The 57,522-nt window shown below is 69.3% G+C and carries 51 protein-coding genes and 1 pseudogene (2 of these 52 only partly in view); 23 read left to right on the plus strand and 29 right to left on the minus strand.

Features of this window, described 5'->3' with window-relative positions:
* Nucleotides 1–1,299 carry the 5' portion of an acetyl-CoA C-acetyltransferase gene (locus tag C8K36_RS20535; protein WP_107986636.1) on the minus strand. The gene continues 39 nt to the left of window position 1, outside the view, so the window shows 1,299 of its 1,338 coding nt (coding positions 1–1,299); the start codon lies at nt 1,297–1,299; its stop codon lies off the left edge, out of view.
* Between the two features lie 160 nt (nt 1,300–1,459).
* Here C8K36_RS20535 and C8K36_RS20540 point away from each other — a divergent pair, with 160 nt between their 5' ends.
* Both C8K36_RS20540 and C8K36_RS20545 read left to right on the plus strand, forming a co-directional pair.
* Nucleotides 1,460–2,806, plus strand: a complete 1,347-nt coding sequence (locus C8K36_RS20540; RefSeq protein ID WP_107986408.1) for a 3-oxoacyl-ACP reductase — start codon at nt 1,460–1,462, stop codon at nt 2,804–2,806.
* Nucleotides 2,806–3,678, plus strand: a complete 873-nt coding sequence (locus tag C8K36_RS20545) for a MaoC/PaaZ C-terminal domain-containing protein (RefSeq protein WP_107986410.1) — start codon at nt 2,806–2,808, stop codon at nt 3,676–3,678. Before C8K36_RS20540 ends, C8K36_RS20545 begins: the two co-directional genes overlap by 1 nt.
* 84 nt (nt 3,679–3,762) lie before the next feature.
* Here C8K36_RS20545 and C8K36_RS20550 read toward each other — a convergent pair whose 3' ends face one another.
* Both C8K36_RS20550 and C8K36_RS20555 read right to left on the minus strand, forming a co-directional pair.
* Nucleotides 3,763–4,068 carry a MerR family transcriptional regulator gene (locus C8K36_RS20550; protein WP_258195522.1) on the minus strand — a complete coding sequence of 102 codons (306 nt, stop codon included), beginning with the start codon at nt 4,066–4,068 and terminating at the stop codon, nt 3,763–3,765.
* A gap of 207 nt (nt 4,069–4,275) precedes the next feature.
* Complete coding sequence (locus tag C8K36_RS20555) at nt 4,276–4,650, minus strand: hypothetical protein (protein ID WP_107986414.1); 375 nt, start codon at nt 4,648–4,650, stop codon at nt 4,276–4,278.
* A 426-nt stretch (nt 4,651–5,076) separates the two neighbouring features.
* Here C8K36_RS20555 and C8K36_RS24925 point away from each other — a divergent pair, with 426 nt between their 5' ends.
* The 3 genes from C8K36_RS24925 to C8K36_RS24930 all read left to right on the plus strand — a co-directional run bounded on the left by C8K36_RS24925 (nt 5,077) and on the right by C8K36_RS24930 (nt 5,788).
* Nucleotides 5,077–5,217, plus strand: a complete 141-nt coding sequence (locus C8K36_RS24925) for a hypothetical protein (RefSeq protein ID WP_181319658.1) — start codon at nt 5,077–5,079, stop codon at nt 5,215–5,217.
* Nucleotides 5,218–5,269: 52 nt separating this feature from the next.
* Nucleotides 5,270–5,569 (plus strand): WhiB family transcriptional regulator, encoded by a 300-nt coding sequence (locus tag C8K36_RS20560; RefSeq protein ID WP_107986416.1) that lies wholly within the window; start codon nt 5,270–5,272, stop codon nt 5,567–5,569.
* A gap of 63 nt (nt 5,570–5,632) precedes the next feature.
* Nucleotides 5,633–5,788 (plus strand): DUF6131 family protein, encoded by a 156-nt coding sequence (locus C8K36_RS24930; protein ID WP_181319659.1) that lies wholly within the window; start codon nt 5,633–5,635, stop codon nt 5,786–5,788.
* A 60-nt stretch (nt 5,789–5,848) separates the two neighbouring features.
* Here the strand turns inward: C8K36_RS24930 and C8K36_RS20565 are convergent, their stop codons facing one another.
* Both C8K36_RS20565 and C8K36_RS20570 read right to left on the minus strand, forming a co-directional pair.
* Nucleotides 5,849–6,442 (minus strand): TetR/AcrR family transcriptional regulator, encoded by a 594-nt coding sequence (locus C8K36_RS20565; RefSeq protein WP_107986637.1) that lies wholly within the window; start codon nt 6,440–6,442, stop codon nt 5,849–5,851.
* 84 nt (nt 6,443–6,526) lie between these two features.
* Nucleotides 6,527–7,705, minus strand: a complete 1,179-nt coding sequence (locus tag C8K36_RS20570) for a glycoside hydrolase family 3 N-terminal domain-containing protein (RefSeq protein WP_181319660.1) — start codon at nt 7,703–7,705, stop codon at nt 6,527–6,529.
* Between the two features lie 130 nt (nt 7,706–7,835).
* Here C8K36_RS20570 and C8K36_RS20575 point away from each other — a divergent pair, with 130 nt between their 5' ends.
* The 4 genes from C8K36_RS20575 to C8K36_RS20590 all read left to right on the plus strand — a co-directional run bounded on the left by C8K36_RS20575 (nt 7,836) and on the right by C8K36_RS20590 (nt 14,061).
* Nucleotides 7,836–8,303, plus strand: coding sequence for a universal stress protein (locus tag C8K36_RS20575; RefSeq protein WP_107986420.1), 468 nt, complete (start codon nt 7,836–7,838; stop codon nt 8,301–8,303).
* Between the two features lie 55 nt (nt 8,304–8,358).
* Entirely contained in the window at nt 8,359–9,471 is a 1,113-nt protein-coding gene (locus tag C8K36_RS20580; protein ID WP_107986422.1) for an isochorismate synthase, read from the plus strand.
* 65 nt (nt 9,472–9,536) lie between these two features.
* The gene (locus C8K36_RS20585) at nt 9,537–9,710 is read left to right on the plus strand and encodes a DUF2613 domain-containing protein (protein WP_107986423.1); all 174 of its coding nucleotides are present in this window, start codon (nt 9,537–9,539) and stop codon (nt 9,708–9,710) included.
* Between the two features lie 10 nt (nt 9,711–9,720).
* Nucleotides 9,721–14,061, plus strand: coding sequence for an alpha-(1->3)-arabinofuranosyltransferase (locus C8K36_RS20590; protein ID WP_420910921.1), 4,341 nt, complete (start codon nt 9,721–9,723; stop codon nt 14,059–14,061).
* 20 nt (nt 14,062–14,081) lie between these two features.
* Here C8K36_RS20590 and C8K36_RS20595 read toward each other — a convergent pair.
* Nucleotides 14,082–15,131: pseudogene (locus C8K36_RS20595) on the minus strand (acyltransferase family protein); the annotation flags it as partial.
* Between the two features lie 206 nt (nt 15,132–15,337).
* On the opposite strand from C8K36_RS20595, the gene C8K36_RS20600 reads away from it, so the two are divergent.
* On the plus strand, nt 15,338–16,489 hold the full coding sequence (locus C8K36_RS20600) for a DUF3068 domain-containing protein (protein WP_107986427.1): 1,152 nt from the start codon (nt 15,338–15,340) through the stop codon (nt 16,487–16,489).
* A 107-nt stretch (nt 16,490–16,596) separates the two neighbouring features.
* Here C8K36_RS20600 and C8K36_RS20605 read toward each other — a convergent pair whose 3' ends face one another.
* Together C8K36_RS20605 and C8K36_RS20610 are read right to left on the minus strand one after the other, a co-directional pair.
* The gene (locus C8K36_RS20605; RefSeq protein ID WP_107986429.1) at nt 16,597–17,610 is read right to left on the minus strand and encodes an alcohol dehydrogenase catalytic domain-containing protein; all 1,014 of its coding nucleotides are present in this window, start codon (nt 17,608–17,610) and stop codon (nt 16,597–16,599) included.
* A 93-nt stretch (nt 17,611–17,703) separates the two neighbouring features.
* On the minus strand, nt 17,704–18,906 hold the full coding sequence (locus C8K36_RS20610) for a polysaccharide biosynthesis protein (protein WP_107986431.1): 1,203 nt from the start codon (nt 18,904–18,906) through the stop codon (nt 17,704–17,706).
* Nucleotides 18,907–18,938: 32 nt separating this feature from the next.
* On the opposite strand from C8K36_RS20610, the gene C8K36_RS20615 reads away from it, so the two are divergent.
* Complete coding sequence (locus tag C8K36_RS20615) at nt 18,939–20,705, plus strand: hypothetical protein (RefSeq protein WP_107986432.1); 1,767 nt, start codon at nt 18,939–18,941, stop codon at nt 20,703–20,705.
* Here C8K36_RS20615 and C8K36_RS20620 read toward each other — a convergent pair.
* Nucleotides 20,622–21,860, minus strand: a complete 1,239-nt coding sequence (locus C8K36_RS20620; protein ID WP_107986434.1) for a glycosyltransferase family 4 protein — start codon at nt 21,858–21,860, stop codon at nt 20,622–20,624. The two genes, C8K36_RS20615 and C8K36_RS20620, sit on opposite strands and share 84 nt — an antisense overlap.
* A gap of 156 nt (nt 21,861–22,016) precedes the next feature.
* On the opposite strand from C8K36_RS20620, the gene C8K36_RS20625 reads away from it, so the two are divergent.
* The gene (locus tag C8K36_RS20625; protein ID WP_107986639.1) at nt 22,017–22,772 is read left to right on the plus strand and encodes a class I SAM-dependent methyltransferase; all 756 of its coding nucleotides are present in this window, start codon (nt 22,017–22,019) and stop codon (nt 22,770–22,772) included.
* Here the strand turns inward: C8K36_RS20625 and C8K36_RS20630 are convergent.
* The 10 genes from C8K36_RS20630 to C8K36_RS20675 all read right to left on the minus strand — a co-directional run bounded on the left by C8K36_RS20630 (nt 22,738) and on the right by C8K36_RS20675 (nt 34,179).
* Entirely contained in the window at nt 22,738–23,988 is a 1,251-nt protein-coding gene (locus C8K36_RS20630; protein WP_107986436.1) for an allantoate amidohydrolase, read from the minus strand. The two genes, C8K36_RS20625 and C8K36_RS20630, sit on opposite strands and share 35 nt — an antisense overlap.
* On the minus strand, nt 23,985–25,154 hold the full coding sequence (locus C8K36_RS20635) for an NAD(P)/FAD-dependent oxidoreductase (RefSeq protein ID WP_107986438.1): 1,170 nt from the start codon (nt 25,152–25,154) through the stop codon (nt 23,985–23,987). The genes C8K36_RS20630 and C8K36_RS20635 overlap by 4 nt, the downstream gene beginning before the upstream one ends.
* Entirely contained in the window at nt 25,151–25,744 is a 594-nt protein-coding gene (locus tag C8K36_RS20640; protein ID WP_107986440.1) for a flavin reductase family protein, read from the minus strand. Before C8K36_RS20640 ends, C8K36_RS20635 begins: the two co-directional genes overlap by 4 nt.
* A gap of 54 nt (nt 25,745–25,798) precedes the next feature.
* Entirely contained in the window at nt 25,799–28,312 is a 2,514-nt protein-coding gene (locus C8K36_RS20645; protein ID WP_181319661.1) for an MmgE/PrpD family protein, read from the minus strand.
* 74 nt (nt 28,313–28,386) lie between these two features.
* Nucleotides 28,387–29,592, minus strand: coding sequence for a M20/M25/M40 family metallo-hydrolase (locus tag C8K36_RS20650; RefSeq protein WP_181319662.1), 1,206 nt, complete (start codon nt 29,590–29,592; stop codon nt 28,387–28,389).
* Complete coding sequence (locus C8K36_RS20655) at nt 29,585–30,271, minus strand: DUF1028 domain-containing protein (RefSeq protein WP_107986641.1); 687 nt, start codon at nt 30,269–30,271, stop codon at nt 29,585–29,587. The genes C8K36_RS20650 and C8K36_RS20655 overlap by 8 nt, the downstream gene beginning before the upstream one ends.
* A complete protein-coding gene (locus C8K36_RS20660) occupies nt 30,268–31,374 on the minus strand; it encodes an ABC transporter ATP-binding protein (RefSeq protein WP_107986446.1) in 1,107 nt (368 codons plus the stop codon). Before C8K36_RS20660 ends, C8K36_RS20655 begins: the two co-directional genes overlap by 4 nt.
* The gene (locus C8K36_RS20665) at nt 31,371–32,183 is read right to left on the minus strand and encodes an ABC transporter permease (protein ID WP_107986448.1); all 813 of its coding nucleotides are present in this window, start codon (nt 32,181–32,183) and stop codon (nt 31,371–31,373) included. Before C8K36_RS20665 ends, C8K36_RS20660 begins: the two co-directional genes overlap by 4 nt.
* Nucleotides 32,180–33,127: an ABC transporter permease gene (locus tag C8K36_RS20670; RefSeq protein ID WP_146176518.1), complete on the minus strand. Its 948-nt coding sequence runs from the start codon at nt 33,125–33,127 to the stop codon at nt 32,180–32,182. Before C8K36_RS20670 ends, C8K36_RS20665 begins: the two co-directional genes overlap by 4 nt.
* Nucleotides 33,127–34,179: a polyamine ABC transporter substrate-binding protein gene (locus C8K36_RS20675; RefSeq protein ID WP_107986452.1), complete on the minus strand. Its 1,053-nt coding sequence runs from the start codon at nt 34,177–34,179 to the stop codon at nt 33,127–33,129. Before C8K36_RS20675 ends, C8K36_RS20670 begins: the two co-directional genes overlap by 1 nt.
* 171 nt (nt 34,180–34,350) lie before the next feature.
* Between C8K36_RS20675 and C8K36_RS20680 the strand changes: the two genes are divergently transcribed.
* A complete protein-coding gene (locus C8K36_RS20680; protein ID WP_258195523.1) occupies nt 34,351–35,142 on the plus strand; it encodes an IclR family transcriptional regulator in 792 nt (263 codons plus the stop codon).
* Entirely contained in the window at nt 35,139–35,975 is an 837-nt protein-coding gene (locus C8K36_RS20685) for a nitrilase-related carbon-nitrogen hydrolase (protein ID WP_107986456.1), read from the plus strand. Before C8K36_RS20680 ends, C8K36_RS20685 begins: the two co-directional genes overlap by 4 nt.
* 34 nt (nt 35,976–36,009) lie before the next feature.
* Here C8K36_RS20685 and C8K36_RS20690 read toward each other — a convergent pair whose 3' ends face one another.
* A complete protein-coding gene (locus C8K36_RS20690) occupies nt 36,010–37,176 on the minus strand; it encodes a lipase family protein (protein ID WP_107986458.1) in 1,167 nt (388 codons plus the stop codon).
* Between the two features lie 95 nt (nt 37,177–37,271).
* Here C8K36_RS20690 and C8K36_RS20695 point away from each other — a divergent pair, with 95 nt between their 5' ends.
* The 5 genes from C8K36_RS20695 to C8K36_RS20715 all read left to right on the plus strand — a co-directional run bounded on the left by C8K36_RS20695 (nt 37,272) and on the right by C8K36_RS20715 (nt 43,469).
* Nucleotides 37,272–37,904: a TetR/AcrR family transcriptional regulator gene (locus C8K36_RS20695; RefSeq protein ID WP_107986460.1), complete on the plus strand. Its 633-nt coding sequence runs from the start codon at nt 37,272–37,274 to the stop codon at nt 37,902–37,904.
* Nucleotides 37,905–37,931: 27 nt separating this feature from the next.
* Nucleotides 37,932–38,819, plus strand: coding sequence for an ROK family protein (locus C8K36_RS20700; protein WP_107986462.1), 888 nt, complete (start codon nt 37,932–37,934; stop codon nt 38,817–38,819).
* 86 nt (nt 38,820–38,905) lie between these two features.
* A complete protein-coding gene (locus C8K36_RS20705) occupies nt 38,906–40,354 on the plus strand; it encodes an aldehyde dehydrogenase (RefSeq protein WP_107986464.1) in 1,449 nt (482 codons plus the stop codon).
* Nucleotides 40,355–40,450: 96 nt separating this feature from the next.
* The gene (locus tag C8K36_RS20710; RefSeq protein WP_107986466.1) at nt 40,451–41,404 is read left to right on the plus strand and encodes a cation diffusion facilitator family transporter; all 954 of its coding nucleotides are present in this window, start codon (nt 40,451–40,453) and stop codon (nt 41,402–41,404) included.
* Nucleotides 41,405–41,558: 154 nt separating this feature from the next.
* Nucleotides 41,559–43,469 (plus strand): APC family permease, encoded by a 1,911-nt coding sequence (locus C8K36_RS20715; RefSeq protein ID WP_420910922.1) that lies wholly within the window; start codon nt 41,559–41,561, stop codon nt 43,467–43,469.
* A 58-nt stretch (nt 43,470–43,527) separates the two neighbouring features.
* On the opposite strand, the gene C8K36_RS20720 is transcribed toward C8K36_RS20715, so the two are convergent.
* From C8K36_RS20720 to C8K36_RS20750, 7 genes are all read right to left on the minus strand, one after another.
* Complete coding sequence (locus C8K36_RS20720; RefSeq protein ID WP_107986643.1) at nt 43,528–44,382, minus strand: SDR family oxidoreductase; 855 nt, start codon at nt 44,380–44,382, stop codon at nt 43,528–43,530.
* 158 nt (nt 44,383–44,540) lie between these two features.
* Nucleotides 44,541–45,119 carry a serine O-acetyltransferase EpsC gene (gene epsC, locus C8K36_RS20725; protein WP_107986470.1) on the minus strand — a complete coding sequence of 193 codons (579 nt, stop codon included), beginning with the start codon at nt 45,117–45,119 and terminating at the stop codon, nt 44,541–44,543.
* Between the two features lie 5 nt (nt 45,120–45,124).
* Nucleotides 45,125–46,057 carry a cysteine synthase A gene (gene cysK / locus C8K36_RS20730; RefSeq protein ID WP_107986472.1) on the minus strand — a complete coding sequence of 311 codons (933 nt, stop codon included), beginning with the start codon at nt 46,055–46,057 and terminating at the stop codon, nt 45,125–45,127.
* Nucleotides 46,058–46,289: 232 nt separating this feature from the next.
* Nucleotides 46,290–48,119 carry a phosphoenolpyruvate carboxykinase (GTP) gene (locus C8K36_RS20735; RefSeq protein ID WP_107986474.1) on the minus strand — a complete coding sequence of 610 codons (1,830 nt, stop codon included), beginning with the start codon at nt 48,117–48,119 and terminating at the stop codon, nt 46,290–46,292.
* Nucleotides 48,120–48,410: 291 nt separating this feature from the next.
* Nucleotides 48,411–48,728 (minus strand): DUF6802 family protein, encoded by a 318-nt coding sequence (locus C8K36_RS20740; RefSeq protein ID WP_107986476.1) that lies wholly within the window; start codon nt 48,726–48,728, stop codon nt 48,411–48,413.
* A gap of 56 nt (nt 48,729–48,784) precedes the next feature.
* Entirely contained in the window at nt 48,785–50,206 is a 1,422-nt protein-coding gene (locus C8K36_RS20745; protein ID WP_107986478.1) for a hypothetical protein, read from the minus strand.
* A complete protein-coding gene (locus tag C8K36_RS20750) occupies nt 50,203–50,865 on the minus strand; it encodes a hypothetical protein (RefSeq protein ID WP_258195524.1) in 663 nt (220 codons plus the stop codon). The genes C8K36_RS20745 and C8K36_RS20750 overlap by 4 nt, the downstream gene beginning before the upstream one ends.
* A 318-nt stretch (nt 50,866–51,183) precedes the next feature.
* Between C8K36_RS20750 and trmB the strand changes: the two genes are divergently transcribed.
* From trmB to C8K36_RS20765, 3 genes are read left to right on the plus strand one after another with little or no spacing between them, the layout of a single operon-like run.
* Nucleotides 51,184–51,975 carry a tRNA (guanosine(46)-N7)-methyltransferase TrmB gene (trmB, locus tag C8K36_RS20755; protein ID WP_107986645.1) on the plus strand — a complete coding sequence of 264 codons (792 nt, stop codon included), beginning with the start codon at nt 51,184–51,186 and terminating at the stop codon, nt 51,973–51,975.
* Nucleotides 51,972–52,655: an NYN domain-containing protein gene (locus C8K36_RS20760; RefSeq protein WP_107986482.1), complete on the plus strand. Its 684-nt coding sequence runs from the start codon at nt 51,972–51,974 to the stop codon at nt 52,653–52,655. The genes trmB and C8K36_RS20760 overlap by 4 nt, the downstream gene beginning before the upstream one ends.
* Nucleotides 52,656–52,666: 11 nt before the next feature.
* Entirely contained in the window at nt 52,667–55,303 is a 2,637-nt protein-coding gene (locus C8K36_RS20765; protein WP_107986484.1) for an MMPL family transporter, read from the plus strand.
* Between the two features lie 4 nt (nt 55,304–55,307).
* On the opposite strand, the gene C8K36_RS20770 is transcribed toward C8K36_RS20765, so the two are convergent.
* Both C8K36_RS20770 and C8K36_RS20775 read right to left on the minus strand, forming a co-directional pair.
* The gene (locus C8K36_RS20770; RefSeq protein ID WP_107986486.1) at nt 55,308–55,982 is read right to left on the minus strand and encodes a DUF1707 SHOCT-like domain-containing protein; all 675 of its coding nucleotides are present in this window, start codon (nt 55,980–55,982) and stop codon (nt 55,308–55,310) included.
* A 15-nt stretch (nt 55,983–55,997) separates the two neighbouring features.
* On the minus strand, nt 55,998–57,203 hold the full coding sequence (locus C8K36_RS20775) for an AI-2E family transporter (RefSeq protein WP_107986487.1): 1,206 nt from the start codon (nt 57,201–57,203) through the stop codon (nt 55,998–56,000).
* 166 nt (nt 57,204–57,369) lie between these two features.
* On the opposite strand from C8K36_RS20775, the gene C8K36_RS20780 reads away from it, so the two are divergent.
* Nucleotides 57,370–57,522, plus strand: partial view of an adenylate/guanylate cyclase domain-containing protein gene (locus C8K36_RS20780; RefSeq protein WP_107986647.1) — the 5' end (the start) only. Its footprint extends 1,305 nt past the window's final position; the window shows 153 of its 1,458 coding nt (coding positions 1–153); it begins with the start codon at nt 57,370–57,372; its stop codon lies beyond the right edge, outside the window.

The raw sequence follows: 57,522 nt of genomic DNA on the forward strand, positions 1-57,522 counted from the left end.
AGCGCAGATGGAGATCAGACCGCGACCCGAACCCTTCTCTGCCAGCATCTTCGCGAGCGAGGCGACGATCCGGCCGCCCGTGGCCGCGAACGGGTGCCCCGCCGCGAGCGACGATCCGTTGACGTTGAGCTTGGACCTGTCGATGCTGCCGAGGGCACCGTCGAGGCCCAGGCGCTCCTTGCAGTATTCGTCCGACTCGAACGCCTGCAGCGTCGCGAGCACGACGGATGCGAATGCCTCATGGAACTCGTAGAAGTCGAAATCCTGCAGAGTGAGACCGTTGCGCTCGAGCAGTCGCGGGATTGCGTAGGTGGGCGCCATCAGCAGACCGTCGCCGCCGTGGATGTAGTCGACCGCCGCGGTCTCCGAATCCACCAGGTGCGCGAGCACCGGCAGATTGCGCTCGGCCGCCCACTCGTCGGTGGACAGCAGTACCGCGGACGCGCCGTCGGTGAGCGGGGTGGAGTTGCCGGCGGTCATGGTCGCGTCACCCAGCTTGGTGCCGAACACGGGCTTCAGCGTCGCCAGCTTGTCGACGTTCGAGTCGGGCCGCAGATTGTCGTCGCGGGTCAGGCCCAGGAACGGGGTGACCAGGTCGTCGAAGAAGCCCCGGTCGTATGCGGCGGCCATGTTCCGATGGCTCGCGGCGGCGAGTTCGTCCTGGGCCTCACGCCGGACGCCGAATTCCTTCGAGGTGATCGCGGCGTGATCGCCCATCGACAGGCCCGTGCGGGGCTCGCCGTTGCGCGGGATCTCGATGCCGACCATCGACGGACGCAACTGGCCGACGAGCTTGACGCGATCCGCCGTCGAGCGGGCACGGTTCACCGACAGCAGGAACTCGCGCAGTTCGTTGTTGACGCCGATCGGAGCGTCCGACGTGGTGTCCACACCGCCGCCGACGCCCGCGTCGATCCGCCCGGCAGCGATGGCGTCGCCGACCGCGATGATCGACTGCAGACCGGTGCCGCACGCCTGCTGCAGGTCGTAGGCCGGGGTGTACGGGCTCAGGGCGCTGCCGAGAACACACTCGCGCATAAGGTTGAAGTCGCGGCTGTGCTTGAGTACCGCCCCGCCGACGACCATGCCGAGGCGCTCGTCCTGCAGACCGAAGCGACTGACCAGCCCGTCGAGCGTCGCCGTGAACATGTCCTGGTTGGACGCGTGGGCGTAAGCCCGGTCCGAGCGCGCGAACGGAATGCGGTTGCCGCCCACGATGGCGACGGGACGAAACTGCCGACCACCGGACTGCGGTGCGGATGCCGGCTTGGCGTTGCGGTTACGGGCTCTGCTGGTCACGTCGGTCTCCATGTAGCTGGGGGATCTGCTCGAGATCCGCATGGTCGATCCGCCTCGGCGGGGGTTCCTACACTCGACATTGAACTTACTCCAGAGTAAGTTCAATGTCGACACCGCACCCGGATGCACGGGTGCCCGATTGCGACAAAGAAGGTGGACCGTGGCAGCCAGCAAGGGCGCTCCCGACCTCTACTCACAGTTCCTCTCGTCCGCGCCGGGCGCGTTCATCGCCAAGCAGGCCGGGTTGCCGCAGCCGGAGAAGCTGCGCCGCTACAAGGCCGGCGAGCCCGCGCTGGCCGGTCCGGTCCTCATCGGCGGCAAGGGCCGCCTCGCGGAGCCGATCCGGGAACTACTGTCGGACTACCCCGCCGCGCAGCCGCACGACGACCGCTACGGCGCGCTGGTGTTCGACGCGACCGGCATCGGCCAGGTCACCGAGCTGGTCCAGCTGTTCGAGTTCTTCCAGCCCGTCATCCGCAACCTCGCGCCGTCCGCCCGTGTCGTCGTGCTCGGCACCACCCCCGAGCTGACCTCGGGCGTCGACGAACAGATCGCCCAGCGCGCCCTCGAGGGCTTCACCCGCAGCGTCGGCAAGGAGGTCAAGCGCGGCGCGACCGCCCAGCTGGTCTACGTCTCCCCCGACGCCGCACCCGGCCTGTCGGGCCTCGAGTCGACCCTGCGCTTCCTGCTGTCGGCCAAGTCCGCGTTCGTCGACGGCCAGGTCATCCGCGTCGGCGCCGAGGATTCCGTCGCCCCCGCCAGCTGGGACCGCCCGCTCGAGGGCAAAGTCGCCGTCGTGACCGGCGCCGCCCGCGGCATCGGCGCCACCATCGCCGAGGTGCTCTCCCGCGACGGCGCCCACGTCGTGTGCGCCGACATCCCGGCCGCCGGTCAGGCGCTGTCCGACACCGCCAACAAGGTCGGCGGCACGTCCCTCGCCCTCGACGTCACGGCCCCTGACGCGGCCGACAAGCTCGCCGAACATCTCACGGAGCGGCACGGCGGCGTCGACATCATCGTCCACAACGCCGGCATCACCCGCGACAAGACGCTCGCCAACATGGACGAGTCCCGCTGGAACAGCGTCCTCGGCGTCAACCTCCTTGCCCCGCAGAAGATCACCGACGCACTGGTCGCCAAGGGCGTGCTGCGCGAGGGTGGCCGCGTGGTCGACGTGTCGTCCATCGCCGGCATCGCCGGCAACCGCGGCCAGACCAACTACGGCACCTCGAAGGCCGGCGTCATCGGCCTGGTCCAGGCAACCGCGCCGGTGCTGGCGGAGAAGAAGATCACCATCAACGCGGTGGCGCCGGGCTTCATCGAGACCGCGATGACCGCGGCCATCCCGTTCGCGACCCGCGAGGCCGGACGCCGCATGAGCTCGCTCCTGCAGGGCGGTCAGACGGTCGACGTCGCCGAACTCGTGTCGTACTTCGCGAGCCCCGCATCCAACGCCGTCACCGGCCAGGTCGTCCGGGTGTGCGGTCAGTCCCTGCTGGGCGCGTGATGGCCGGCGGCAAGGGCACTCTCGTGCAGCTGCGCGAGCAGCCCGGAACCCTCGACAACTACGCGCGTGCCGCGCTCGGCGCACTGCCGTTCGCGAAGCCGTCCGGCCGTAGGAGCCTGCCGAGGGAGACGCTGGCCCTGTCCGGCCTGCGCGTCGACCACGACAACCTGGCGGCATACGCGAAGGTGTGCGGACTGCGATTCGGCGACACCCTGCCGATCACGTATCCGTTCACACTCGTGTTCCCGACCGTGATGCGCCTGCTGACCTCGCGCGAGTTCCCCTTCCCGGCAATCGGTTCCGTACACACGGACAACGTGATCGAGCAGCTGCGAGCGATCTCGGTGAGCGAACCGCTCGATCTGAAGGTCCACGCCGAGAACCTGCGGCCCCACGCGAAGGGCACACAGGTCGACCTCGTCAGCGAGGTATCGGTGGGCCGGGAACTCGTGTGGCGTCAGGTCAGCACGTTCCTCAAGATGCACCCCACCGGCGCGCCGAAGGAACCGAAGACCGAACGCACGGACGAGGTCCCGCCCCCGCCCACCCGCACCCTGCGGGTGGATCAGAAGATCATCGGCCGGTACGCGGCGGTGTCGGGTGACCGCAACCCGATCCACGTTTCCTCGCTGGGTGCCAAGGCATTCGGCTTCCCGGGCACGATCGCGCACGGCATGTGGAGCGCCGCGGCGGCACTGCAACCCCTCGAGGGGCGGATACCCGACGCGGTCACCTACAGCGTCCGCTTCGGCAAGCCGATCGTGCTGCCGGCCACCGTGAACCTGTATGCCGACCGAACCGCGGACGGCTGGGATCTGTCACTCAAGAACCCCAAGAAGGGGTACCCGCACCTGAGCGCGACCCTGCGCTGACGAACCGCGACGCCCGGGCACCCTGAAAAGGGAGCCCGGGCGTCGTCGTCGGTGCTCGTCGGTGCTCGTCGGTGCTCGTCGGTGCTACTGCCCGAGTTCGGTTCGCAGCCGCTCGTTCTCGACGGAGAGTTCGGCGTTGGACGCCTCGAGATCGAGGATCTGCCGGATACCGGTGAGATTGACGCCCGCCTCGACCAGGTCCGACACCCGCGCCAGACGATAGATGTCGTCCTCGCTGTAGCGCCGCGTGCCACCGCCCGTGCGCGACGGGTGGATCAGGCCGCGCCGCTCGTACAGTCGCAGAGTCTGCGGACCGATCCCGGTCAATTCCGAGGTGACCGAAATTCCGTAGACTCCGCGGGTAGAGCGGGGCGGAGACTGTTGCGTCATCGTGGCCTTCATATCGCGTCGAGTTCGGTCGCGGGGAATCGCGTGCGCGGTCAGTCCACCCGACCCCGTTCAGACGATCAGGGTCTTGTCTGCGCACCGTCCGCGAGCTTGTGCTGACGACTCACCGTAACACCGAGCCCGCATCGAATGTGCGGCGGCAGACGAAGATTCTTTGTGCCCCGGCTCACGCGGAACCGGCGGGGAGGATCACACGTCGCCGGGGGCGCTCAGCTCACCCAACTCCATGTCCGCCTCGATCCGGTTACCGGTGCGCCCGAGCTCCGCGATTGCCTGATCGAACGCATCCGCCAGCCACTGATGCTCGGCCGCGACGAGTTCCTCCGCACCGCCGTCGGGCACTGCCTGGAAGAAGCGAACCGTCCAGCGTTCCACGGAGGCCTGGTCACCCGACAGCCCCTCGACCTCATGATTCGTCGCCAGCAGGAAGCGGTTGTACTCGAAATCCACGCGAATCGCGTAGCCGGCGCCGGTGTTGACCACGTTCGCGGGCCGGTGCGTCGCCGCAGCGAGCGCCGTGAGCGCATCTGCGTAGTGATCGGCGTATTCGCGAGTACGTGGCACTGAGTCACCTCTGTCTGGAAGGCCGTCGCAAGTGATGCGGCGGCGGAGACGACGATTCGCGACCGGCAAGCCCGCACGATCACGTCTCTGCAACGAACGTTACCCGGCCACCGGCCCATCACGGCGCGCTAGCAGCGACATATGCCGCCGATCCGACACGCGCGAACAATCCCCTCCCACCTGCACGGAAGATCCAATCCACGGCACAGTTCAATTAATCTGTTTTGACGGACACAGATTTTGTTGTACGGTTCAGAAGTCAAAGCTTCCAGATGCAAGCGAAGAAGAGTGAGACGGAGATGTCAGACCAGGCCGCGCCCGCGGCCGACGGATGCACTCCAACCACCGGTCTTCCGAACCTGGTCGGCAAGCCGAGAGGCCCTGCCGGCGCCGGGTGGGCCGTATCAGAAGAAAGGATGACTACACGTGAGTGCATACCGCTCGGCTGCCGCAGGCCGCGCCTCGGCGACCTGGTCGCTCAGCACCGAGGAACTCAAGCGTCGACTCGACAACATGTTCGCGGACGTCCCCCACACGGGCGAGACACCCGAACTCAGCGCTGCCTGACGGCGCCCGCTACGCGATCGACCATCCACGAACTTTTCACGAGGAGCACTCGATGACCGGACTCAGCCCCAACCTCGCGCCCCTGGCGGATACCTGGGAATGGCAGCAGAACGGCAGCTGCCAGGGCATGAACGAATCGATCTTCTTCCCCCCGACCGGCGAGCGCGGCAACGCACGCATGATGCGTGAGCGGCGCGCCAAGGCGATCTGCGCGACCTGCCCGGTCGTGAAGGCCTGCCTCGAGCACTCTCTCGCCCTGCCGGAACCGTTCGGCGTCTGGGGTGGCATGGGCGAATCCGAGCGGGCAATCGCCCTGCGCGGGCGCCGCGTCCGGCAACGCCCCGCGGCCTGACGACGCACCGACCTCTCCCCTACCGAAAGATCCAACCCCTACCGAAAGCGCAAGGTCCACAACATGATTACTCTCGGCATCATCCTGCTCGTCATCGGTCTGCTCATCAAGATCCCGATCCTGTGGACCCTGGGCGTCATCGCACTGGTCGTCGGCGCGATCCTGCTCATCCTCGGTGCCGCGGGCCGCGCGGTCGGTGGCCGCAAACACTGGTACTGATCGAGAATGCGAGTGGCCCCGGGCATCGATGCCCGGGGCCACTCGTACATTCGGCCGCTACTACTTCTTCTTGCCCGCCAGACCCCGCCATGCGAGATTCTCGAGCAGATCGACGGCGTCGCCGACCGCGATCTCGCCGCCCGCCACCCGGTCGGCGACAGCCTCACCGGCGCCGACCAGCGCGACGGCCATGATAGAGAAGTCCGTCCCCTCATCGGGGTCCTTGGTGCTCGACTCGAGCAACTTGGCGGTGAGCTCGATCAACCGGTCCCGGCTACTGCCCACCTGGGACGCAAAAGTCTGCTGACCGATCGCCTGCCGGTACAGCACCATCCACGAGCGACGATTGGCGTCGACGAACCCGAGGAAACCGGTGAGCGCGGCGCGCAACTGCTCCCGCGGCGGCAGCGTGGGATCCCCGGCCGGCGAGATGGCCTCGACGAACCGCACGCCCTCGCGGTGGATGCACGCGGCGAACAACTCGTCCTTGGAGCCGTAGTAGAGGTACAACATCGGCTTCGAGATGCTCGCCTTGGCGGCGATCGCGTCCATCGACGCGTCGTGGAAGCCGTTGTCGGAGAAGACCTCGATGGCGGCGTCGAGCATCTGCTGCTCGCGCACAGCCCTGGGCAGCCGCTTGGTGCCTCCAGCCATCATTCCTCCAACCACAGGTAAGAGATGCCATCTTACTCTACGGTAAGAAGATCAACGGTCATTCCATTGTGACCCAGGTGATCCTCAGCAGGTCACAGCGCCCTTCGCACGCGCCAGCGTGAGCACCGACGAATCCACCTGCGACTGCGGCAACCGACCCTTGTCGACCGCCTCCTCGAGATGGTCCAGCACCCGCGGGACGTCGTCCGTCGTGAGCCACAGCGCCACCGTCACCCCCGACTTCAACGCCTGCTCCACCGCGTCGGCGATGTCGTACCGATCGGTGATCGCCTTCATCCCGCTCAGGTCGTCGGTGAAGATCGGGCCGGTGAACGGCGGCGCGTCGTACCCGGTCCCCTTGCGGAGCAGTTCGACGGCCTGCGGGCTCAGACTGGCCGGCAGCCCGTCGGTCGTCAGCCCCGGCACACTGAGGTGTCCGAGCATGACGCCCACCTCGGTGTCCACCAGATTTCGGAACGGCACCAGATCCGAGTCCTGCAACTGATCGAGCGGCGGCGTGGTGACGGCCCCGGTGTGCGAGTCGCCCGATGCCGACCCGTGGCCCGGGAAGTGCTTGAGCACCGGCAGGATTCCGGCCTCCCGCAGACCACGTGCGTACGCCTCCGCGTACCGCGTCACCACCTCCGGGTCGTCCGAGAAGGAGCGGTCACCGATCACCGAATCATCCGACTGGCTGCTGACGTCGACGTCGGGGGCGAAATTGACGGTGATTCCGACACTCCGCAGCTGACGGCCCCGCTCGAGCGCCATCTGATAGGTCTGCTCGGTCGTCATGGTGCGCGCCGCCTCGCGGGCCGACGGATCCGGGCCGAACAACTGGTCCACGCGGGACACCCGGCCGCCCTCCTCGTCGATCGTCACCATGAGCGGCACCGCACTGGCCTCCGCGACCTGCGCGACCTCGTCGTTCGCGAGCATCGACTCGTCGGTCCAGCTGCCGACGAAGATGCCGCCGATGCCCTCGGACTTCACGACGTCGAGGGCGTCCGCGGTGCCCGTGACACCCACGGTGAGCAACTGCGCGAGTTTCTGCCGCTCGGTGAGTGCATTCAGGAAGCCGGGACCGCACATCGCGGACCCGAAGGGCGACGGCGCCGACGGCGCATTCGTCGACGACGCCGCCGTTTCGGACGTCGACGACGGCTGCGCGGACGTCGTGCTGGTGTCGGTGCCGTCACCGGAGGAGCACGCCGTCACGAGACCGGCGCACAGAGCGAGGGCGAACGCGTGTCGGATTCGCATGCTTTCGACGGTAGTCGACATCGTTCCGAGCTGTTTTCGAGCCGCGCGGCACAGGTAATGGCAAGGTAATCTTCAAGAACGGAAGCCGAAGGCCGCCACCGGCGGTCGACCCCGATATCAGGAGGTCACAGTGCCTGCAGATCTCATGCTCATCGCTTACGACGGCTCCGACAACGCCAAGAGGGCGATCCAGCACGCCGGCCGATTCCTGGCCGCGAATCGCGCCGTCGTCGTCACTGCCTGGGAACCGATGGTTCGACAGGCGGCGCGGATGTCCGGGTTGTCCGGCGTCATGCAGCCCGAGTGGGTACCCGACGAGCAGTCCGAGGACGTCGCGCTGGTCGATGCCCGCACCACCAACGACGAGGGCGTCGACCTCGCGCTGGCCGCCGGGCTCAACGCCGAGGGTCGCTGCTGCGAGTCGTCGACCGCCATCTGGTCCGCGATCGTCGAGTGCGCCGACGAACTGAACGCCGACATCATCGTCACCGGTACCCGCGGCACGACGGGGCTGCGGTCGCTGCTGCAGAGCAGCGTCGCCGACCACGTGCTGCGGCACAGTCACCGGCCGGTGCTGATCGTTCCGCCGGGTAAGTAGAGGCGCGAACCTGGAGGCGGCCGTCCGCGGTGACCCGACTATCGTCGGCAGCACCATGGACGGCTTCCTTCTCTCCCGTTCGGATCGGACCCTGCGCGCCACCGGGGCGCGGGACCGCTTCGACACCGTCGCCGCCGCATCGGCCGCGATCGCCGACGGCCGCACCGATCTGGTGGTCGGCGCGCTGCCGTTCGATCCGTCCGCGCCCACTGCACTCACCGCGCCCGTGGCGGCGACGTGGAGCGCGGGGCCGTGGCGCCCCGACACAGTCGCATCCCTCCCGCGCGTGCGGATCGCCGGAGAAGTCCCGAGCGCCGCCGAACACGTCGAGCGCGTGCGCCGACTGATCCACCGACTCCGCAGCGGCGAGTTCGACAAGGTGGTGGCCGCGCGGGCCGTGCGCCTGACCGCCGACCAGCCGATCGACCCCGAGGCACTCGCGGCCCGCATGATCGGCCGCCACGAGACGGCCAACGGGTTCGCCGTCGACCTCACCGCGGCGGGCGAGTCCTACCGCGGGCACACCCTTGTCGGATCCAGCCCCGAGATCCTGCTGAGCCGCCGCGGCGACACCGTCACGTGCCGGCCGCTGGCGGGTTCGGCTCCTCGCCGCGCCGACCCGGGGGCCGACCGCGCGGAGGGCGCGGGACTGCTGGCCTCGGCGAAGAACCTCGCCGAGCACGCGTACGTGGTGGAGTGGATCCGCGACGTGCTCGGACCGCTGTGTCCGGAGCTGGACGTGCCGGCCACGCCCGAACTGACCCGCACCGGCGAACTGTGGCACCTCGCCAGTCCCATCCGCGGAAGACTGCTGGACCCGGCGACGACGTCGCTGGACCTCGCGAGACGACTGCACCCCACCCCCGCGGTGTGTGGCACGCCCACCGGGCCGGCGCTCGACGCCATCCGCGATGTCGAAGGTGACCGCCGCTTCTACGGCGGTGCCGTGGGCTGGTGCGACGCGTCCGGCGACGGCGACTGGGTGGTCGCGATCCGCTGCGCCGAGATCGACGCCGACGGCACCTCGGCCCTCGCGTGGGCCGGCGGCGGGATCGTCGCAGCCTCGGACCCCGACACCGAACTCGACGAGACCACCACGAAACTCGGCACTCTCCTCGGGGCACTCGGCGTGGACGCCCCGCCACCGACCCCGCGGGTGATACCTTGACCCGGACATCACGTACGCACGAGTAGCACTCGCGTACCCGGCGGCTTGACCATGGGAGATCCGAGATGGCGAAGTTCCTTGTCCCCGGCGTTGCCAGCGCTGTGATCGGTGCCGTCGTCGGTGTCGGTGCCGTCCTCGGGGTCACCGCGGCCGCCCAGGACAACACCCTCCCGGACATCGACCGCGCCGGAAACGCGCCCTCGTCGATCCTGAACCAGGTTGAGTACGGCAGCCGCTGAGCCCGCAGGCATCGCGCGTTCCCGCACGTCCCCCTCGTCCGGCGGTCACGCCGACGGGGGGCTTTCTGTCGAACCCTCGACTGAACCACTGACCCGGCGCTGGCTTCTCGGCGCCGGGTTCGTCGCGTTGATCCTGTGTCTGCTGCAGTCGCCGGGCCTGGTGGTCGCCGACACGAAGTACGACCTCACCGAGAATCCGATCGGTTTCCTGACCCGTGCCGCCCACCAGTGGAGCAGCCTCGCCCCGCTGGGTCAGGTGCAGAACCAGGCCTATGGCTACTTCTTTCCGCACGGCCTCTTCTTCGCGTTCGGCGAGTTCCTGAACGTCCCCCCGTGGATCACGCAGCGCGTGTGGTGGGCGCTGCTGATCGTCGCCGGATTCTGGGGCGTCATCCGCGTCGCCGAGGCCCTCGGCATCGGCAGCCGCTCGTCCCGGATCATCGCGGCCGTCGCGTTCGCGCTGTCGCCGCGCGTGCTCACCACGATCGGGTCCATCTCGTCGGAGTCGCTGCCGATGATGCTGGCGCCGTGGGTGCTGCTGCCGGTGATCCTGGCGACCTCCCCGACCTGGCGAGCCGACCGGACGCACAGCCTGGGCCGGCTCGCGGCGCAATCGGCGCTCGCGGTCGCGCTGATGGGCGCCGTCAACGCCGTCGCCACCGCCGCCGCCTGCCTGGTCGCGGGGCTGTGGTGGATCGCGCACCGCCCCAACCGGCGCTGGTGGGTGTTCACCGCATGGTGGATCCCGTGCCTGCTGCTGGCGACCGTGTGGTGGATCGTCCCGCTGCTGCTGCTCGGCCAGGTGAGCCCGCCGTTCCTCGACTACATCGAATCGGCCGGCGTCACGACCCAGTGGACGTCACTCACCGAGGTGCTGCGCGGCACCGACAGCTGGACGCCGTTCGTCTCCCCCGAACGCGTCGCGGGCACGGTCCTCGTGACGCAGCCGGTCGCCGTCGTCGCGACCGGGCTGATCGCCGCCGCGGGCCTCGCCGGCCTGTGCATGCGCCGCATGCCCGCGAAGGGACGGCTGACGCTGATCCTGCTGGTCGGCATCGCCGGTCTGGGCGCCGGCTACCTCGGCGACCTCGGCTCCCCGATCGCCGACCAGGTCCGCGACTTCCTGGACGGCACCGGTGCGCCACTGCGCAACGTCCACAAGCTCGAACCGCTGGTCCGGCTGCCGCTCGTCCTCGGCCTCGCGCACCTCCTCGCGAAGGTGCCGCTGCCCGGGTCCGTGCCGCTGCGCCGCTGGCGCACCGCGTTCGCGCACCCCGAGCGTGAGCCGATGGTCGCGGTCGCGACGCTACTGCTGGTCGCGCTCACCCTCACGACGTCGCTCGCTTGGTCCGGGCGTCTCGCCCCGCGCGGCGCGTACGACGAGGTGCCGTCGTACTGGCACGACGCGGCGCAGTGGCTCGAGGACCACGCCGCCGGGTCCGGCTCGGGCGCCGACGCCGAACGCGCCCTCGTCGTCCCCGGCGCCCCCTTCGGCGCGCAGGTGTGGGGCCTGACGCGCGACGAGCCGCTGCAGGCGCTCGTGTCCACACCGTGGGCGGTGCGCGACGCCGTCCCGCTCGTGCCGCCCGGCGCCATCCGCGCGCTCGACTCGGTGCAGCGCCTCATCGCCGACGGCCGCCCGTCCGCCGGCCTCGCCGACACCCTGCTCGGCCAGGGCATCCGCTACGTCGTCGTCCGCAACGACCTCGACCCCGAGACGTCCCGATCTGCGCGGCCGCTGCTGGTGCACCAGACGGTCGACGGCTCGCCGGGCCTCGAGAAGGTGGCCCGGTTCGGGGAGGAGATCGTCCCGGACACCGTCGACGGCGTCGTGATCGACAGCGACCTGCGTCCCGGCTACCCGGCCATCGAGATCTACCGCGTCACCTCGCCGGGCGACGCGACACCGCCCGCCGGGCCGTACGCCGTCGATCTGGACCGGGTGCCCGTCGTGCAGGGCGGTTCCGAGTCGCTGCTGCGCCTCGCCGAGAACGGCACCGTCACAGGCCCCGCGCTGCTCGCGGCCGACGCGGCGCGCGCCGGACGCGACGCCGGATCGGTGACCGTCACCGACACCCCCACCGACCGCGAGACCGACTTCGGCCAGGTCGACAACCACAGTTCAGCGCTGCGCAGCCCCGACGACCCGCGCCGCACCTACAACGCGGTCCCCGACTACCCGGTGCCGGGCGCGCCGCTGGTGCAGGGCGAATGGTCCGGCGCGGCGATCACCGTCTCCAGTTCGGCCTCCGACGCCACCCAACTGGGCGGCACCGCGCCTGGCAGCGGACCGGCCGCGACCGTCGACGGCGACCCGGCGACGGCGTGGCTGAGCAACGGCCTCGAGACAGCCCGCGGCCAGTGGCTGCGCCTCGACCTCGACACCCCGATCACGCGCGGCATGCTGCACTTCACGACCAGCCCCGCCGCGTTCGGCCCGCCCGTGAAGTGGATCCGAATCGAGACGCCGAACGGTTCGACGTCGGTCAAGGTCGACAAGCCCGGCGAACCCGTCGACGTATCACTGCCGTCGGGCACGACACCGTGGCTGCGGATTCTCGCCACCCACACCGAGGACGGCTCCCCCGGCTACCAGTTCGGCGTCAGCGAGATCTCGATCGACGACTACTCGACCGGCAACCCGGTGCCCGTCCCGATCGTCCACCGCACCGTGCTGCCGGCGACGCCCGACGGCGCGCAGGTCCGCGGCTGGGATCTGGGGCAGGAACTGCCCGGGCGCGCGGGCTGCGCCGACGGCCCCGACCGGGTCCACTGCAGCGGCTCGCTGGTCTTGCCGCCCGAGGAGCCCGGCACGTTCAGCCGGACGCTGTCGGTGCCCGAATCGACCGTCGTCACACCGCAACTGACTCTGCGTCCGCGCCCCGGTGCGGCGCTCGAGGGCATCGTCACCGACCCTGCCGCGGTGTCGGCGCACGGCGCTGCCGACGGCGTCGAACTCCGCGGGACCGCCGCCGCGGCCGTCGACGGCGACGTGTCGACGTCGTGGACGGCACCCACCGACAGCGCGCAGCGCAAGGGCGGACTGCCGACGCTGACGATCCGGCTGCCGCAGCCCACGCTCGTGACCGGGCTGCGGCTGACCCCGAGCCCCGGCAGCCTGCCGGCGTCGCCGAGCCGGGTCGCGGTCAATCTCGGCAACGGCCCGCAAACCCGCGAGCTCGACAACGAGGAAGACCTCTCAGCACCGCAGACGATCCCGCTGGAACCGCAGGTCACCGACACGATCGTGCTGAGCCTCGTGAAATGGCACGACGTCCTCGACCGCACCGCGCTCGGCTTCCTGCAACTCCAGCCCGCCGGACTGTCAGAAGTGACCGTGCTCGGCGACGGCGGCCGCCCCGTCCCGGGAACCGCGACCGCGCAGACCGATCGCACCGTCACTGTCGGCTGCGACATCGGCCCCACGATCTCCGTCGGCGGCACCCTCGTGCGCACGTCGATCACCGCTACCGCGCGGCAGTTGGCGTCGGGGCAGCCGGTGACCGCGACGCCGTGCGATCCCGCGCCCGCCCCGTTGCCCGCCGGACGTCAGGACGTCGTGGTCGCCCCGGGCCCCGCTTTCACCGTCGACAACCTGCGCCTCGACGCCGCGCCTGCACCGCCGCCGGCCCCGCTGTCGTCGCCCACCGTCGGCCGGTGGACCGAGAACCTGCGCGAACTCGACGTCGCAGCGTCCGGCACCGATCAGCTGCTGGTGGTGCCCGAGAGCACCAACGTCGGCTGGGTAGCGACCGCGCCGGACGGCACCGAATTGCAGCCCGTCGTCGTGGGCGGCTGGCAGCAGGGCTGGATCGTGCCCGCCGGAACGGACGGCGTCGTGACGCTCACGTTCCCGTCCGACCGCTGGTACCGCGCGGGCATCGCGTTCGGTCTGCTGCTCCTGATCCCCCTCGTCCTGCTGGCGGCGGCGGCGCGGCGGCGCGAGCGCGAGACCGGGCCCGCCCCTCGGCCGTGGCACAGTGTCGTGGCCGCAGCCGTCGGCGTCGGGGCTGTCGCGACGCTGGTCGCGGGGCCTGTCGGCACGGCTACCGCCGTGCTCGTCGCCGCCGCGGCGCTCGGGTTGTCACGGTGGCGGGGACAGGCGTTCGCGGCCCGGGTGCTCGTCGGTGTCGCCGGAGTTTCCACGGTGATCGCGTCGGCGCTGCTGTCGACCGGGCCGTGGCGGGCCGCCGACGGCTACGTGGGTCACTCGTTCCTGATTCAGCTGTTCGCGCTGATCGGCGTCGTCTGCGCCGGAGTGGCAGCACTGCCGCTGTCGCGGTCGCCGATGTGGCGGCGCTTCTCCCAGCGGTGGACGGCACGGCGGGCAGGGTCCTCGACCAGCGCGTAACTGGCTGACGCCACCGCGATGCTCAGCACTGTGGTGACTGCGAGGACGAACCAGAAATTGCCGTTGAACGGGGCGATGCCGAACATCGGGAACACGATCGTCAGCACCGCAAGATGCCAGATGAACAGGCTGTACGACCACCGTCCCACCGCGAGCGCGACCGGGCTCGCCAGGATCCGGTGCCGATGCCCGGCCAGGACCAGCGGTGCCAGCAGCGCGAAACTCATGATCGCGCCGAGCACGATCTTGGCGGCGTACTGCCACGGCTCGGCGCGGACGAGACCCTCCGGGCCGGCCAGCCACGTCGTCGACAACCCGAACGCGACCACCGCGATCGCCGCCATCCACACCCGATGCTCGGCGAGGCGGTGCACCCACGTCCCGCCGACCATCGCGAGTTCGGCGAGCAGCATGCCGGCCGCGAACCACGGGATGTACCCGGGCAGCCAGTTGTCGTGGTGGATGCCGTCGGGCGCCGGGATCGGCAGGAACGCCCACACCAGGCACACCGATGCCAGCGCGAGCAGCACCGGCGCCCGGAACCGGGCGTTCGTGCCCCGCAGCTTCACCAAGGCCAGCGCGATGATCGGCAGCAAGATGTAGAACGCCACCTCGACCGACAGACTCCACATCTGCGTCAGGCCCTCGGTGAGCGTGAGCGGCACGAACACCTGCAGCAGCGCCAGGTTCGACATCCACACCGTCCAGCCGCCACCGGCGGCGGGGAGGAACGCGAGCACCAGGATCACCAGCACCCAGTACGCGGGCAGGATGCGGGCCGCGCGGTTGAACCAGTACTTCAGGATCGTGGGCGACGGGCCGAGCCCCCGGGCCGACGCCGCGTGCGGACGCCACAGCAGAAAGCCGGACAGCGCGAAGAAGACCGCGACCGCGAGGTCGAACCGCCCCCAGATCCGGCCGATCACCGGATCACCGGTGGACCCCGTCTGAAACGCGACGTGGGTGACCAGAACACCGAAAGCGGCGAACCCGCGCATCCCCTCGAGCGCGGGAACGAACGCCCGCGGATTGCCGACCGGGGCCGGCGTGGCGAGGTGTGAGCTGTTCATCGCCGTCAAGTGTGCCCGGGTCGTTGCAGAACCGAAAGAGCGACGTGAACGATCCCGAACGCCGGTGCTGACGCAAATGGGACAACGAGACTGTTAGTGTCTGGGCTCACGTGGTGTCGAGAAACGTCAGGCACCGTGCGACCCGTGCAGCGGGCACGCTGCCGGTGGGGGTATCTCAATTCAAGAACATTGAGTTAGGAGACAGCATGGCCGAGCGCTCAGGCCCGAGCCGAATACTCGCGTGCATTCTGGTGGGCCTGGGGACCTTCCTGCTCGCCGTCGCGTTCCTCATTCCCGCGTACACCGTCGACAAGCTCAAGAAGACGCCGCTGGACCTCGAGGTCACCACCGTCGCCACCGGCAACGGTGACGTGCTCGACTCCAAGGCGCTGCTGGCGGGCAAGGCCGAGGTGAACACCAACGTGCCGATCGTCGCGCAGCGGTACGTCATCACCGAGCAGCCGTCCGACGCCGACGTGATCTCGCTCCAGGCCGGTCAGACGCTGATCCGCACCGACAAGCAGGGCGAGAGTGGTCTGCTGACCGCGACCGTCGACCGCCTCACCGCGGACCGCGTCAGCTCGATGCCGGTGGAGCCGCCCGTCGGCACCATCCAGACGTCGGCCGACCAGCCGGCCGAAGAGGTTTCGCACACGGGTCTGCAGTACAAGTGGCCGTTCGACGCGGAAAAGAAGAGCTACCCCTACTTCGACCTGAATTCGCGCTCCACGCAGGACATCAATTTCGTTGAGGAAACCGAGATCAACGGAATGAAGGTGTACCACTACAACCAGAAGATCGAGCCGGTCGACCTGTCGAAGGTCGTCCCGTCGGCGCCCACCAACAAGCTGACGCTGCCGGCCAAGACGTGGGGCGTACCCGGCGACGACCAGCCCGTCACGATGATCCGCTGGTACCAGAACGAGCGCGACGTCTGGGTCGACCCGATCACCGGTGTCGTCATCCAGGGCCAGGAGAAGCTGTACCAGTACTACGCCCGCGACAAGGCCAAGCCCGAGGTCACGGTACTGAAGGCGACGCTGCCGTTCGACGAGAGCACCATCGAGTACCAGATCGGTCAGGCCAAGGACGGCCAGGACAAGCTGTCGCTGTTCGGCCGCACCCTGCCGATCGTCGCCGGCATCCTCGGCGCCATCTCGCTGATCGCCGGCATCGTGCTGGGCCTGCGCGGTGGACGCGGCAACAAGGGCGCGACCGCCGGTGGCCCGGCGAACCCGCCGAGCGGATCCGGAACGGCACCCACGGGTGACCGCGACTGGACCACCGACAAGACCGAGGAATTCCCCACGGTCAACATGGACAAGGGCGGCTTCACCGAGCCGCCGCGCCAGCAGTAACAGGCGCTTACGACAGAGCCCCCGCGCGGATCACCGCGCGGGGGCTCTGTCGTTCGCCGTCACAGTCGTTCGCCGTCACAGTCGTTCGCCGTCACAGTCGTTCGCTGTCACATCGTCAGGACCATGCGGTAGCGCGCCCGGCCCTCGTCCATCGCCGCGTAGGCGTTCGCCGCGTCGGCCAGGGGACGCACCTCGATGCGGGCACGCACGCCCGACAGCACCGCGAAGTGCATGGTCTCCTCCACGTCGCGGGCGGTGCCGGACGGATGACCGGTGACGCCGATCCCCGGCAGGATGAGCTGCATCGGGCTGATCGGCAGCGGGTCGGTGGTGGCGCCGATGACCACCAGCTCGCCCTGCGGCAGCAGCCCACCGACCGTGTCGGCCATCGCCTGCGAGTTCGCGGCCGTCGCGAGGACCACCGCCGCGCCGCCGAGCGCCTGCAGGGCCCCGGCGACGTCGTCTGCCGTCGAGTCGACGTAGTGGTGGGCGCCCAGCCGCTCGGCGTCCTCGCGTTTGCCGGCGCCGCGCGCGATCGCGATCGTCTCGAAGCCCATCGCGCGGGCGAACTGCACACCGAGATGTCCGAGCCCGCCGACCCCGAGCACCGCGACCCGATCCCCGGGCCGCGCGCGGGTCTTCCGCAGGGCGTCGTATGTCGTGACGCCGGCGCAGCTGAGGGGTGCCGCCTCCGTGAAGGACAGTTCGTCAGGAATTCGCGCGAGCGCGTTGGCCGGGGCGATCACCGACTCGGCGTAGCCGCCGGGGTACTGCCAGCTCGGCACCTGCAGATTCTCGCAGTGGATCAGCCTGCCCTGTCGGCACGGGACGCACCGGTTGCAGCAGCCGCCGAACCAGCCGACGGCCACGCGCTCGCCCACCGAGTGGTCCTCGACGCCCTCCCCTAGTTCTGCGATCGTCCCGGCGATCTCGTGCCCCGGAGTGAGGGGCCACGTCATGCCGGGGAATCCGCCGCTGACGAAGCCGTGGTCGGTACCGCAGACGCCGCACGCGGCTACCGCGATGCGGACGTGACCGGGGCCCGGGGACGTCGTCTCGACATCCACGAGCGTCAACGGTTCACCAGCGGATCGGACGTGCACTGCTCGATGAGTCGGCATCGCAACCTCGCGGGGGTGGGGCGGCCAGTCCGTCTCCCAGTCAAACGCGTCGGCCGGGGCCGTGACAAGGGCGATCTCCGACGACGGGACGCGCTAGCCGGTAGCGACGCGGTTCGCGCGAGCGCTGCGCAACGCCAGGACGGCGGCGACGGCGGCGGTCACCGTCGCCGTCGTGGCTGCGACCGTGACGAACTGGGCGACGGTGTCGGCGACGGTGAACATCAGCACGGCCTCCACCGCGAGACCCACCCACGCGACGATCGCCAGTTGCGTCCGCTCCGCCGCGATCGCCGACAGCAGCGCACCCTGCAGCACCGCGAGCGCGGCGCCGTTCCACGCGAACATCCAGAGGATGCCCTGCACGGGCGCATAGTCGTCGCCGAACAGCATCGTCGCGACCGGCGCGACCAGCGCCGCACCCACGACGAGCACGACACCCAACCCGACGAGGACCCCGAGCGCCGAGCGCACCGCGGTGGCCGAGTGCGCCGGGTTCGCCATCCGCGGATACAGCACCACCCCGATGGCCTGCGGCAGCCAGAACGCGGCCTTGGTCGCGACGGCGCCGGCCGCGTAAATGCCGGCGTCGGTGTCGGACAGCACCATCCGCGCGATCAGGAGATCCACCGACGACAGCGCGATCATCGCGAGTTGCACCTGCGACGCCCGCAGCACCGTGGCCACCCCGATGACGGCGGACGCGCCGGCGTCGTCGCCGCGCCGACGCTCGAGGAGGCGGGCGATGACGACCATGACACCGGTGCCGACGGCCGCAGCGAGCAGCATCGCGCCGGGCCCACCGCCGGCCGCGAGGACCGCGACCGCGGGCACCACCTTCGCGACGCCCGCGCCGGCGAGCACGACGCTCAGTTCCCCGAAGCGGCCCGATCCCTGCAGCAGGCCCTGTTCGGTGGCGAGCAACACCAGTAGCGGCGCGGCGGCCAGCGCCCACAGGGTGGGTGCCAGGCCGGTGTCGAGGATCGCGGAAACCACCGGCACCAGCACCAGCGCGATCACGCCGACGATCGCGGCGCAGCGGTAGCCCAGTGCCCGCAGCGCGGCGGTGCCCTTGCCGTGCACCACCTCGCGGGCCACGACGCTCTGCAGCGCCAGGGCGGGCACCGCGAGCACCAACTGCGCGGCGAGCAGACTCGCGAATTCGCCGTACGACGAAGGCCCCAGCCAGCGCAACGCGACCAGTTGGAGGACGTAGGCCGCGACGTTCGCGGTCATCGAACCAGCGGTCACCATCGTCATCCCGGCGACCGTGGAGCCGGTCAGCGATTGGCGTGGCATCCGCTCATGATGCACCACGTACAGTGCCGCTCATGACGTCACGGCACCCGTTTCTCGTGCGCGCCGTGCCATCGCTCTACAGCCTCGTGCTGGCGGCGCTGATCCTCGGTCCCCTGCTGGGCCCCGGCTATCTACTGATCCGCGACGCGGTGAGCACTCCCCGCTCGTACGTCACCGACTCGGCGCTGGGGCTGACGGATGCTGCCGCCCGCGCGGTTCCGCAGGACTGGCTGGTTGCGGTGCTGAGTTCCGTCGTCGACGGCGGCGTCCTGGTGAAGGCGATCATGTTCGCCGCACTGTGGCTGGCCGGGTGGGGTGCCGCCCGCATGGCCGCGGTCGCGTTGCCGGGCGCCGGGCTCGGACCGCAACTGGTGGCGTCGACTGTGATGCTGTGGAACCCGTACGTGGCCGAACGTGTGCTGCAAGGGCATTGGAGCCTGCTCACCGGATACGCCGCGCTGCCGTGGGTCGTGTGCGCCGCGGTCGCGATCCGGCGCGGGCGCCCGGGCGCGTGGTGGGCGCTGGCGCTGTGCCTGGCGGCGGCGGGGCTGACGCCGACCGGCGCGATCCTGGCGTTCGTCGTCGCGCTCGCCGTCCTCGCGGTTCCGGGTGGGCGCGGGGGCATCGCACCTCGACTGTTGTGGACGATGTTGCTGTTCGCTGCCGCGTCGGCGCCGTGGCTGACGGCGACCGCGCTGTCCGGGGGCGGCGGGACGTCCGATCCGGCGGGTGTCGCGGCGTTCGCGGCCCGCGCCGAACCCGGGCTGGGCACCATCGGCAGCCTCGCGGGCCTCGGCGGGATCTGGAACTCCACCGCCGTGCCCGAGTCGCGGACGTCGCTGTGGGCGCTGGCCGGGACGGCGGCGCTGCTCGCGGTCGTGGTCTGCGGACTGCCCGCGCTGTGGCGGCGACGACGCCACCCGGTGATCGTCGCGCTCGCGGTCCTCGCCGGTCTCGCGGTGCTGCTGCCCGCGCTCGGTGCGACCGGGTGGGGTCTGGCGGTCGGCGAGTGGGCCGCCCAGCAGGTGCCCGGCGCGGGACTGCTGCGCGACAGCCAGAAGTGGGTGGCCCTCGCCGCGCCGCTGTACGCGCTGGCCGCGGCGGCCGGGGTCCGGTCGCTGTCCGCGCGGGTGTCGCTCCCCGCGACCGTCCCCGTCGCGGCGATCGCGGCCGTCGTGCTCGCGCTGCCCGACCTGGTGTGGGGCGTCGGCGGGGCACTGAAGCCGGTGCAGTATCCGGCGGCGTGGCAGCGCGCCGCCGCGCAACTGGAGGCGTCGAAGGAGGCCGGCGACGTCGCGGTGCTGCCCACCGGCATGTTCCGCAAGTTCCCCTACAGCGGCGACGCTCCCGTCCTGGATCCGGCGCCGCGGATGCTGCCGAGGGACGTCCTACAGACCGGGCAGCTGGTGGTGGGTGAGGCGTCGAGCGTCGCCGGCGAGGGCGCTCGCGCCACGCGCGTCGAGAACCTGCTGCTCTCGGGTGCCGGACCGCAGGCGCTCGTCGACGAGAACGTCCGGTGGGTGCTCGTCGAACGCACCACGCCCGGTCCGCTCGGCGACTCGCAGCGCACCCTCGAACAGCTCGAGCCGGTGTTCGCCGACGACGAACTCGCGCTCTACCGGGTGCCGGGCAGCATCCCCCCGGACGCCAGGGAGGGTCGGGGCGAGGCACTCGCCGCGCACCTGCTCTGGGCGGCGCTGCTGGTGACCGGCGGGCTAGGCGTCCTGCAGGCCCACCGACGCGGCCGTCACGGTTTCGACGCCGGCGATGAGCCCCGACACGTGCCGTCCCGAGGCTGACGCCGCCAGCACCGCGTGCACGCCCGCCGCGGTCTGTTCCCACGAGAACTCGTTCGCCCGCAGCCGCGCCTTGCGACCGAGGTCGGCGCGGAGTTCGGCGTCGAGCAGCAGCGATTCGACGGCGGATGCCAGCGCCGGCACGGCGGTCGCCCGATCGGCCGCGGCGTCGTCGGAGTCGCCGCCGACCAGCAGGCCTGTGACCCCGTCGATGATCGAATCGGTGAGTCCCTTGGAACTGCGGTAGCCGACGGTGGGGACGCCGTGCTGCGCGGCCTCGATCACCGCGAGACCCCAGCCCTCCTTGCGCGACGGCATCACGTGCACCCACGACCGCGCGAGCAGTTCGTGTTTGCGAGCCTCCGGCACGTGCCCGTGGAAGGTGACCGCGTCGCCGATGCCGAGTTCGTCGGCCCGCTCGCGCAGGTTCTGCCCCCACCAGCCGCCGCCGATGACGTCGAGGTGCAGTTCGGGGATGGTTCGGCGCAGCTGCGCGACGGCGGCGAGGGCGTCCTCGATCTGCTTGTGCGGCACCAGCCGCGACAGCACGCACACACTCGGATGGGTGGTGCGGGTGTCGTCGCCACCGGGCGCGACCCCGACAGGAATCGCGTCGGCCCCGTTGCGCACCACGGCAACTCGGTCACGCTCGACGCCCAGGTCGGTGAGTTCGTCGGCCGACGGCAGCGACACAGTCAGGTACTGGCTGTCGCGGTGTACGCGCGGCGAGAGCCACGATTCGATCCACCAGCCGACCCGCCCCATCAGGCGACCGGCGACCGGCCACTGCTCACGATGGCAGTGGTGGACCAGCACCGTGACGGGTGCGCCGGACACGGTCCGGGAGAAGAACGGGATGCCGTTCTGGGTGTCGATGACGGCGTCGGGCCGCAGTCCGGCGAGCGGGCCCAGCCCGAGGCGTCCCGCGACGATCGCACCGAGCGCCCGCGGATACACCGTGAGCCGGCCGCCGCCGCGCACGATCCGGATGCCGTCCACCGTCTCCTCGCGCGGGGCGCCGGGGTACCCGGCGGTGCGGAGGGTGACGTTGATGCCGCGGCGCGCGAGTCCGGCCCCGACTTCCTCGAGGTATCGCTCGCTGCCGCCGCCCTGGGGATGACCCGTGTCGCGCCAGCACAGCAGGAGAACCTCTCGCACGTGCGTGCCCCCTCACCGGCTCGGACGGTCGCCTGCGACACACCTTATCGGCTGGACGTGGCGCACCCCACCGTCCCGAAGCGGAAAGCGGCGAACAGGACCGCGGTATGTCCGATCGCTAAGGTTCCTCCCGTGATCTCCGCCCGCGCACCGCGCGTGACCCGCCACTTCGCCCGCCGCGCGACCCTGAAGCGGTCCGTCGGACTGCTCAGTGACTTCCGGTACGAGCAGACCGAACCGGACCTGTTCTACGGCGCGCTCGCCCGCGACTCCGTCGAGTTGATCGGCGATCTCCACCGCGGCCTCACCGACGCCGACCTCACCGGCACCACCGTCCTCGACGTCGGCGGCGGCCCCGGCTACTTCGCGGACGCCTTCGGCAAGGCCGGCGCCCGGTACGTCCCGGTCGAACCCGATCCGTCGGAGATGCACGCGGCCGGGCTCAGCGTCGGCGACTCGGTTCGCGGGTCCGGCCTGGCACTGCCGATCCGCACCGACGCCGTGGACGTGTGCTTCTCGTCGAACGTCGCCGAGCACGTGTCCCAGCCGTGGGTGATGGCCGAGGAGATGCTGCGCGTCACCAAGCCCGGCGGCCTGATGGTGCTGTCGTACACGCTGTGGTGGGGCCCGTTCGGCGGCCACGAGACCGGTCCGTGGCACTACCTCGGCGGCGAGTACGCGGCGCGGCGCTACCGGCGCAAGCTGGGCAAGGAGCCGAAGAACCGGTTCGGCGTGTCCCTCTTCGACATCGGCGCGAAGGACGGCCTGCGCTGGGCGAAGGAGCAGACCGGCGGCGAGGTCCTGGCCGCGTTCCCCCGCTACCACCCGCGCTGGGCGTGGTGGATGGTGAAGATCCCGGTGCTGCGAGAGTTGCTGGTCAGCAACCTCGTCCTGGTCGTCCGCAAGCACTGAGCGCGTCGGCGAGTGCGACAGCGCCGGCCTCGGCATCATCGACCTCGACGTGTTCACTGGGCGAGTGCGAGACCCCTGACGGATTGCGGACGAAGAGCATCGCGGTGGGCACGGAGTCCTTGAGAACACCCGCATCGTGTCCCGCACCGGTGCCGAGCACCGGAGCGTCCGACAAGGTCGCGACAAGGACGTCGCGGAGTCCGGCGTCGAAGTCGACGGTCGGGCTGAACGACTCCTCGACCAGTACCGCGTCGCAGCCTTCCTCTGCGGCGAGCAGGATCGCGGCCTGACGGACCTGCTCCACCAGGACGGTCGTCACCGTGTCGTCGGGGTGGCGCACGTCGACCCACAGGTCTACCCGGGAAGCGATGACGTTGGTGCCGCCCGGCGTGGGAACCAGCCGACCGACCGTGGCGCGGGCGGCGGAATGCCCACGGGCGAGATCCCTGATCCGTGACACCAACCGGCCCGCCGCGACCATCGGATCGCGGCGATCACACATCAGCGTGGTCCCGGCGTGATTGCCCTCGCCGGCGATCGTCACCCGCCACCGACCGTGCCCCAGGATGGACGATGCCACCGCGACCGGTCGGTCGAGGTCGATCAGGCCGCGTCCCTGCTCCACGTGCAACTCCACGAACACTGCCATTCGCGCCAGCGCCTCGGGGTCGGGACCGAGGTGCGCCGGATCGAGCCCGCCGCGGGCAACGATCTCCGCGAAGGTGTTTCCGTCGGCATCGGTCAGCGCCCGGGCCCGATCGGGATCGATGGCTCCGGTCATCAGTCGGGACCCGAGGCAGGCCACCCCGAATCGCGACCCCTCCTCCTCGGGGAACACCACGATGGCGAGGGGTCGCCGGCCCAACGCTCCACGGCGGCGGAGAACATCGAACGCCACCAGCGCCGACGCCACCCCGAGAGGTCCGTCGAACGCGCCGCCGCCGGGCACCGAATCCAGGTGACTACCGGTGACGATCGCGTCGTCGTGAGACCCGTCAGGTGCATGCCAGGCCCAGATCGCACCGTTGCGATCGACCTCCACCTCCAGGCCGCGCTTCTCGGCGTGCGCGATGAACCACTCCCGCAGTTCGTGTTCGGCCGACGAGTGGACCGGTCGGGAGTATCCGCCACGCTGCGGGTCCCGTCCGATGTCCTCGATCTCCGCCAGCAGACCGGAGACCGTGTCGCCCTCGACCGCTGCAACCTTGTCGCTCATCGCATCTCACCCGCTCCCACGTACGGGTGCAGGCTGGACAGCAACTGCCCCTCGGCGAACCGTTCGAGCCGGAAGTCCGCCGCCGGGACATCCGTGTCCCGGCTGTCTCCGTCGACGATCAGGTCGGCCATCAGATCGCCCACCGCCGGGCTGATCTTGAATCCGTGACCGCTGAACCCGGCGGCGAGGAACAGCCCGTCGATCGGTGCCGGCGCGATGACCGGATTCCAGTCCGGGGTGATGTCGTAACAGCCCGCGTAGGTGTGTGCCACCGATGCGTCCGGGAAGTCGAAGCGGTGCAACATCTTTGTTGCGGCCCGCTCCATCCCCGCCTCGCTGGCCTGATTGGAGTACGCGTCCGGGTCTGCGTACTTGGGTGTGCTGTGGTCGCTGTTGCCGACCAGCAGCTCACCGGAGCCTTCGATTCGCACGTACTGCAGGCTCACCAGGTCCGACAGGGCAGGCAGGCCACGTAGGGGTTCACCGGCGTCGACCATGAGCAGTTCGGAGCGCAGCGCTTCGATCGGCAGGTCGATGCCGACATCCGCCATCAGCCTGCCGGACCACCACCCGGAGGCGACGACCACGGCGTCCGCCTCGAGGACCTCGCCGCTCGTCAGCTCCACACCGGTGGCGCGGTCTCCCGAGGTCAGCACCCGCGCCACGGGGGTGTTCTGCCGGACCTTCGCACCGGCAGACCGCGCCACCGCCCCGAAGTGCAGGGCGAGCTGGGAGGCATCCGCGTATCCACCGCGCGCCTCGTAGGAGAAGGCCGCGATGTCGTCGACGTTGAGCTGCGGCCACAATCCGGTCGCCCGTTCGTGGTCGATCATCTCCGCTTCGATCCCGAGCGACTGGTGCACGGCGGTGTTCGCGCGCAGCGCCTCCTCGTTCTCCGGCCCGACGGCGACCATGTAGCCCACCTGCCGGAACCCGACCTCGTCACCCAAGCGCTCGAAGGTCGGCAGGCTGCGCCACGCCATCGCGGCGATCGACGGGACGCCGTAGTGACAACGCACGATCCCGCTCGACTTGCCGGTCCCGCCGCTGGCGAGACTGTGGCGTTCGAGCACGAGTACCTCGCTGACGCCTCGCTCGGTGAGGGCGCGGGCGATCGACAGCCCGATCAGCCCACCCCCCACCACGATCACGCGCCGACCGGTCATGACAATGCTCCTTCAGATGCTGTGGAACCGACGGTGCTCGTCGGTACGGGCCCGTCGACACCGCTCGTCGGTACGGGCCCGTCGACACCGCTCGGCGACAGGGGCACGAGGGCGCGGACGCTGCCGGCGAGGTACACCAGCGGCTCGCGTTCGGTGTCCGCCTCGAGCCCGAGCACCCGGAGCAGCACGATGGTGTGGTCGCCCCCGGGCAGCAGGCTCTGCAGTTCACACTCGAGCCACACGCCGGCGCCCCTCACGAGCACGGCACCCTCCGGCGTCACCAGCGTCGCGATGTCGGCGAACCGGTCTCCCCCCTTCGATCCGAGGGCGCGACACACCGACCCCTGGTCCGCCGCCAGCACGCTGACGCCGAGGCGCGGCGCATCCTGCAGGCGCCGCCAGGTACGCGAGCCGTTCATGACGCACACCGACACGAGCGGCGGATCCAGCGAGACCGCGGTGAACGAACTCGCGGCCATGCCGACCACCTCGCCCTCCAGTTCCGCGCACACCGCGGTGACCCCGGAGGCGATGTTCGCGAATGCAGCCCGCACCGCCGTCGGGTCGGTGCCGGTGGTGATTGATTTCATGAGCGTGCTCCCATGTCGTGATGTATCGAAGTCGGAGTGGCGCGGCGTGAACGGTCAGTCCTGGGCGGGAGTCAGGCCACCGTTTCCGTTGACCGAGAATCCCTGGGAGAGCAGGGATGCCCCGAGGTTGCGGGTGTAGTTGTCCACCCGGTAATGCAGCGAGAACGCGCGGGTGTCGCGGTAGAAGCGCTCCAGCGGGTAGGTCTTGAACATCGAGCGCGATCCGCAGATGTCGAGGCACCGCTGCGTGATCTCGAGGGCGACCGCCTTGGCGACGGTGAGCGCGTGGACTCCGCGGAACTCGCCCTCCGATCGCTGGCCGGCGTCCCACGCGGCGGCCGCGTGGAAGAGTCCCGCGCGGGCGGTCGAGAGCTTGGCGGCCAGTTCGCCGAGCTGGAACTGGATCAGTTCGCTGCCCGCCAGCTGCGGACGCTCGCGCACCCAGTCGACGGTGAAGTCGAAGGCGCCGCGGGCAGCACCGAGGTGGTTGGCCGCGAAGGCCAGCGTGAACGTGCGGGTGTCGTCGGTCTCCCACCAGCCCGGCTCACCGAAGATCGCGTCGTCGGGCAGCGCGTAGTCGGTCACCTTGACGGCCCAGCTGACCGTGGACCGCATGCCGAGCACGTCCCAGTTGTCGATCAGCTCAACCTCGGGGACGTCGCGCGGCACGAGCACGGCGACGGTGCGGTAGTCGTAGTCCTCCGTGCCGGGCATGGCGAGCCAGATGATGAAGTGCGAGGCGCCCGGCCCGAGGGAGGCAAAGTGCTTGGTGCAGTTGAGCACCCACTGGCCCTGCTCGTTGCGGACCAGCTGACTGCTGGAGGTGCCGAGATTGTTCTTGCCGGGGACCGACTCACTGCCGACCGAGGCGACCAGCTCACCGGCCTCGGCGATCGGGACGACGTACTTGCGCATCTGCTCCTCGGTAGCGGCATGCGCCAGCATGCCGAGGGCATGGGAGTGGACCTGGAACAGCTGCGCGGTCGGGGCATCGATCGCTGCTATCCGCTCGATGAGCTCGTAGTACTCGGCGAAACCACCCTCGCTCCACAGGCCGGCGCCGCCCCACTTCTCGGGAAGCGTCAGCGCGAGCAGATCCGCCTCGTTCAGCTCGGCGAAGTTCTCGGTCGGGAAGATCGCCTCGTCGTCGTAGCGACGAGCGCGGTCGCGGAAGCCTTGGGCCAGGGCGTCGATGGCTGCGAGGCGCTTGGTCTGCTCGGGGGAGGTCATGTCTTCTCCTTCAGTGATGGTGATGGGGTCGTTGAGCGGATAGGTCAGCGGGGACAGCGGATCGACTGCGGTGAGGTCGCGGGTCACGGAAGGCAGGGGCCCGGCAGAGAAGGCGGCCCAGTGGTCGTCGGGGACGGCGGGGAACTTGGCCCGCACCACGTCCTCCCAGTACGGGTCGTCCGCATCCCCCGCCGCGGTGCACAGGCCGCTGTCGAGCACGCGCCCGTCGGCCATCGTCACGGTGAGGCCGCTGCGGCGGACGGCGGGGAACTCGGCGTCGAGGTTCGGGTCGACGACGACGTCCACGAGGGCGGCCATCCGTGCGATCGCCGGATCACCGAGGTCGTCCGTGATCGACTCGAGCCCGAAGGCGCCGGTGGCCAGGTACGCGGCCAGCGGCCAGACCAGGTTGAACTGGGCTTCCTCGCTGGTCGACGGCACCATCCGCGCCAGGTCGGCCGCGGCCTGGAAGGTGCGCACCCGCACGGCGGTCACCTCGTCGGGATCGAGTCGCTCCCGGCCGAGTTCGCGCAGGATCCGATCGGCACCGGTCAGCGCGGGATGTACCCAGCGGCAGCACGGGAACGGCTTGACGTAGGTGCGCATCACGTGCCATTCGGCGCCGAGGTCGGTGCCGTCGCGGCGCGGGCGGCCGGCGACGAACTCGGAGCGGTGGGCGGTGAAGCCGGCCGCCGCGAGCTGGGCGCTGGTGACGCCGACGTGCGCTCCCCAGCCCATGGCGTCCTTGGCCATGGTGGGCTCGGCCACCGCCCGCATGATCAGGTCGACCGGCGCGTGGTACTCCGCCAACCCGAGGGCCGCGTCCACCTGCGCGGGCGACAGCTTCAGTAGACGGGCGCTCGCGGCGGCGGCGCCGACGGCCCCCCAGGTGCCACTGCTGTGGAAGAGCGGCCAGCGGTCGTGCTGCGCCATTGCAGCACGGATACCGACCTCGTAGCCGATCAGCGTGGCGAGGAGGAACTCCTCGTGGCTGGCGCCGGCCGCTTCGGCCGCCGCGAGCGCCGCCGGGATGATCACCGCTCCCGGGTGTCCCTTGGCGAGGGCGTGGCCGTCGTCGTAGTCGACGGCGTTCATCACGGTGCCGTTCGCGAGCGCAGCGCCGGCCGCCGAGACGCGACGCCCGTCGAGCATGCAGGTGGCTTCGTTGCCACCCATCGCGGTCGTGACGTACTCGGTGATGATGCGGGCCGAGCGCAGCAGCGTGCCGGCCCGGGCCGCTACCGAGGCGTCGAGGGTGAGCATGCCCAGGCGTCGTCGCACTGCGGACGGTACCTGCTGCCAGGTAAGTCCCACGACAAACTCCAGGACGTCACTCACCGGCATATTTGCTTTATCCACAACTTGACTCGTCATATTTGCAACACCAATCGGAAACGTCGATGTGTCGAGCGTCATCGGAGGTCCTCCTGATTCGGCAGGTGCACGGCAAGCTTCCCGGCGTGGCCGATGAGGGCGGCCAGCAGCGCCGTGCGCGGGACGACGGAATCGCGCGCAACCGCCTCGGCGCGGCTGCACTGGTCGAATGCGGTGGGCCCCAGACCGTCGAGCGCGAGCGGCGCGAACTGTCCGACGAGGCTCGCATCCGAGCCGCCCGACTCGTCGATCCGGCGCAGGGCCAGGCCGGCTGCCGACGCCAGGTTCTCGGCGAGCGCGTACACCGGATCCGTGACCGTCCGAGGAAGGGCGGGCCTGGTGATGCCGCCGGAGATCTCGACAGTGACACCGGCACCCGCACGCGCCTCGGCGCGGCGGCGCACCTCGTCGACCAGAGCCCGGCCCGCCGCGTCGTCGGGAGCCCGCAGATCGACGTGGAGTTCCGCATGGTCGGGGACGACCTGACGCGCCGTGCCGGAGCGCAGGATGCCGACGCTGCAGATGGTGCGCCTCGCTCGATCGGTGAGCGATTCGAGTTCCTCGACGAGCGGCGCCAGCGCATGCAAGGCGCTCGCTCCGGTGTCGTCGGTGCAGTGCGCCGTCCGGCCGTGCGCGGTGATGATCATGGCGCCGACCGCGCCACGAGAGACGATCACGCCCCCGTCGACCAGACCGGCTTCGAGGGCCAGGCACACATCCGTGCGGCGGCCCAGGTCCGCCAGCCAACCGCGACTGTCGACGCTGCCCAGTTCCTCGTCGGGGACCAGCGCGTAGGTGATCGATGCGACGCCCGGCACCGACGTCTCGAGCGCCGCTTCGATCGCGTGAACAGCCATCGCGAGAGCACATTTCATGTCACCGAGACCCGGCCCGGACATGGACGGCGCGTCCGTCACGATGGGCCAGTCGGCCGTCGCTCCCTCGGGCCACACCGTGTCGGCGTGCCCGAGCACGAGCAGTCGGAGCCCCGGGTCGCCGGTCTCGAGCGTGGCCTCGAACGCCTGGCCGCGGTCCGAGGCGATCGTGTGCCGGCGTGAGGTGAATCCCAGCGATTCGAGCCGCTCGGCGATCAGGTCACTCACCCGGTCGACGCCCGCAGGAAGGAATGATCCGCTCTCGACCTCGGTGAGCCGGGTGGCCAGGTCGAGGATGCTCGGCAGCCGCGGCTCGAGCCGGGCGGCGAACTCGGCGACGGAGACGGGCGATGGTGTCGGTTCAGACATCGGCTTCCTCCGCACCTGGGGCGACACCACGTGCGGCGTCGGGATCGATTGCGCGGCTGACATACTCGCCGGCGGCCGGGCCGTACAGCTCCCACAGTCGGCGAAGCTCGCGCAGCGGTTCCGGGTGCTCGTCGACTCGCAGGTCGACGAGCGGAAACTGTTCGCTGCCGTGCACCCGCAGGCAAGCGGACCGCAGCGGATCCGGTTCGCCGCCGGCGGCCAGACCTGCCTCCAGCGCACGCATCAGTCGCTCGCCCAGTTCCAGCCCGGCACTGCCGTCGAAGGCCGTGCTCGCGGCCCGGCCGACGACGTCACCGACGAGGATGTTGCCGGCGACGACGTGGTCGGCGGCGGTGACGACGGAAACCCCGGCGGGGTCGACATGTGCACCCGTCCAACCGATTCCAGGTCCCCTGGTACCGATGGCCGCAAGCTGACGCCAGTCCGCGTGCACGCTCGAATGGCGCACGCCGTCGACGGCCTCGGCAGCGGTGGCTCCGCGGGCCATCAGATCGAGCAGGCGGGGTCCGAGGCGGGGGTCGGTGCGGTGCTGGGTGACGACGGCGCCGACGCCGGTGCGCAGCCACGGCACGCGGGCCCCGACGGCGACGTCGGAGGTTGCGGTCGCGACGCCGAGCTGACCGGTGACCTCGCACCGGGCCACTATCGAATAGGTCATCGGGTCACCGCCCACATGTCGGCGCTGCGCCACGACAGCCGGCACGGCGCACCGACCACGACGCTGGCGGGCAGCGTGCGGCTGGCCAGGTCGGCGGTGATCACCCGGCCGTCGGCGAGTTCGACGCGCACCGAGGTACGGGCACCGAGGAAGGCGATGTCCCGCGCGATTCCCTCGACCGAGAAGTCGGCACCCTCGGCGCCCCCGGCCTGCAGACCGACCACTTCGGGTCGCAGGATCAACGTGATGTTCTTGTCCGCCGGCACCTCACCTGCGCCGTCGACCCGCCCCTCCCCCACGCCGGGCACCGTCACGTCGAACCAGCCCGGGCCCGTCCCGGTGACAGTCCCGTCCAGGCTGTTGGAGGCGCCGACGAATCCGGCGGCGAAGCGGGTCGCCGGCTGGTGGTAGACCTCGGCGGGCGTCGCCACCTGCACCAGATCACCGTTCTGCATGAGGCCGACCCGGTCGGACATCGCGAACGCCTCCTCCTGGTCGTGGGTGACATAGACGAACGTGATGCCGAGCTCGTGCTGCACCGACTTGAGCAGCACCTGCATCTGGCGGCGCATCCGCAGGTCCAGCGCGCCGAGCGGCTCGTCCAGCAGAAGGACCCGGGGTCCGAGGACGAGCGAACGCGCCAACGCGACGCGCTGCTGCATGCCACCACTGAGCTGGCGTGGCCGATGATTCTCCTTGCCGCTCAACTCGACCAGGTCGAGGAAACGGGACACCTTCTCCGCGACGACCTGCTTGCTCTCCTTGCGCTCGCGCAGCCCGAAGGCGACGTTCTCGAAGACCGTCAGGTGCGGGAACAGCGCATAGTTCTGGAAGACCGTGTGCACCGGCCGCTTGTGTGGCGGCACCCCCTGGATTTCCTTGTCGTCCACGAGGATGCGTCCCGCATCGGACTGCTCGAGACCGGCGATCATCCGCAGTGTGGTGGTCTTGCCGCAGCCGCTGGGGCCGAGGAGCGAAAAGAACTCGCCTCCCTTGATGTCGAGGTTGATGCCCTTGACGACGTGGTGGTCGCCGAAGGAGCATGCGAGGTTCTCGAGCCTCAGCGAAGCCGGGCTGTAACCGGGGTCGGCGATGGTTGTCATGCTGCTTCTTCTTCCGAGGTGACGCGGCGTGTCTGCTTGGAGGGCCAGAAGGAGGCCAACGCGACCAGACACATCAGGACGAGCGAGACGAACATGAAGGCGACGGCGATCGCGTTGATCTCCGGTGACGTGCCGTGGCGCGACAGGCTGAGGATGAGGACCGGTAGCGTCTCGGTCTCCGGTCCCGCCAGGAAGACGGTGCTGACGACGTCGTCGAAGGAGAACGTGAAGGACAGCAGCGCAGCGATGACGACGGCGGGCATCATCATCGGCCACAGCACCTTCAGGAACACTCGGCGCGGCGAAGCGCCCAGATCTGCCGCGGCCTCGTCGTACGTACCCGTCAGGGTCGCGAAGCGGGACTGGAGCACCAATGTCGCGTAGGCGGAACAGAACACGATGTGTCCGGCCACGACCGACCAGGTGCCGGTGGTGAGCCCGAGACGCTGGATGACCACCAGGATTCCCGCGGCGATGACGACTTCGGGGATCATCAGCCGGGCGTAGGTGAGGGTCTGCAACACGGCGCCGGCCCGCTTGGGCAGGCGGGAGACCGCCATCACCGCAGCCAGCGACAGGGCGACCGCGACCACGGTGGACAGCAACGCGATCAGACAACTGGTGAGGAAGTCCTGACGCACCCGCGGGTCGGCGAACGCTCCGGTGATCCACTCGAGCGTCGCACCGCCCCAGCCGACGAGGCTCTCGTCGGCGTTGAACGCGTTGACGATCACCATGCCGATAGGCAGGTAGAGGAAGGCGAGGACGGCAACTGTCACAGCCGCCGCGGGACTGATCCGGCGCTTCATGTGATGTCCCCCAATCGATCCAGGCGCTTGCGTGAGGCGAACAGCACGGCGAGCATGACGACCATCAGCGTCGTTGCGATGGCGGCACCGAACGGATAGTTGCCGGTCGCGAGGAACTGCTCGGCCTCGACGTTGCCGACCATGAGGGTCTTGGAACCACCGAGGATGGCCGGGATGGTGTACTCCCCGGTCGCCGGGATCCCGACCAGCAGCACGCCCGCGATGCTGCCGGGCATGGCCAGCTTCACGGTGATCTTCCAGAAGGCCCGGCGCCGGCTGAGCCCCATGTCTGCGGCCGCTTCCTGCAGGGCCGGGTCGATCCGGTCCAGCGCCATGAACATCGGCAGGATCATCAGCGGCAGGTAGCCGGCGACCATGCCGACACCGATCGCGAAGGTGGAGTAGCCGAGCTGGGCGCCCTCCGGAACGATTCCGAAGAACGCGGCGACCTTCGAGACGACGCCGGTCGGCGACAGCAGTTCGAGCCAGGCGTAGGTGCGTACGACGAAGCTGATCCAGTACGGCACGATGACCGCGACCAGGAGCAGGGCCTTCACCCGGCCACTGGCACGGGCGATGGTGAGCGCGACCGGGAATCCGAGCACCACACACACCGCGGTCATGACGACTGTCATTGCGAGCGAACGCAACACGGCGCCGACGTAGGTGCTGCTGAAGAGCTCTCGGTAGTTCTCGAGCGTGAACCCCGACCGTACTTGGAAGGTGAGAAGGTCGAATTTCATGACGCTGTACACCGCGAGGAGCACGAGCGGGGCGACGAAGAAGGCGACGACGTACATCGTCATCGGCGCCGCGAGCAGGATTCCGGACGAGCGCCGAGGGCGTCGAGGCGCGCCTGCGCCGGTACGTGCCGGTGCGGGCGACGCACCCTCGACCCGGCGGCCCGGGGTGTCGGGGGGAGCCACTGTCGGAGCCTGGGTCATCAGGATGCCTTGATCCGGTTCCACATCTTGGCCCGCGCCTCGGTGTCCTCCGCCGACAGGAACTTCTCAGCCAGGAACTTCGAGGCCGTGTTCTGCTGGAGCGCAGGGTTTTCCAGGATCCTGGGCTCGAGGAACTGCTCGGCCGCCGGCATCAGGTAGGAGGCGCCGGTGTTGTTGATGAACCCGCCGTAGGTCTCCGGTTCGAGACGGGAATCGAGGAACCGCAGCGCCTCTTCGGTGTGCTTGCTGCCGGGCAGGAGAGCGACACCCTCGATGTAGCCGGGCGTGCCCTCCGTCGGCGAGACCCAGCCGAGCGAGGGGTCGTCGGCGCCCGCGAACGCGTAGTCGTAGCCGACCGCGATGAGCGCCGAACCGTCGGTCACCGACTTCGCCTGTCCCGTGCGCTGGAACGCGAGCAGGTGCGGCTTGATCTCCTTGATCTTCGCCTCGGCCTCGGCGAGTTCACCGCTGTCGGTGGTGTTGATGTCGTAGCCGAGCGAGAGCAGGGCGATCGCCTGCACATCGAGGTCGTAGTCCGGCAGCACGATCTTGCCCGTCCACTGATCGGCGTTGTCGAAGAGCTCCTTCCACGACTTCGGAGGATTCGGGACCTTCTCCTTGTCGTAGATGATCCCGACCTTGCCGAGATCGGTGGGGATACCCCACGGGAACTCGGCCCGGTATTCCTGCGGCATGTTCGCCAGGTTCGGAACCGTGGCGGGATCGAAATCGGCCAGCAGGTTACCGGCCTCCAGACGGGCGGCGGTGGCGTTGCCGACAGCGACGAGGTCGTAGACGCCCCTGTCCTTGGCCAACTGCGCAGCCAGAGCGGACGAGCCGCCGTCGGGCAACGCGAACTGCTCGATCTTGATCCCGGGGTTGGCGGCCTCGAAGTCCGCGATCTCGGTCTCTCCGACCCAGTCGCCGTAGTTGAGGAACTTCAGGGTCACACTGTCGGCATCGCCGGATCCTCCACCACACGCGGACAGCGCCGCGCCGAGCGCCACGCATGCGCTGGCGGCGGAAAGTACTCGCAAGGTCTTGGCACGCATGACCCCTCATTTCTGTTGTCATTATCGCAACCACAGTTGCCGTATGGACACTTGAAGTATTCGGCGGCGGTGTGCCCGGTCGGTGTCGTGATCGTTACAAGTTCGTTTCGTATGTTGCGAATAAGCCAATTGCTGTTGCGCCAACTGCAATTCATGACGAAAGCTCGTGCCATGCCACCCACACGCGACACCAGCATTCGCCGCGGGCTGGAAGTCCTGATGACTCTCCAGACCCGCCGCGCCCGTGAGAGCGGCGGACTCGGCGTCACTCAACTCGCCGAGATCCTCGACATGGACAAGAGCCAGATCTCGCGCAGCCTCAAGGTCCTCACCGAGTACGGCATGGTCGACCGAGACCCCAAGACACGCGCGTTCCGGCTGGGATGGCGGATCTTCAACATGGCGCAGGTCAGTGGCGACCAGCGCCTGCTGGAGTGCGCGGGCGGGGTCCTCGACGGACTGCTCAACCGACTGGACGAGTCGGTGTACCTCTCGGTGCGATCCGGATACGACGCGCTGACCGTGGCCGAGCGGACCGCCAACCACTCGATTCAGGCGATGCCCGCGCATTGGGCGCTGCATTCGACGTCCGTGGGTCGGGTACTCCTCACCGACCGAACCTCCGCCGAGATCCGCGAAATGTATGCCGGACAGCGGCTTCACAGTGCGCGCGAGGGTGGCGTCAGGTCCGTCGACGACCTCGTGGACGCCGTCTCCCGGGCCCGGGAGGACGGGTACTCCATCGTCGTGGACGAGTTCGAGGCCGGGTTGGCGGCCGTCGGCGTCCCGGTCCGTGACTATCGGGGGATGCTCATCGCCTCGCTCGGCGTCTCCGGGCCGACGTTCCGCCTGGAACCGAAGATCGAACAGGCCGTCACCGATCTACGGGAGGCCGCGCAGGAACTCGAGGACCTCCTCGCGCTCCGGAACGGTGAACGCTTCTCGCTCGGGCGGGACGCATGAGCGGGCAGGCGCACGTCGCGGTGGTGCAACTGGCTCCCCGTCTCCTCGATTTCGAAGCCAACGTGAACGCCACCGTCTGCGCGATCGAGACCGCTCGTGCGCGAGGAGCCGACATCGTCGTCCTCCCCGAGTTGTGCCTGAGCGGCTACATGTTCGACACCATGGACGAAGCCCGTTCGTGCGCAATCAAACCCGAACATCCGGTCTTCACTCGCTGGGCGCGGGCGCTCGCGGGATCTCCGGGAGTGGTCGTGGGCGGGTTCGCGGAGCGATCCGGCCCGGAGCTCCACATCAGCGCCGCGGTCGTCGACGCGACGGGCGTCCGTGCCGTCTACCGGAAGACCCATCTGTGGAACAGTGAGAAGCGATTCTTCGCCGCAGGCACCGAGGCCCCTCCGGTCATCGACACCGCCTTCGGTCGGGTGGGCGTGCTGATCTGCTACGACCTGGAGTTCCCCGAGATGGCGCGCAGTCTGGCAATGCGGGGCGCCGACCTGATCGTCGTCCCGACGAACTGGGCACTGGACGCCCGCCCGTACGGGGACGAACCCCCGCAGGTGATGCTGGCCCGCGCCGCCGCGCGGATCAACCACGTCCATGTCGCGTGCGCGGACCGCGCCGGCCGGGAACGAGACCAGGAGTTCACGGGCGGTTCGGCCATCATCGACACGGCCGGATGGGTGCTCGACACGCCCGATGCCGACGGGTTCGCCCACGCCACGCTGACGTTGTCGAGTGCGCGAGATCGGCAGATCTCCGGCGTCAACCACGTTTTCGGCGATCGCCGGCCCGAGCTTTACACCGAGGTGTACCGGACCGCAGACACGGCGTGAGCCACCCGACCGTCAGCGAGACGACACGGGAGATTCAGCAGAGCCCGGATGCCCCTTCACCTGCGCCGAGTCGGTCGAAGAACCCGACCGTGTCGTCGTAGGCTGCCGGCACCGTCGGCGTGTGCTCGAGCCCCTCGTACGTGCGATAGCCGACAGAAGATCCATTCGCGCAGAGAGTTTCGACGAGCGCGCGTGATCCGGGTTCGGCGACTGCGGTGTCGCCGGTGCCCTGCAGGACCAGCGTGGGCACGGCGAGCTTCAGCTGCGCCGGTTCCTGCGTCTCCAGGTAGGCGACGAGCGCGTCGACGTCGGCGTCGGGCTTCATGATCCGGTCCACGGGCACGGTAGCCGCGACAGCGTCGATGGATCCGGTGCAACTCGTGTAGGCGGTATCCACGAGCGGCTTCGCGGAGTCGGCGACGTAGTCCTCGGCGCGCAGGTCAGGGTCGGCGGCCTGCGCCCCGAGCAGAATCAGTGGGAGATAGCCGAGCGCGAGGCGCACGTCGGGCCCACCCACGGCGAAGTACTGCGGCGTCTGGCTCGTGTTGTTGCCGGGGGCGATGGCCACCGCTCCGCGCAGATCCAGTTCCGGTGCACGCTCGGCGCCCCGGGCCGCGGTGAACAGTGCCGCGTGGCCGCCCTGGCTATGTCCCGCGACGTACCAGGTCTTGCCGATCGCGGGATCGAGAGATCGGCCGGCCCGGACGATGTCGACGACGGCGTCGGCCTCGGAATCCCCGTTGACGTAGGGATGCAGCCCCGGCGTTCCCAAGCCGACGTAGTCGGTCTGGACGACGACGTACCCGGCCTGGACGAAGCGGTCCAGCGTCTGCGAGATGTACACCAGGTACTCGCCGTCCGGGCCGTCGACGGTGCCCGAGGACGGGGCACAGGCGTCGGCCACACCGGTGGTGCCGTGCGCCCAGCTGATCACCGGCCAGCCTCCCTCCGGCGCCGGCCCGGGAGGCATCGACACCGAGCCCGACACGACCGTGGAATTGCCCCGCGGATCCTGGGACAGATACGTGATCAGTTCGCTGCGCGCCGCGCTGGGTAGAACGGCGTTGCCGCTCAACGGCTGGCTGCTCAGCAGCTGCCCGTAGCCAGGTGCTGCCGGTGCTGCCGGTGCTTCCTCTGCCGCGCCCTGGCCGGAACAGCCGGCCACCACGAGGGCTGCGGCGACGGCGAGCACCGCACTCATTTTCGTTGTCTTCACCCGGAGATCTCCTGTAGGTCACATAGCCTAGGTCAGTTGGCCTAGTCGGGCACGATAGCGCCTTTCGTAAGCTGACGGCCATGAATTCGCCGAACGGCCGACAAGCGCTGATCGATTCCGCCGAACGCCTGGTCGCGGAGCGCGGCCTGCACGGGGTGTCGGCGCGCGAGGTCATGCGCGCCGCGGGCCAGCGCAATCACGGCGCGATCGTGTACTACTTCGGCTCGTGGGACGGACTGCTCCGCACGGTGTGGACGGAGCGCACCGCCACCGTCGACCTGCAGACCGAGCTGATTCACGCGGCGGTCGAGTCGGACGATCGCCTCGCCGCACTCGCATGGGCGTACGTGCACCCGTTCGTCGCCGAGGTGGCCGCGCGGACGCCGTCGTACTGGGCGCGTTTCAACGAGCAGTGGCTGACCGGGATCCGTGCGGACTTCGTGGACACACCCGACCCCCTGGTGCCGAACGATCCGAGCTACCCGAGGATTGCCGGGCTCGAACCGCTGCAGGCACTGTTCGGACTCATCGCCGACGAGATGACACATCTCGACCCGCCGAACCGCGCTGCGCGGGTGGCGCTCGCGGCCAGGTTCGTCGTGTCCGCTCTGGCCGCATGGGAACGCGACTTCATCGGCGGCGTCTGGCGCGATCTGTCGACATACGAAACCGAATTGACCGCGCTGACGGTGTCCCTGCTCCGCACCCCGTGAGCACCGCCCGCAACTAATCTCGAAGCCATGACCGCACTCGCGCTCGACGTCGGCGGTACCAAGATCGCAGCGGCGCTCGTCGGCGCCGACGGGCGGCCACACGGCGTGGTGACCGTCCAGACGCCCACGGCGGGCGTGTGGGACACATGTGCGGCACTGCTCGCGGACGTCCCGCGCGGCGCCACGGTGACGTCGGTCGGCATCGCGTCGGCCGGCCCGGTGGACACCGCCGCGGGCACCGTCGCGCCAGTCAACATCGCCGAGTGGCGCGACGGGTTCCCGATCGTCGACGCGGTCGGTGCACTGTTCCCGGGCGCGACCGTGCGCCTCGCGTTGGACGGCGCGGCCGCCGCACTGGCCGAGCACCGCCTGGGCGCGGGCCGTGGCCTTCCCGATCTGCTCGGGGTCGTCGTGTCGACGGGGGTCGGCGGCGGGGTGATCCGCGGCGGCCGGATCGAGGGCGGGCGCACCGGCAACGCGGGCCACATCGGGCACATGGTCGTTCCGGGCGGCGACGAACGCTGCGCGTGCGGCGCTGTCGGCTGCCTCGAGACCGCCGCGAGCGGGACGGCGGCGCTGCGCTGGGCGCGGGCCAGCGGGTGGAGCGGCGCCACGGGCGCCGATCTGGCGGTCGACGCCGAACTCGGCGAACCTACGGCGGCCGCGGCGCTCGAGCGGGCCGGGATCGCGCTCGGACAGTCCTTCGCGTCGGCTGCGGCCCTGCTCGACGTCGACCTCGTCGTGGTCGGTGGCGGCTTCGCGCAGTCGGGCCCCGCACTGTGGAGTCCGATGACGACGGCGGCGGCCGCTCAGGCCCGCCTGTCGTTCGTGCGCGAACTGCGCATCGTGCCCGCCGAACTCAGCGTTCTCGGCACGCTGACCGGCGCCGGCCTGCTCGCGATCGACCCCGTCTGACCGCTGCATCGAGCGGCACCTATTCACACTGGCTGTAACGTGTTCTAGTGTGACCCAGGGCACTCCACAAGAGCGAGGATGAACAGATGACCGACTACGACAAACTCTTCATCGGCGGACGATGGGTCGCGCCGGCCACCGACCAGCGGCTGGAGGTGTTCTCCCCCGCCACCGAGGAGCGTGTCGGCAGTGTTCCCGTCGCGGCGCCCGCGGACATCGACGCCGCCGTCGCCGCGGCCCGCGGCGCACTCGAATCGGGCGCGTGGGCCGAGACCACGCCCGCACAGCGCGGCGAGATCCTCGCCAAGGCCGCCAAGCTCATCGAGGAGCGCAGCGCAGAACTCGTCTCCACCATCTCCGGCGAGATGGGCGCACCGGCGTCCGGTGTCGAGACGATGCAGAAGATCATGTCGCTCGCGACCCTCAACTACTACGCGGGCCTCGCAAACGAGTTCGCGTGGGAGGAGACCCGCACGGGCCCGTTCGGCCAGACCAAGGTCTACCGTGAGCCGGTCGGCGTCGTCGGCGCGGTCATCGCATGGAACGTCCCACTGTTCCTCGCGGTGAACAAGCTGGCCCCGGCCCTGCTCGCCGGTTGCACCGTGGTGCTCAAGCCCGCGCCGGAGACCCCGCTCAACGCGAACATGCTCGCCGACATCTTCACCGAGGCGGGCCTGCCCGAGGGCGTGCTGTCGATCGTGCCGGGCGGCGCCGAGACCGGCGAGTACCTCGTCTCGCACCCCGAAATCGACAAGGTCACCTTCACCGGTAGCACCGCTGTCGGGCGCAAGATCGGCGCAATCGCGGCCGAGCAACTCAAGCGCTGCTCGCTCGAGCTCGGCGGCAAGTCCGCCGCGATCCTCCTCGAGGACATGGACGTCGCGGCCACCATGCCGATGCTGGTGATGTCGGGCCTGATGAACTCCGGCCAGGCGTGCGTCGGCCAGACCCGCATCCTCGCGCCGCGCTCGCGCTACGACGAGATCATCGAGGCGATGGTGCAGTTCGCCGGGTTCATGCCCGTCGGCCTGCCCGACGACCCGGCCGCGCAGCTGGGCCCGCTGATCACCGAGAAGCAGCGCGACAAGGTCCTCGGCTACATCGAGAAGGGCAAGGCCGAAGGCGCCCGCGTCGTCCTCGGCGGCGGCACCCCGGCCGCGCTGAAGACGGGCTGGTACGTCGAGCCGACCATCTTCGCCGACGTCGACAACACGATGACGATCGCCCGCGAGGAGATCTTCGGTCCCGTCCTGTCGGTGATCCCCTACGACACCCTCGACGAGGCAATCCAGATCGCCAACGACTCGGACTACGGCCTCGCCGGCTCGGTGTACACCACCGACATCGAGAAGGGCATCGAGGTCGCGAAGCAGATCCGCACCGGCACGTACGCCATCAACTGGTACGCGTTCGATCCGGGCTCACCGTTCGGCGGCTACAAGAACTCCGGCATCGGCCGCGAGAGCGGCCCGGAAGGACTCGCGGCCTACTGCGAGCTCAAGTCCGTCCTCATGCCGCCCGGCTACACCGGCTAGAACGATGCACTTACGGGCGCGGCTCTCGAACACCTCGGGGGCCGCGCCCGACGCGTTCGCCAGGCAGGGCGTGTGCCACGCGCCTAGCCTGGGGCGATGACGGCGACCTCCCCCGAGTCATCCGGCGGCGAGAGCACCCTCACCGTCATCGTGGCGTTCGTCGCGAATGCACTGATCGCTGTGGCCAAATCGGTGGCAGCAGTGCTCACCGGTTCGGCATCGATGGTCGCCGAGGCGACGCACTCCTGGGCCGACACCGGCAACGAGATTCTGCTGCTCGTCGCCGACCGTCGAGCCCGCAAGACACCCGACGGCGTACACCCCCTCGGTTTCGGCCGGGAGGCCTACATCTGGTCGCTGTTCGCAGCCCTCGGCCTGTTCGCGGTCGGTGCAGGGGTGTCGATCACACACGGTATCCAGGAACTGGTGCATCCGGCGCCCGCGTCGGACTTCGGTGTCGCGTACGCGGTCCTCGGGATCGCCTTCGTGCTCGAGGCGATCTCGTTCCGGCAGGCATTCAAGCAGCTGCGCGGCGAAGCCCACGACGCGCATCGCGACGTCCTCGAGCACGCGCTGCTCACGTCGGATCCGACGGTGCGAGCGGTGTTCGCGGAGGACGCGGCCGCCCTGATCGGCCTGGTCATCGCGTTCGCGGGTGTGCTCGCGCACCAGGTCACGGGCTCGCCGGTGCCCGACGCGATCGGGTCCATCGCGGTCGGTGTCCTGCTCGGGGTGATCGCGCTCGTCCTGCTCGACCGCAACCGGCGCTTCCTCGTCGGCGAACCCGGCACCCCGGAACTGCGGACCCAGGCGGTCGCGAAGCTGCTGAGCTACCCCGAGGTCGAGCGCGTGACCTACCTGCGGATGGAGTTCCTCGGGCCGCACCAGGTGTACCTCGTCGCGAGCGTCGACCTCGTCGGCGACTTCGCCGAATCCCGCATCGCGCACACGCTTCGTGACATCGAGGCCCGGATCACCACCGAAACCTCGGCGGTTCGGAAGGCGGTGCTGACGCTCTCGACGCCGGAGGAACCGGACCTGACCGTCTGATCGTCTGACGTGGTCCGCCCGCGCGAGTAGAACTGGAAGGAGCGTGGCCGATACGGACGGAGCAGCCGTGGACCCTCCCGACAGTCCCGCTTCTCGGGACGCGGAGACCAGCGGCCGACTCGAGCCCGTCCTACCCGAGAGGCTCAGCTACCGGATCAAGTGCCGACTCCTCGGTCCGCCGCTGACGAGTGCACGCCTGCACCAGGAACGGCTGTCGAAGACGACCGCGCTGGGCGTGCTCTCCCCCGACTGCATCTCGTCGTCCGCGTACGGCCCGGAGCAGGTGCTGATCGAACTGCTGCCCTTCGCGGCGCTCGCCGCCTTCACTCTGCTGTTGCCGATCACGGGCGTCATCCTCGTCATCCTGCTGCTGCTGACGCTGTCGTATCGGCAGGTGGTGATGCTCTACACGCATGCCGGCGGCTCGTATGTGGTGGCACGGGACAACTTCGGCCCCAAGACCGCCCAGATCGCCGCGGTCGCGCTGCTCATCGACTACGTGGTGACGGTGGCGGTGCAGTCGGCAGCCGGCACGGTCGCGGTGGTGTCCGCCGTGCCGGCGCTGGGCCCGTACAGCCTGGAGATCACCGTTGGGGCGGTGCTGCTGCTCGCGTACGGCAACCTGCGCGGGCTCAAGGAGGCCGGGCGCGCCTTCGCCTTCCCGATGTATTTCTTCGCCGCTTCGATCGCCGTGGTGATCGTCGTCGGCGTGATCCAGGTCCTCACCGGCAACCTCGACCGGATCGACCCGACTTCCCTGGACGGCACCGTCGAGATCGCGCACGGCGACGGCCTCGTGATGGGAGCGACGGTGCTGGTGCTGCTACGGGCCTTCGCGAACGGCGGCACGTCGCTGACCGGCCTCGAGGCGATCAGCAACGGGGTGAGCGCCTTCCAGAAACCCGAGGGGGCGAACGCCCGTCGTGCGCTCGTGATCATGGCGTCCGTCCTCGCGTTCCTCGTCAGCGGTGTCGCGCTGCTCGCCTACCTCACACACGCCACCCCGTACGCGGCCGGCTACCCGTCGGTGATCAGTCAGGAGGCGCGGATCGTCTTCGGCTCCGGCATGCTCGGCGACGTCCTGTTCGTCGTCGTGCAAACGGCCACCGCGCTGATCCTGTTCACCGGCGCCAACACCAGCTTCAACGGCTTCCCGTTCCTTGCCAGCTTCGTCGCCGACGATGCCTTCCTCCCGAGGCAGTTGCGTCGTCGCGGGCACCGGTTGGTGTTCTCGAACGCGATCATCGTGCTGACGGCCGTCGCTATAGTGCTGCTGATCGTGACCGACGCCAAGGTCAACTCGTTGGTGCCGTTCTACGCGATCGGCGTGTTCACCGGGTTCACGATGGCCGGGCTGGGGATGGCGCGGCACTACCAGCGGGAGAAGGGGCGCGGGTGGCAGCGCAACGTGGCGCTCAACCTGGCGGCCGGGATCACGTCGGCGATCGTGGTGGGGATCTTCGCGATCGCCAAGTTCACCGAGGGCGCATGGGTGGTCGTGCTCGTGTTCCCGACACTCGTGTTCGTGCTGATCCGGCTCAACCGCGAGTACCGCGACGAGGCCGCCGAACTACGCGAACTCGGTGACGCCGAGGCCGACGCAGAGGCCGTGTACTCGCACCACATCGTGATCGTCATGGTGGACGCGTACGACCTCGCCACGATCGAGGCCCTGCGGTACGGACGCAGCCTGCGCCCCAGCGAACTGCGGGCGGTGCACTTCGTCCTCGACTCCGCCCACGCCGCACACCTCAAACGCGAGTGGGAGGACAGCGATCTCGAGGTTCCCTTGGAGTTGATCGATTGCCCGGACCGCCGCCTCGGCCACGCCACGCTGGAGATGATCGCCCGCGCCCGCGCACCCCGCACCGAGATCAGCATCCTGCTGCCCCGACGCATCTACGGCTCGGCCCTGGGCCGATTGCTGCACGACCACACCGCCGACCACATCGCCAAGATCATCAGCGACCTCCCTCATGCCGTCGCGATCATCGTCCCGTACGACACCACGAGCCGACGCGGCGTCCTGCGCTCCCCGCCCCCGCCGCCGTCCGCCAGAGGCTGATGGGCGCTAGCTGCCCGCCTCGCCGATCGATCCGGGCTGTCCCGTGCTTCGCCCGAATTCAGCGGTTGCCGCTGTAGCGCAGGAACTTCCAGGCATACGGGACGAGTCGGGACACCGGAACCGGCCGCGGCCAGGCGTCGGGGCGGAAGTACGCGTCCGAGCCGCCGTCGACGAAGACGACACTCCCGCACAGGAAGTTCGCCGCGTCGGACAGCATGAACACCACCCAGTCGCCGAGTTGACCGGCATCGCCGAAGCCCCCGACCGGCACCGGGAAGCGTCGGATCACCTTGGCCTCCGACGGCGTCGACAGCTGCTTCTCGAGCAGTGGGGTCATGATCGCGCCCGGGGCGAGGACGTTGAGCCGGATCCCGGCACCCGCCCACTCCTGCGTCGTGGCGTGACGACGAACCCAGCGGGTGACAGCGATCTTCGATCCGGCGTACATCATCGGCGGGGCAGTCTTCCCGAACAGGCGCACCGTGCGCGCCGCCTTCGCGGTGTCGCCGGACAGCAGCGCCTTGACGGTGCGACGCGGCACCGCAGGCGTCGTGGTCGTCGAGTTACTGCCGAAGACAACCACTTTCGCGCTGCCCGACGCGGCCAGTGCGGCGCGCCAACCGTCGAGCAGTTCGACGACGCCCAGGTAGTTCACCGACGCGATCAGTGGCAGCCGATCGGCGCCGGGGACCGGCCCGACACCCGCCGCCAGCACCGCGCCGTCCAGCTTTCCGCCGGCGAGCGAAAGCACCTCCCGCACGGCGCCGCGCCGGCCCTCGCCGGTGGACAGATCCGCGACCACGTCGGCCGCCTGGATGTCGACGCCGATCACGGTGTGCCCGGCCGCCGTCAGCTTGTCCACGACGGCGCGTCCCATGCCAGACGCCGAACCTGTGACCGCGTAGACCCCCATGGATGCACTCCCCACACGACGGCGCGCCGGACCGAGGACCGTCCTCGACGGGGCCGTCACCAAGATCGACACGCTACGCCTGCCCCGGCGAAAGCTGAAGGGTCCGTTCGATGTGAACGGACCCTTCAGCTGGAATGCCTGGTTCAGATATACGTGGTTCAGATATACATTGCCGGATCGATGTACGACGTCGGATCCACCAGCTGCTCGTGCTGCTTGCGCGGCCGCACCGCCGCCGGGATGCCCGTGGCGATGTGGTCGGCCGGGACGTCACGGGTGACGACGGCGTTCGCGCCGATCGCGCTGTCGTCGCCGATCACGAGCGGCCCGAGGACCTTCGCGCCGGCGCCGATCGTGACGCGGTTGCCGATCGTGGGGTGCCGCTTGGCCTTCGCCAGCGACCGGCCACCGAGGGTGACGCCGTGGTAGATCATGACGTCGTCGCCGATCTCGGTGGTCTCCCCGATCACGACACCCATACCGTGGTCGATGAAGAACCGTCGGCCGATCGTGGCGCCCGGATGGATCTCGACGCCCGTGAGAAACCGAGTGAACTGGGCCAGCATCCGGGCGGGGCCACGCAGCGCGGGCTTGGCCCACATGCGGTGCGCCACCCGGTACGACCAGATGGCGTGCAGGCCCGAGTACACGACGGCGTTCTCGGCGTTGCTGCGCGCGGCCGGATCCTGGCCTCTTGCTGCCTGGAGATCCTCCCGGATCGTGCGCAGGACACTCACAATGCTCAGCCTCGGATGTGTTCGAACAGCGGGGTGGAGATGTAGCGCTCACCGAAGTCGGGCACGACGACGACGATCGTCTTGCCGGCGTTCTCGGGACGCTTGGCCAGCTCGAGCGCCCCCCACACGTTCGCGCCGGACGAGATGCCGCCGAGGATGCCCTCGTCGGTGCCGAGGCTGCGAGCGACGCGGATCGCGTCCTCGAACTCGACGTCGATGATCTCGTCGTAGATCTCGCGATCGAGGACCTCGGGCACGAAGTTGGCGCCGATGCCCTGGATCTTGTGCGGGCCGGGCTGGCCGCCGTTGAGGATCGGCGAATCAGCCGGCTCCACGCCGACGATCGTGACCTCGGGGTTGTACTTGCGCAGCGTCCGCCCGGCGCCCGTGAGGGTGCCGCCCGTGCCGATGCCGGCGACGAAGATGTCGACGGTGCCGTCGGTGTCGGCCCAGATCTCCTCGCCCGTGGTGCGCTCGTGGACCTCCGGGTTGGCGGCGTTCGCGAACTGGCGCGCCAGGACGGCGTTCTCGGTCTGTCCGACGAGCTCCTCGGCCTTCTTGACGGCACCGGCCATGCCCTCGGAGCCCGGGGTCAGGACGATCTCGGCGCCGAACGCGCGGAGCATGACGCGACGCTCGGTGGACATCGTCTCGGGCATCGTCAGAATGACCTTGTAGCCGCGGGCCGCGCCGACCATGGCGAGCGCGATGCCGGTGTTGCCCGACGTGCCCTCGACGATGGTGCCGCCCGGCTTCAGGTCACCGGATGCCTCGGCGGCATCGATGATCGCGACACCGATGCGATCCTTGACGCTGTTGGCCGGGTTGTAGAACTCGAGCTTCGCCACGACCTGGGCGCCGAGGCCCTCGGTGAGACGGTTCAGGCGCACCAGCGGGGTGCGTCCCACCAGCTCGGTGACGTTGTTGTAGATCCCCATGCCGGATCCTCTCGTGGCCACGTCGGCAGCCGGGTCGATGTCAGGTTGGTTCATTGCACCATCCTGCCGTGAACGGAACTCCACCGGGTCCGCGCAGGTACGAACGTATACGCACGTCGACAAAGTGGGCGGAGTGGGACGATTCCACAACTACCCCCTCGAACGCCGAATGTCACACCGGTTCAGTCCAACTGAACCGATGTGACATTCGGTCACACACACAGAGCGGGGATCAGCCCAGGCGCTGCTTCAGAGCCTCGAACTCGTCGCGGATGCCCGACGGCACCTTCTCGCCGAGGAACTCGAACCATTCCTCGATGAGCGGCAGCTCCGCCTTCCACTCCTCGACGTCGACCGCGAGGGCCTCGTCGACATCAGCGGCGTCGACGTCCAGGCCGTCGAGAGCGAGGTCGGCAGCGGTCGGCACGAAACCGATCGGGGTGCTGACGGCGTCGGCCTTGTGCTCGATGCGGTCGATGATCCACTTGAGCACGCGGGAGTTCTCACCGAAACCGGGCCACAGGAAGCGGCCGTCGTCGCCACGACGGAACCAGTTCACGTAGAAGATCTTGGGGAGCTTCTCCGAGTCGGCGTTCTTGCCGAGGTTGATCCAGTGGTTCAGGTAGTCGCCGGCGTTGTAGCCGAGGAACGGCAGCATCGCCATCGGGTCGCGGCGGACGGCGCCGACCTTGCCCTCGGCAGCGGCGGTCTGCTCGGACGACAGGGTCGCGCCGAGGAAGGTGCCGTGCTGCCAGTCGAAGGACTCGCTGACCAGCGGAACCGTGGTCTTGCGACGGCCACCGAACAGGATTGCCGAGATCGGCACACCCTGCGGGTCGTCCCACTCGGGGGCCAGGATCGGGCACTGCGACATCGGGGTGCAGTAGCGCGAGTTCGGGTGGGCAGCATTGGTGCCGGACTCGGGGGTCCAGTCGTTGCCCTTCCAGTCGATCAGGTGCTCGGGAGTGTTCTCGAGGCCCTCCCACCACACGTCACCGTCGTCGGTCAGGCCGACGTTGGTGTACAGCGTGTTGCCGGCCTCGACCGTCTTCATCGCGTTGGGGTTGGAGGCGTGGTTGGTGCCCGGCGCGACGCCGAAGAAACCGAACTCCGGGTTCACGGCGTACAGGCGGCCGTCCTCACCGAAACGCATCCACGCGATGTCGTCGCCGAGGGTCTCGGCACGCCAGCCCGGGATGGTCGGCTGGATCATCGCGAGGTTGGTCTTGCCACATGCCGACGGGAATGCCGCGGCGACGTAGTAGGCCTTGTCCTCGGGCGAGATCAGCTTGAGGATCAGCATGTGCTCGGCCAGCCAGCCCTCGTCGTGGGCCATGGCCGACGCGATACGCAGCGAGTAGCACTTCTTGCCGAGCAGGGCGTTTCCGCCGTAGCCGGAGCCGTAGCTCCAGATCTCACGATCCTCGGGGAAGTGGGTGATGTACTTGGTGTCGTTGCAGGGCCAGGGAACATCAGCGACGTCGCCGACCAGCGGTGCGCCGACCGAGTGCAGGGCCTTCACGAACGGACGATCGGTGCCCAGCTTCTCGAGCGCGGCCTTGCCCATGCGGGTCATGATGCGCATCGACACGACGACGTACTCGGAGTCGGTGATCTCGACGCCCAGCTTCGGGTCGTCGGCGCCGAGGGGGCCCATGCAGAACGGCACCACGTACATGGTGCGACCGCGCATGCTGCCGCGGTACAGGTCCGTCATGAGGGCCCGCATCTCGGTCGGGGCCATCCAGTTGTTGGTCGGGCCCGCGTCGATCTGCTCCTTGGAGCAGATGTAGGTGCGGGACTCGACGCGCGCGACGTCGGACGGATCGGAGTTGCCGAGGAACGAGTTCGGCTTCTTCTCCTCGTTGAGACGGGTGAACGTCCCGGCCTCGACCAGCTGATCGGTGAGGCGCTCCCACTCCTCGTCGGAGCCGTCGGCGAAGACGACCCGGTCGGGCTGGGTCAGCTCGGCAACCTCGCGCACCCAGGCCAGCAGCTCGCTGTGCTCCGTGGGGGGCGTGCCGTCAGTTCCGTTCAGACCGGGAATGGTCGCTGAGGTCATCAAACTCTCCTGGGGTGGGGCCGGGAACCGGGGCGACCACATCAGCCCCGCGCAGAGCGGGGCTGAGAGGTTGAACCGATTTCCCCCTCTCGGCGGGGTGCAGCCCGCCCACTCCGTCCCGCCCACGTACGTCACCGCGGACAACGAACGAAGGACACGGGTGCCGGGTGTCCTAGCTATAGAGGTTAACGCCGCGCGTCCGGGTTGGGGGAACCGGGTGTCGTCGGTTAGGTCACAGGAACGATTCAGACGACGCCGCCTGGTGGTAGTCGGTGGGGACCTGCGGGTTTCCTACCCTCCGAGGGTGCCGCCATCGGTACATTCCCACCGTTCCCGACCGTCCGCATCGCGGTGGAACTCCCATGCCGAGTACTCGCCTCCGTCCACGCCACTGCCGACGATGACGATGTGGTCGGCGCTGCCGTCACCGTCGGTGTCGGTCGCGACGACGAGAGCGTCGTCCACCTCGAGCGTCTGGGTGTCGAGCACACCGTCTCCGTCGATGTCGAAGGCGACGTCGGTGAGCCGCACCGCGCCGGAATCGGCGCCGAAGGTGTCCGGGTCGATCTCCGGACCGGGCATCTCCGATAGATCCACTGTGCTGATCACGCTGCCTCCCGCTGCAATGGCCGATACAACTGTCGTCACTGCCTTGGACGCGGCACCTACCCGCTCGGTTCCATCATGTTCCCGGCGTTCCCGAACGCTGCCAGCACCTCGACGAGAGCTGCCCGATCCCGTTCACACGCCGCGAGCCGCCCGCCGCGCTGAGCCCCGACCCGCCGGATCTCCGCATCGATCGACGCGATCTCGGCGTCGGCGGTCGCGGCCGCCGCGCGACCGTCGGCGATCACTCGCGCCCCGACGGCCGCCTCGGTCTCGAGCAGCCGGGCGAGCACCCGCTGCTCGAGTTGCGCGCGCAGGCCCGCCGTCGCATCCGACGCCCACTGCCGCAGGTGCGCCCGGTCGGCGACGAGACGACGCGATCGCGCGAGCCACCACGCGGCAGCACCGCCGAGGGCGAGCGTGACAGGGATGGTCGCGATGTCGAGCGCCGGGACCATCGACAGCGGGGCCACCGCCAGCCTGCCGAGACCCACGCCGGCCGATGCGCCGACGATCACCATCATCCGATCCTCGACACCGCGGTACCTGGGCTCAGGCGGCGACATCGGCGATGCCGGCCCACCTGGCGCAACCGACCCACCGGTCACACCGGCCCGGCGCCCGAGGTCGTCCAGCCGGTCGCCCGTGACCGTGTCGATGTCCGAGGTGACCGCGGCGGCGAGGTGCGCGAAGCGGTCGGGGAAGACGGTCAACTCCCGTCGTCCCGCACGGTCGAGTGCGGTGCGCACGACGGTCGACAGTTCGCGAGTACGGACGCCCACCGCGTGCACGAGATCGATGCGGGTGCGCTGGACGTCCGCCCGCACCTGCGCCGACAGTTCCGCCCGCCCGGTTCCGCGCTCCGCCAGCAATCGGGTGCGCCGTTCACGCAGCGCGGCCGCGTCGTCGTCACGGATCGCGGTGGCGGTCTCCGCGATCAGCCGGCAGGTCTGTTCGACGAGCGAGACGGCGCCGCGCCGACGATTCCGGTCGCCGATCACACCCGACGGCTCGTCGACCGCCTCGCGCGCCGCTCGAAGAAGGTCGGACCGGTCCAGGATGCGGGCGCCGGCGAAGCGGGGCGAGTGCGCCCGCAGCAACGCCTCGTCGCGCCCACGCACATCGCCGGGCAAGGCGGCGGCGTCGTTGTCGGTGTCGTCGTCGTCGGACATCGTGAACAAGACCAGATCGACGTCGGTCGTCTCGGCGTCCAGAACGGACAACTCGTCGCGTCCGAGCACCGAGAGATGGTCGAGGACGAACACGACCAGCGCGGCGGCGTCCGACGCATCGGCGGCCTGTGCGTGGCTCGCGAGGGCGGCGAGGACACGACTCGTATCGACGCCGCGCACCGCGACGACGCGGACGGCCCGAGGCTCGACGCTGCCGCCGCCACGCCACCGGCCGATGCCGTCGGGGTTCCAGCGTTCGACGATCCGCTGCGCGTCGGCGGTGAACCCGGGAACGTCTCCGCTGGTCACCGGGCTGGTCCCGCCGCAACCGCCCTGCGCGTGCGGGCCCGACGCTCCGCGATTTCACGCCGACGCCGGTCCCCCGCGCCGTCGCCGGCGACGAGTGCGGCAGATTCCGCCGCCGCGAGCACGGCCCGGTCGCTGCGCAGGAAGCACTCGATACCGTCGCGGACCGCGCCGTCGGGATCTGCCGCGCCCACCGTCGCCAGCGCATCGAGTGCGATATGGATGCGACGGGCCCGGACGACGCGAATGGCGTGGTCGACCACGGCGTGGACCGCGTCTGCTGCGGTCCCGTCGGCGCGCGGGACGGTCCGCACACCGGCCTCGGCGGCGGCCGTGTTCGCGGCCCACACGGCCTCGTCCCACGAACCGAGGGTGTCCGCCTTGTTCAGCACGGCGACGGTTGATCCGGACGGCGCGGCGGCGAGTGCGCGGACGTCGGGAGTGTGCAGCGCGCCGGTGAACACGTAGACCACGACGTCGGGGCCGGCCTCCGGGTCGGGCCGACCCGGCGCATCGACGGCCGGCGCCTCGACGACGTTGGCGAAACCGGACCGTTCGAGCAGTGAGACCACGGTGCTGCGTCCGACACCGGCACGGCCCATCACCTGGACCCCGACCGGTCGGCGCAGCTCGTCGAGCGTGTGCGCCGGCACACCGGGCACGTCACCGACCGATCGTGCGAATTCCGCGAACTCGGATGTCCCAACCCCGGATGTCCCAACCCCGGATGTCCCGGATACGTCCCCCATCGTGTGCCCCTCCCCTGGCGTCCCCCGACCCCGGTCGCCGATTGTGTCAGTGTGGCGATTTCCACGGCATCAGTGTGGCGATTTCCACGGCGAGGGTGCGCGTGCACACGGGCAACGACTTCAGGGAAGGGCGACTACCAGGAGGAACGGCGAAATGGCGCGCCGCGCCGCGCACGAGCCGATCAAAGACTCCATAGTATCTTTCGACCGAGTCGGCTCGTGATCACGCCCATACGTGACAATGGTCGGGTGAACGACGCCGATCAGGACACTCCCGACACCTCGAACGACGACCTCGAGACCCTCGAAACTTCTGCCGCAGACGAGTCTGCAGGTGCGTCGAAGGGCTCGCGTCTGTACCCGCGGGTGACGAGTTTCCGTTCGCGCCGCGGTTCGCTCACCGAACCTCAGCAGGGTGCGTGGGATCGGATGTGGCCGAAGATCGGCCAAGACGTCGGCGACGACCTGATCGACACCACCGCGTGGTTCGAGCGTGAGGCACCGCTGATCGTCGAGATCGGTTCGGGCACCGGCACGGCGACGGCCGCGATGGCGAAGGCCGAACCGCACGTCAACCTCATCGCGGTCGAGGTCTACCGCCCCGGGCTGGCGCAGTTGTTGCAACTCGTCGAGCGAAACGAACTCACGAACGTGCGCGTGCTGCGCGGCGACGCGGTCGAGGTGCTCGAGCACATGGTGGCTCCCGAGTCCTTGACCGGCGTCCGAGTCTTCTTCCCGGATCCGTGGCCGAAGGCGCGCCATCACAAGCGCCGCCTGCTCCAGGGCCCCACGTTCGCGCTCATCGCGAGCCGTCTGAAGCCCGGTGGCGTCCTGCACGTGGCAACCGACCACGCCGACTACGCCGAGGCGATCCGGGAGGCCGGCGACGCCGAGCCGCTGCTCACCGAGCTCGATTGGGAGTCGCCGATGACGCACGAGCGTCCGGTGACGAAGTTCGAAGACAAGGCACACAAGGTCGGAAGCACGATCACCGAACTCATCTGGGGGAAGATCAAGCCATGAGTCTCAGCGAAGGCACGTCCGACACCGATCTGACGCGCGGCTCCAACGACGGCAGCGTGCGAGAGAACAAGCGTGTGCTCCTGGTGTGGGACGCACCGAACCTCGACATGGGTCTCGGCGCGATCCTGGGCGGGCGTCCGACGGCCGCCTACCGGCCGCGCTTCGACGCCCTGGGCCGTTGGCTGCTGTCCCGCACGGCCGAGCTCTCGGCCACCGAAACTGCGAACCTCGAGGCCGAAGCCACCGTCTTCACGAACATCGCCCCTGGTAGCGCGGATGTTGTCCGCCCCTGGGTCGAGGCCTTGCGTAATGTGGGTTTCGCGGTGTTCGCCAAGCCGAAGGTGGAGGAGGACAGCGACGTCGATGCCGACATGCTCCGCCACATCGAGCTCCGCCGTGGTGAGGGTCTGGCCGGCGTCATGGTCGCCTCCGCTGACGGGCAGGCGTTCCGTGAGCCGTTGGAGGGCATCGCAGCAGCCGGCGTACCGGTGCAGGTCCTCGGGTTCCGCGAGCACGCCAGCTGGGCGGTCTCGTCCGAGATCCTGGACTTCGTCGATCTCGAGGACATTCCGGGTGTCTTCCGTGAGCCTCTGCCACGGGTGAGCCTCGAGTCCCTGCCCGACGAGGGTGCTTGGCTGCAGCCGTTCCGTCCACTGTCCGCGCTGCTCGTCGGGCGCTGAGGAGTCCATACGTGTTCGCTCGCTGGGGAGATCTGGTCTACCGAGCCCGATTCACCGTCATCGCGGTGATGGTGGCCGGGCTGTTGGCGTTGGGTGCCTACGGCTCCGGGCTCAACGACCACCTCAGTCAGAGCGGTTGGGACGATCCCGGCTCGGAGTCGGTGGCGGCCGCGAAACTCGCGGACGGCACGTTCGGCCGGGACACCAACGGCGACGTCGTCGCGATGTACACGGCGCCCGAGGGCAAGACTGTCGACGATCCGGCGTTCAGCGCGCAAGTCACCGCCAGCCTGACGGACCTGCTGCAATCGCATCCCGACGAGGTCGCGAAGATCAACGGCAGCTATTTCGTGCTGCCGAACACGCCTCGCCTGCCGTCGATGGCGACCGCGGACCGCACGCACGCGATCGCGAGCATCGCGTTGAAGGGCGACAACGACACCGCGATCACCAACAACTTCCGCGAGATCAAGGACTCGTTCCAGATCGACGGCGTCGAGGTCCAACTCGCGGGCATGCAACCGGTCGCGAGCGCCATCAACGACACGATGGCCAACGACATCCACCGCATGGAGATCCTCGCGATCCCGGCGGTCGCGATCCTGTTGTTCTTCGTGTTCGGCGGTGTCATCGCGGCCGCCCTCCCGCTGATCGTCGGCGGCCTGACGATCCTCGGCGCCAACGGGATCGTCCGGGTGATCACGCACTTCACCGAGGTCAACGCGTTCGTCGCGTCTGTCGTCTCGCTGATCGGCCTCGGTTTGGCGATCGACTACGGCCTGTTCATCGTCAGCCGGTTCCGCGAGGAACTCGGCGACGGGTACGACACGCGGACGGCGGTGCGCCGCAGCGTCATGACGGCGGGCCGGACCGTGATGTTCTCCGCGACCATGATCGCCGTCAGTATCGGCGGCCTGATCCTGTTCCCGCAGGGCTTCCTCAAATCGGTGGCGTACGGCGCGGTCGCGACGGTCCTGCTGGCGGCAATCACCTCGGTCACGGTCCTACCCGCCCTCCTCAGCATCATCGGCAGACGCATCGACAAGTTCGGCCTCAAGAAATTCGGTCAGATCAAGTCGACCGAGGAGATCGAATCCAGTCGGTGGGGTCGGCTCACCCGCTGGGTCATGCGCAACCCACTCCGGGTGACGATCCCGATCGTGATCGGCCTGCTTCTCCTCATCATCCCGATCACCGGCATCAAGTTCGGCGGCATCAACGAGGACTATCTCCCCACCGGCAATTCGGCGCGCGTCGCGCAGGAACAATTCGACGAGCTGTTCCCCGGTAACCGCACCGAGCCGGTGAAACTGGTACTCCAAGGCGCCGACGGCACCGAGGTCGGCCAGATTCTCAAGACTGCGAGCGGCGCACCCGGCCTGGTCGAGAAGTTCTCGATCACCGGCCCGGCAAAGGACGGCGTTCAGGTCCTCAAGGCCGGTCTGGTGGACCGCAACGACTCCGCCGAAACCATCGACTACCTGCGCGCGATGCCCGTTCCGGACAGCGTGCAGGTACTCGTCGGCGGTACGCCCGCGATCGAGCAGGACAGCATCAGTGCGCTGCTCGACAATTTGCCGCTCATGGTCGCCACGGTCCTGATCCTGACGACACTGTTGATGTTCCTCGCGTTCGGTTCGATCGTGCTGCCGATCAAGGCCGTGCTGATGAGCGCGCTGGGGCTCGGCGCGACCCTCGGAATCCTGACGTGGATCTTCGTGGACGGCCACGGGGCGGGCCTGCTCAACTTCACGCCGGGACCCATCACGTCGCCGGTCCTCGTGCTGATCGTTGCGATCATCTACGGCCTGTCGATCGACTACGAGGTGTTCCTGATCTCCCGGATGGTGGAGGCCCGCTCGCAGGGCGCGAGCACCACCGAGGCCATCCGGATCGGCACCGCACACACCGGTCGCATCATCACCGCGGCCGCCCTGATCCTCATCGTCGTCACGGGCGCCTTCGGCTTCTCCGACCTGGTGATGATGAAGTACATCGCGTACGGCATGATCGCGGCGCTCATCATCGATGCCACCGTGATCCGGATGTTCCTGGTGCCGGCCGTCATGAAACTCCTGGGCGACGACTGCTGGTGGGCGCCGGCGTGGATGAAGCGGATCCAGCAGAAGATCGGGCTGGGCGAGCCGATCCTGGACAGCGAACTCGTCCCCTCCGATGTCCCGGAACTGACGGCCACCGACACCCCGGCACCGGCTCCCGTCGCGGTCGCTGCAGCGGCCCCGGTCGGCGATCGTGATCCGGACCCGCTGACGATGCCGCTCCCGCGCATTTCGGCGGCACCGCGTGCCCGCTCGAGCGACCCGGCGCCGGCACCGCGCGCCGAGCGTCCGGCACCCACACAGGCCCCGGCGCCGGCACCCACGCCGCCGCAGCCCGAGGTCCGGTCGCGTCCTGCCGACGGTCCTGCCGACGGCGAAGAAGTCGCATGGCTCGCGGCGCTCAAGGCCCCGAACACGGCAGCAATGCCGACGGTGCACCCGCAGGCAGTGCAGTCACAGGTGCAGTCGCCCGCCGAGAACGGCCCGGCCGAGGATCAGAACGACGTCGACAACACCGGCCGTCACCGCGACAACGACAAGGCCGTGAGCGTCAGCGAACTCCTGGCCCGTCACCGCGACGACGACTGAACAGTCAGCCCAGCATCTTGCGCAGCGTGGTGCCGAACGGGTAGCGCGCGGTGACCGATCCGAAGCGCACGCGGCCGCCGACCACGAGGTGCAGCGGCCCGTACGGTGGGCCGCTGCGCACCTTGTTCGATGCCGAACCGCCGACGGTTTCGATGTCGTTGAGGTCGGCGGTCGCCTGCTCCGGCAGGATCAGCGTGATCGATCCGCAGTAGTCGTCGATGGTCAGGTGAACCACCTGGGTCTGCATGACGGCCTCGGTGAAGTCGAGTGTCGTACTGCCCATTCGGGAATCGAGGTGCAGCGCCGGGGGCACGTTCCATCGTCCCTTGCGCGTGATCGTCGACATTCGTCCGCGGATGACGAGTGGCTGCTGGGTCGGGTAACCGGCCGGCGGGGCGGCGACGGGTTCCGCTGACATCGGCGCCGCGGGAACGGGCCGGGCCTGGCCCGGATGGGCGGGCGGCGGGTATCCCCCGCTCACGTACGCCGGGTTGATCTGCATGCCGGGCAGGTCCGCCAGGACGGCGTTGAGTTCACCGCGGGTCTTCGCAGCCAACACGGTATCCATGCGTTCGGTGAACTCGCCGAGCCAGAGCATCCCCTGCCCCACCGCGCGTTGGAGCAGTTCGCCGACATACTCGCGTTCGGCATCGGACACTCGAAGATCTTTGGCCTCCATGAGGCCAACGATAATTCAGTCGCGCGGCGGCGCAGGTCCACCGCCCGGCGGCCCGTCAGGTTCGTCGGGTGTCGCCGGGAACAACGGGATCGAGGGGTCGGAGCGGGCGAGGGATTCGTAGACCTCCTCGGCCGCGTCGTCGTCGCTCGCACACAGCGACCGGATGGCGGTGTTCAGGAAGGCGACGATCGGCACGGCGAGCAGACCGCCGACGATTCCGGCGAGGACGATGCCCGTGGTGATCGCGAGAACCACCGCGAGCGGGTGCAGGCGGACCGCCCGCCCCAGCAGCAGTGGCTGCAGCACGTGCCCCTCGAGCTGCATGATGCCGATGATGATGCCGAGCACGATCAGCGCGGTCAGCAGTCCCTTGGTGACCAGTGCGACGAGCACCGCGAGGAAGCCGGTCACGAACGCGCCGACGATCGGGATGAACGCGCCGATGAAGACGAGCGACGCCAGCGGAAGGGCGAGCGGTACGCCGAGGATCGCGAGCCCGGCGCCGATGCCGATCGCGTCGACCGCCGCGACGGCGACCGTGGCCCGCGTGTAGTGGACCAGCGAGTTGAAGCCCTGCCGGCCGGCCAGCCGGACTCGGCTGCGGGTGCTCCTCGGAACGATGCGGGTGACGAACTCCCACACCTGGTCGCCGCCGTAGAGGAAGAACACGAGAGTGAACAGGGTGAGGAACGCGCCCGCGAAGATCTCGCCGATCACGGTCGCGGTCGTGAGCGCACCGCTGGTGAGGGCCTCTTGGTTGGACTGGATCGCCTTGACGACGTTGTCGCCGGCATGGTGGATCTGGTCGTCGCTGAAGTGCAGTGGACCTTCGGTCAGCCATTCCTGCGCCTTGGTGACGCTGGTCGTGAACTGGTCGCTGAGGTCGGGCAGTCCTTCGACGAACTGTTGCACGACGAACGAGAGGATCGCGCCGACGATCCCGATCGCTCCGACGACGGCGATCAGCACGGCGGCGGACCTGGGAACCCCGCGGCCGTTCAGCCGGTCGACGAGTGGCATGAGGAACGCGGCGAGCAGGAGCGCGAGCGCGACGGGAATGACGACGACGTCGAGTGTGGAAACCACATATCCCAGCGCCAGCAGCCCGGCGAACAGGACGAGGAGCCGCCACGTCCAGGCGGCTCCTACTCGAACGAGGGGGTGGACGGAGTCCGCTGACTGCGGCTGCGCGCCGGCCTCCCCCGACTGGCTGTCGCTCACCGGGCGAGCCTATCCGGAGGGGTGCCGGCCACGGCGGAGAAACGACCGTCGGCCGCGGCAACCGTGTGCACTGCCGGGCTGCGAGGTATGTCCCGTAAATTATGGGATCGTGTGGGCATCGTATCGAGCAGTGACGCTGACGATCAGGAGTCGTTGGCCTCTCTACATGCTCTCGATGGCCGGGGCGAACCTGATCGGAGCCGTCCTCGTCTTCGCGTTCGTCCGCTACGGCATCCCCATTCCGGAGTCTGCGGACATCATCAACGACCGGGTCAGGAACGTCGCGATCTTCGGCGCCTACCTGGTGTTCGCGGGTGTC

Source organism: Rhodococcus sp. OK519, assembly GCF_003051005.1.
Taxonomy (GTDB): Bacteria; Actinomycetota; Actinomycetes; order Mycobacteriales; family Mycobacteriaceae; genus Prescottella.

Excerpts from the sequence above, each read along its gene's own strand:
- C8K36_RS20545 (WP_107986410.1), top strand. The coding sequence starts at position 2,806 with ATGGCCGGCGGCAAGGGCACTCTCGTGCAGCTGCGCGAGCAGCCCGGA.
- C8K36_RS20550 (WP_258195522.1), bottom strand. The coding sequence starts at position 4,068 with ATGACGCAACAGTCTCCGCCCCGCTCTACCCGCGGAGTCTACGGAATT.
- C8K36_RS20560 (WP_107986416.1), top strand. The coding sequence starts at position 5,270 with ATGACCGGACTCAGCCCCAACCTCGCGCCCCTGGCGGATACCTGGGAA.
- C8K36_RS24930 (WP_181319659.1), top strand. The coding sequence starts at position 5,633 with ATGATTACTCTCGGCATCATCCTGCTCGTCATCGGTCTGCTCATCAAG.
- C8K36_RS20565 (WP_107986637.1), bottom strand. The coding sequence starts at position 6,442 with ATGGCTGGAGGCACCAAGCGGCTGCCCAGGGCTGTGCGCGAGCAGCAG.
- C8K36_RS20570 (WP_181319660.1), bottom strand. The coding sequence starts at position 7,705 with ATGCGAATCCGACACGCGTTCGCCCTCGCTCTGTGCGCCGGTCTCGTG.
- C8K36_RS20580 (WP_107986422.1), top strand. The coding sequence starts at position 8,359 with ATGGACGGCTTCCTTCTCTCCCGTTCGGATCGGACCCTGCGCGCCACC.
- C8K36_RS20585 (WP_107986423.1), top strand. The coding sequence starts at position 9,537 with ATGGCGAAGTTCCTTGTCCCCGGCGTTGCCAGCGCTGTGATCGGTGCC.
- C8K36_RS20600 (WP_107986427.1), top strand. The coding sequence starts at position 15,338 with ATGGCCGAGCGCTCAGGCCCGAGCCGAATACTCGCGTGCATTCTGGTG.
- C8K36_RS20605 (WP_107986429.1), bottom strand. The coding sequence starts at position 17,610 with ATGCCGACTCATCGAGCAGTGCACGTCCGATCCGCTGGTGAACCGTTG.
- C8K36_RS20610 (WP_107986431.1), bottom strand. The coding sequence starts at position 18,906 with ATGCCACGCCAATCGCTGACCGGCTCCACGGTCGCCGGGATGACGATG.
- C8K36_RS20615 (WP_107986432.1), top strand. The coding sequence starts at position 18,939 with ATGACGTCACGGCACCCGTTTCTCGTGCGCGCCGTGCCATCGCTCTAC.
- C8K36_RS20630 (WP_107986436.1), bottom strand. The coding sequence starts at position 23,988 with ATGAGCGACAAGGTTGCAGCGGTCGAGGGCGACACGGTCTCCGGTCTG.
- C8K36_RS20635 (WP_107986438.1), bottom strand. The coding sequence starts at position 25,154 with ATGACCGGTCGGCGCGTGATCGTGGTGGGGGGTGGGCTGATCGGGCTG.
- C8K36_RS20640 (WP_107986440.1), bottom strand. The coding sequence starts at position 25,744 with ATGAAATCAATCACCACCGGCACCGACCCGACGGCGGTGCGGGCTGCA.
- C8K36_RS20650 (WP_181319662.1), bottom strand. The coding sequence starts at position 29,592 with ATGTCTGAACCGACACCATCGCCCGTCTCCGTCGCCGAGTTCGCCGCC.
- C8K36_RS20655 (WP_107986641.1), bottom strand. The coding sequence starts at position 30,271 with ATGACCTATTCGATAGTGGCCCGGTGCGAGGTCACCGGTCAGCTCGGC.
- C8K36_RS20660 (WP_107986446.1), bottom strand. The coding sequence starts at position 31,374 with ATGACAACCATCGCCGACCCCGGTTACAGCCCGGCTTCGCTGAGGCTC.
- C8K36_RS20665 (WP_107986448.1), bottom strand. The coding sequence starts at position 32,183 with ATGAAGCGCCGGATCAGTCCCGCGGCGGCTGTGACAGTTGCCGTCCTC.
- C8K36_RS20670 (WP_146176518.1), bottom strand. The coding sequence starts at position 33,127 with ATGACCCAGGCTCCGACAGTGGCTCCCCCCGACACCCCGGGCCGCCGG.
- C8K36_RS20675 (WP_107986452.1), bottom strand. The coding sequence starts at position 34,179 with ATGCGTGCCAAGACCTTGCGAGTACTTTCCGCCGCCAGCGCATGCGTG.
- C8K36_RS20680 (WP_258195523.1), top strand. The coding sequence starts at position 34,351 with ATGCCACCCACACGCGACACCAGCATTCGCCGCGGGCTGGAAGTCCTG.
- C8K36_RS20685 (WP_107986456.1), top strand. The coding sequence starts at position 35,139 with ATGAGCGGGCAGGCGCACGTCGCGGTGGTGCAACTGGCTCCCCGTCTC.
- C8K36_RS20690 (WP_107986458.1), bottom strand. The coding sequence starts at position 37,176 with ATGAGTGCGGTGCTCGCCGTCGCCGCAGCCCTCGTGGTGGCCGGCTGT.
- C8K36_RS20695 (WP_107986460.1), top strand. The coding sequence starts at position 37,272 with ATGAATTCGCCGAACGGCCGACAAGCGCTGATCGATTCCGCCGAACGC.
- C8K36_RS20700 (WP_107986462.1), top strand. The coding sequence starts at position 37,932 with ATGACCGCACTCGCGCTCGACGTCGGCGGTACCAAGATCGCAGCGGCG.
- C8K36_RS20705 (WP_107986464.1), top strand. The coding sequence starts at position 38,906 with ATGACCGACTACGACAAACTCTTCATCGGCGGACGATGGGTCGCGCCG.
- C8K36_RS20710 (WP_107986466.1), top strand. The coding sequence starts at position 40,451 with ATGACGGCGACCTCCCCCGAGTCATCCGGCGGCGAGAGCACCCTCACC.
- C8K36_RS20720 (WP_107986643.1), bottom strand. The coding sequence starts at position 44,382 with ATGGGGGTCTACGCGGTCACAGGTTCGGCGTCTGGCATGGGACGCGCC.
- cysK (WP_107986472.1), bottom strand. The coding sequence starts at position 46,057 with ATGGGGATCTACAACAACGTCACCGAGCTGGTGGGACGCACCCCGCTG.
- C8K36_RS20735 (WP_107986474.1), bottom strand. The coding sequence starts at position 48,119 with ATGACCTCAGCGACCATTCCCGGTCTGAACGGAACTGACGGCACGCCC.
- C8K36_RS20760 (WP_107986482.1), top strand. The coding sequence starts at position 51,972 with ATGAGTCTCAGCGAAGGCACGTCCGACACCGATCTGACGCGCGGCTCC.
- C8K36_RS20770 (WP_107986486.1), bottom strand. The coding sequence starts at position 55,982 with ATGGAGGCCAAAGATCTTCGAGTGTCCGATGCCGAACGCGAGTATGTC.